Here is a 57,671-nt window from a genome sequence, read left to right on the forward strand (position 1 = left end):
GTTTTATAACAGCGTCTTACTAATTAACAATATATAATTATTAAAAATTTTTCTGATTTTTCCAAAAATTTTTATATTCGAAATATAAAATTAGTCGTTATGAGAAGTTAAGAACTCAGCTAACTTTTCAACAGCTTCTGCTTCATCAGGACCATCAGCTTTCAACACGACTTCAGAGCCTTTAGTGGCACCTAAAGTTAATACAGTCAAAATGGATTTAGCATCAGCTTGTTTTTCACCGGACGAAATCGTAATCTTAGACGAAAATTTAGCGGCCAATTGCGTAAAGAGCGTGGCAGGGCGCGCATGTAAACCGGATTCATTGGTAATAACTACTACTTTTTCAGTCATATCGGATACCTTCCTTCAGTAAATTCAGCCAGGGACAGTAATATGATTCTTCCCTTATATCTTATATAAATTTTGCCATTATAGCAATGTTTTTATTTTTATAAGCCTTTTTCAGCCAGCACCGATTTGGCGTAAGCCACAATTTCGGAAGCGGTACTCATAGTCAGTGCTTTTTCAGCAACGGCTTTACATTCTTCAACGGTTACGGAACGAACAATGTTCTTAACTACCGGAATCGCCGAAGCACTCATACTGAACTCATCGAGGCCAAGTCCCAAGAGAATCATAGTCGCCACCGGATCACCGGCCATTTCACCACACATACCGGTAATCTGTTTAGCCTCATGACTGGCATCAATCGTATGTTTAATGAGGCGCAATACAGCCGGATGTAGCGGCTGATATAAATGGCCGATATTTTCGTTCATACGGTCCACCGCCAGCGTGTACTGACACAAATCATTGGTACCGATACTGAAAAAGTCCACATGCGGCGTGAATAATTCGGCCGCTGCAGCCACCGCCGGAATTTCAACCATAATGCCAATCTGAATATCTTCATTGAAGGCAATACCTTCGGCGCGAAGTTCTTCTTTAGCCGTTTCCACAACCGCATTGGCCGCTTTAATTTCTTCTACCGAGGCAATCATCGGATACATAATCTGGGCATCGCCAAATGCACTGGCACGCAAAATCGCACGTATTTGTGTTTTAAAAATATCCGTCCGATCTAAACTGATACGAATGGCACGATAACCGAGGAACGGATTCATTTCTTTCGGTAGTTGCAAACACTTAAGTTCCTTGTCACCGCCGATATCCATAGTACGAATAATAACCGGCCGCCCCCCAAGGCGTTCAACCGCTTTTTTATAGGCTTCAAACTGCATATCCTCTGATGGCAGTTCATCGTTTTTCATATATAAGAATTCAGTGCGGAATAAACCGATACCTTCAGCCCCCAAATGGCAGGCATGGGAGGCATCTTCCGCCTTGCCTACATTGCCGAAGAGCAAAATTTCTTTGCCGTCTTTGGTTACCGCCGGTAAGGTAGCCGACTCTTTTAATACTTGGAGATGCTCACGATATGCCTTAGCTTCGGCGGTGTATGTTTCAAAATCGGCATCACTCACATGGAGCAACACTTCACCTTCCGTGCCTTTAACAACCGCTTTTTCACCATTCTCAAAAACGGAAATGTCCCCTAAGCCCATAACAGCCGGGATTTCCAACGTACGTGCCATAATAGCGGCATGACTGGTCGGACCACCACTGGCCGTCACCAAACCTTTAACGATATTTTTATCCAGCGCCGCCGTATCAGATGGTGTTAAATCTTCAGCCACCAGAATCACTTCACCGGTCAAATGAGCTAAGCCACGAGGGCTCATACCAAGTAAATTACGCATTAACCGATCGCCAATATCCTTAATATCGGCACCGCGTTCACGCATGTATGGATCTTCCATGGCCAGGAACATATCCGCAAAGGTATTGATTGTCTGTTCGGCAGCAGCTGCGGCCGATTGCAAGCCATCTTTAATCTGCCCCTTAATACTGTCACTGAGCGCCGGATCTTGCACGATTAAACCATGCGCTTCAAAAATGGCGGCTTCATCCTTCCCCATTGTAACTCGGGCATGCTCTTCAATGGCTTTCAACTGTTCAATCGTCTGCTGAATAGCCGATTCCAAAGCGCTGATTTCAGCCTCCACTTCCGCTGCAGTAATCACACGTTTTTCAATTACAATGGCTTCTTGCTTATACACATACACTGTACCGGTGCCAACACCGCGTGCTCCGGAAATCCCTTTGAGTGTTACCTGCTCCATATCGTTCCTCCGCAATAGTTCTTACACTTTAAAGTTCAATGTTGGTTTCAAACACTTCGGTCGCCGGCCCCGTCATGAATACGGTACCGTCATCAGCATACCGAATATGCAATGTCCCTAAATATACTGCCACGTCGACTTCGCGACCGGTAAAACCATTCTTATGTGCCATAACCACACTACCGCAACAACCGGTGCCGCAAGCAAGGGTTGCGCCCGCACCGCGTTCCCAGGTGCGCACTTTAATATGAGTATCATCCACTACTTCAACAAAGTTAACATTCGTGCCTTGCGGAAATAACGGATGTTTCTCAATCTTAGGGCCTAACGTCAAAAGAGGCACCTTCGTTACATCCTCTACAAATACTTCTGTATGAGGTACGCCCATAAGCACAGAGCTCACTTTATATTCCACGCCATCCACCGTAATCGGGAAATTCATAACTTCCGGCAAATCGACATCCATAGGAATATCTTTGGCGGCAAAACTTGGTTTGCCCATATCAACAGTTACCTGTTCAACCTTGCCGTTTTTGATATGTAATGTCGGCTTCATGATGCCCGCCAACGTTTCAATGGTAAACGTTTCTTTCGTCATAATGCCGTGTTCATACGCATACTTAGCATAACAACGAATTCCGTTACCGCACATTTCTGCTTCACTGCCGTCGGCATTAATAATGCGCATGCGTATATCGGCTATATCCGAAGACACTACCACCATCAAACCGTCTGCACCAATGCCTGTTTGACGATGGCAAAGACGCTTAGCCAGCTCGCTATAATCTTTATTGCCACCGGCAAGCTCCGTAATAATTACGAAATCATTGCCAAGGCCATGCATTTTTGTAACTCTCATATTTTATCTCCTATTTGCTGCAATTTTTACGCTTTACTATATTTTTACTATAATATTATATTTTACATACTACTTTATAGTATCCGGTTAAAAATATTCTTAAATTTCTTCTAAAATTGCATGTTACCGAAAATCTCTTATTTGAGTTATATTATATCACACTTTGACGCATGATAATCATATAAAACGCTCATAATCAATCAATAAAAATCACATTGATTCACAATAAATCATATTAGAAAGTCTTATGTCAGAAATCAGAAATTGTAAAAAGTCTATTTCCAATGCCCATTTGGTATTATCATGCATACATTATAACTAATCTGAATAGTGCAGTATTCCAATTCTTTGATTTCTATGCTATACTGACATTATCCTAATCTGACAAACTTTTCTATAGAGTGTACACAATCACAAGGAAATCACCTAGATTAGTCCCCAACTATTATGTAATATGATACCCATATTACAAGGTGCCTTGCCATTGTTTATACTCTTATCATTTTGTAAAAAAAGGAGGTCCCCCAACAGTCTAACGTTTTGTTTTAACCGAATGTATGCAAACTGTATAAGTTTTTAACTATATTGTTTTTGTACGACACAATTCTTTAAAAGATAGGTTTTCAATACTAAGTAATTTTTTTATCACACGTTATTATTTTAATTTGTAGATATAAGCCTTTTAGGAATTTATTTCATAATATACACATAAGGCCTTATATAGACGCTAATCTTAATAAAATGCTTAGTATAACTTGTTACTTTAAGTAAGTTACCCTCTGCGTTTAAGCGTGAAAGGATGATTGCACCAATGTTGACAACATTTTTAGCATTACTGCCAATCTTATGGTTAATCGTCGCATTAGCCATTCTTAAAATGCCGGCTTGGAAAGCCTGCGGTATCGCCGCTATCGGCTCTTTTATTCTTGCTATCACTTACTTTGAAAAAGGTGCAGGCGTTATGTTCTCCGGTGCCTTAGAAGGTGTTGCTCTTGCGGTATGGCCTATTTTACTCGTTATTACCGCTGCTATTTTCACTTATAACTTAGTGGTTCATACGAAAGCTATGGAAACCATTAAATTGATGTTATCCTCTGTTACTTCCGATACCCGTATCCTTGCCTTATTATTGGCTTGGGGCTTCGGCGCATTCATGGAAGGTATGGCCGGCTTCGGCACTGCCGTAGCTATTCCGGCGGCTATGATGGTAGCTGTAGGATTTGACCCGCTCAAATCCATCTTAGCTTGTCTCGTAGCTAACTCCGTACCGACAACTTTCGGTTCCATCGCGATTCCGACAACAACGTTGGCATCCTTAACCAACCTTGATCCGGTTCATCTCGGTACCTTCATTTCCTCGCAATTATTTATTCTTAACGTAATTGCTCCATTCTTCGTTGTTGGTATCATCGGTGGCGGTTTCAAAGCGTTAAAAGGCGTTTTCACCATTACCTTGTTATCCGGTTTAGCTTTAGCTGTGCCTGAATTATTAATCAATGCAGCAGCCGGTCCTGAATTATCCGTAATGGTTTCTTCCGTTATCATCATGGGCGTTATTATCTTAGGTGCTAAATACTTACCTACTAATGACCCTGAATACAAAGTTGAATCTACAGCAACAACATCTGTAAGCGCTAAAGAGGGCTTCGTTGCCGCTTTACCATTCATCTTAATCGTAATTCTCTTAATCTTAACTTCCAAATTGGTACCGGCTATTAACGGTCCGCTTTCCACGATTAAAACGGCTGTGCCGATTTACCAAGGTCCCGGCGCTAAACCTTACACCTTCATGTGGGTTGCAACCCCTGGTATCATGATTTTCATCGCAGCTTTCATCGGCGGTTCTGTTCAGAAATCCAGCTTTGGTGAAATGTTCGGCGTATTAAGCAAAACATTCGCTAACTTGAAATTCACGTATTTGACTATCATCTCCGTAGTAGTTACTGCTAAATTGATGACTTACTCCGGTATGACTACCGATATTGCAAAAGCTTTAGTAGCTGCTACCGGTTCCTTGTATCCTGCCTTTGCTCCACTAGTTGGTGCACTTGGTGCCTTCTTGACCGGTTCCGGTACAAACGCGAACGTACTCTTCGGGCCATTGCAGTTGGCAGCTGCTCATGACTTGGCTCCTGAATACAAAGACTTACCACTCTGGTTGGCCGCTATTAACTCCGGTGCAGCCGGTATCGGTAAAATGTTCTCCCCTCAGAGTATCGCCATCGCTATCGGCGCCGTTGCTCCTGCATTAGATGCTTATATCGAAAGCAACAAAGTTGATGATGCTAAAGCAACTCAGTTGCGTGATAGCATTAAAGCCAACGTAATCATGGTGTCCGTATTAAAATACTTCATCATCTTCATCGTGGCCAATGGCGTTATTTCCTACTTTGGTCATAACTTCATCGAACACATCCAATCATTCTTGTTGTAATTTACAACTAAATGGATATAACCGCCTAAGTTTAAAACTTGCGGTTTATGTTAAAAAATTAGCCCTCGGCTCGTATCTCTTGAGATACGGCTCGAGGGCTTTTTGTTTCATCGCCTTTTTAAAATTATTGCTATTCTACTTACTTCCTATGCTTTTCTTAGCCGGAATACGTAGCGATTTTAAATACACTTTTTGTTCCGGTGTAATCCGGCGACTTTCCACCGCTTTTTGAATAGCTTTATTATGAGTCCAATCATCTAAATGCTGCGTTTGTAAATACGGCACCGCCTCATCGTAATTGAACGCCAGAGCTGTGGCAAAATACCAAGCGGTCATCATATTTACGTAATACTCGTCACTACGAATCGCTGCAATCGCATCAGCCTGATCCGGTTTAAACAAATCACCCAAGAAATAGGACATGAAGACACAAATCCCAAAGCGAATCGTATACGGATGTGAATCTTTCAGCCATTTAAAGGCTAACGGTTCCAATTCTTTTGTATGTTGAGCAAAGATTTTAGGTGAAATCGTATCGCAAGTTCCCCAATCTTCTACATATGGTAAGAAACGTTCCACCGCTTCAATTAATTGATCAAAATCATGCATTTCGGAAAACAAAATGGCATGCAATAAGTTTTCTTCAAAATATTTATGAGGTAGGTCAGCAAAAAAAGATTTAACCTGTGTCGGCTCTGATTTATCTGCCTGTTTGGCCTCTTTCAAAAGCATCTTGGCCAACTGACGCAATTTAGGAATTCGGATGCCAATTACCTTCTCCTGTGGCACCGCCGGATTAACCTTGCCCGTATATTCTTTATATGCTAAATCCTGTAATGCTAAAAGTTCCTTCGTTATATCTATTGCCATTGCTACACCTCCTGTAGGTTTAATCGTGCCTATTTATCTTGCCACTAAAGAATCGGATATTCTTTTATAATTTCTCCGTTATAATTGCTCATTCTTCAAAAGAGTCTCCAAATCTTCCACATCAATCACCGTGACACCCGCTTCACGCAAGCGTTTAGCAAAAATACCTTCTCCCGCGATTAGCTTTTTACTAAACGTTCCATCGTAAATCTCTTTAGGCCCACAAGATGGGCTGCGTGATTGTAAAACGGCGATTGTTACTTTATTTTCTTTAGCTATATCAAGGGCTCTTTCAGCACCATGCCGAAACTCCTGATCTACAGATACACCGTTCTTATCTATTACCACGCCATCTACAATCTCGGCCGGAATACGCGGTGTCGAAAGACCACCCAATACTTCAGGACAAACAGGGATTACTTCAAAGTCCGCATCAAGGTTCTTTTGCTTAGCAATATACTCGGCCAGAGCTTGATTGAAATTATTACCACCATTGTATTTACAGTTATTTCCTAATAAACAGGCACTTACTAAAATTTTTTTAGGCATAAAAACTCCTTATTCATCGGAATCTTCCAAAAAAATTATCGTTCCAGATACTTAACCGGCACTTCCTTGGTAAGCCACACATTATTTACGGATAGATAGAAAATATAACCGTCACGGCTCATCTCGCCACTTTTTACTTTGTATATAACCGGTTTGCCGTGCCTTTTACCTACTCGTGTAGCTGTCTCTTCATCCCCTGATAAATGCACATGCAAGCGCTTCATAGGCAATAAACCTTTTTCATCAATAGCTGCTACCGATTTTTCACCGGTTCCATGATATAAAATATCCGGAGGGATTGCCTCCTGTAACTCAACATCTACATCAATCGTATGGCCTTGGTTGGCACGAATCTTAGTATGACTTTCGTCGAAAGAGAATCGTTGCTTATTATTCGTCCGTACGATTTCTTCAAGTATTTCCATAGTTATGGCATGACGCGGCTGCATTTTCTCCAGTAGTTCCGCCACATCAGCCCAACCATGTTCATCAAGCTTAAGACCAATTTCCTGAGGTTTATGGCGCAGAACCATACTAACGAATTTACTCATGCGCATTAAGTTTTTAGGTATACTGTTATGGTCATACGGCATTAGATCCACTCCCTTAACTTATTAATTTAACAAGTTCCGCCTATCCTATATATAGAAATTTTAATTGCTAAAGTGCATCTCAATCATTGATTATAGTATTTCTATTTCTATTTTTGTTTTTAATCTGCTTTACATAAAAAACTTCATCACAAAAAAAGCCTATACAACTATAATCCTTGTCTACCTCAAAATTGCCAAATCGCTCTCTAGCTTTTCTTGTCTCTCGCCTATTCTCTCGCATAATCCATATTAGTTTTTTCCCTTTTTCTAATAGCTGCTTTAAAAGAGAACGTGTAACAAGCAAATTCTCTTGTTCTGTATTCCATTTCTCTCCCATTATAATATTAATCGCCTTAACCTTATTATCATCACTATAAAATTCGTAGCCATTAGTATTATTAATTTGTAATATTTTTCTAATTAGAAAAGATGGCAGATCATAACTCACATCACCAATTTGAGGAAAATTACAAATACATTCATCTACAGCAGAATTTATATTTAAATTTGGTAGTTGATTTGTAAGTGAACTATCATATCTCTTCTTCCAAGGCATCCAACATATTTCTTTAGGTGTAATAGCATTATTTAAACTAATCCCACCATACCAATCAACAGGATTTGCTATACTAGTAGCTATATTAATATCTGTTTCCACTAAACGAATAAAACTGTCAAAATCAGCCTCATCTATTAAAATAGAATTTATATAAAGATTAGTCTCTACTCCTGCTTCACCCTCAAAGTGAGAATATCCACTTAATACAAGTAATTCATCTTCTCCAATAGGAAATTGTTGTTGAAAATTATCTATCTGTATCCATTTTTCCCAAGTAATATCCGGTGAATTATAAACAGCTTTTTTTACCTCATCAAGAGAATTAGATTTCCCTGAAATTATTACCGCTTCCATTTCGGGAATATGCCATGAATAAAGATTTCTTACTCTTTCAGAATCTAATGGCTCTATTTCTAATGCAGGAATATAAAAATTATCTAATAAACTATAATCATAAACATAGAAAGCAGCATTATTTTCATGACATAAAATATGGTCTGATAAAAAGCCACTAATATAATTTCTCGCTTGCCAAACATATTTTTCACAAATAGTCATTACACTGCTTTGACTTCCATGAGTATTAGGGTTATAAGATTGACTAATAGCAAAATCAACTCCATATACTTTATGATTCTCCACATCAAAATACTCAAAGTCCCTTTCATTCCAACCACATGATGTAATAAATTGAAATGCTGCAGATAAAATAAACTGATCTGATGATATATTAATATATTTAGGTTGATTCTTAGCAATATTTTCAATTAGTGTATTATAATTAATATCTAATTTTCTATTTCTATCACAAAAATAATAGTCTAAATAATCTATTAAAACATATCGACTCAAATCATATGTAATGCCTTTATAGCCACTCATACGAGTCCCTTTTAACGCCTCTTCGCTTAATTCAATCTAAGTAGATGTAGCATTAAATGGTGGCAAATAATTATCTGCTTCTTTCGAAGTAATCACCCCACTATCCATTGCTTTACGAATAATTGAAGTCGAATAATATCTTATTGCAATATCACGATTTTTTTCAATCTGGTCTAGTCCTAAAATATTCTGCATTAACCAATCAGCAGAAGCTTTAAGTAATTCTGGATAGTCTTTTTCAAATAATAGACTCATTAAAATTGAAAATATATCGTTTCGAATTTGCGGATCATTAACAGAAGAAAATTTGAGAAATAATTTATAGAATTCTCCAGGTGTTTGAATTGCCCATTTCATAAGCGCTATCCTATAGTTTTGGCGCATAACATTATTCACTGTCGATAGAGCCCATGCATAAACCGTTGGCAGACCTTCTGCCGTGTCAGTATCTATTAAAAAATTCATGTCTTGCTCTAGTTTTAATTCCGAACTAGAATACCACTTATCGCCATAAGATCCCCTTAAATTACAAGGTACTGACCATAAAATATCCCGCTCTGCCGGGAATTCAAAACTAAGTAAAAACTCATTTAAAAGTGAAACTCCTAATGGATGTTGCGATTCCCTAGCTAATGGCAATACTATATAATTAGTAATAGCTCTTAAAATTTCAGCGTTCTCTGTCATCATCTGAAACAAGCGGAGTTTATAACTTTCTCCATCTGATTTCCTTGTAAAGCGTAATGCCAAAAACATTAGCTCAGTCTTAAAAGAATTACTTATTGTCGCGTCAATAGATAGATTATCTGTAATTAAAAAAGAAAATTTCTGAATTGAAATTATAGCTAATATATAATATGCATTGTGTTCCAATGCCTTACACGAGCTAAAGTCAATATCTTGTGGTCTCTCATACTCATCTATAAGCATCAAAGCCATTGCATAGTCAAAATAGCCTTGGATTCCCGGCTCGCAATAATAGATATCGAGAGGAAGAACTCCATTTTCATGCTCACAAGATTGATGTAATATTCCGTAGTTTTCAAGGTACTCAATTATACTTTTAGCTAGACTTAACTCGATAGACAATTCCTGCCTCAATGTGTTAATTAAATTTTCCCTTTTCAATCTTGAATTATTTTTGAATAAATTAGCTAATCTTAAAATTGACTTAAAAATGTATTGATCAGCTTTTGTAGCATCAATCACCTGTTTACAAAACTCTATTTCAATCAGTTTAATTTTTTCTCTTAATAAAGCAGAAATAGAAATATCTGCACTTGAATGATATTCTACTACCTTATCTTGATTAATCTCACAAAAAATCTTTAATGCCAAAGGCGTGTTCAATGCACTTTTTATCCATTCAGTATTCGAAATATCAACATTATATGCTTTAAGATATCTATCAATCAATTTACATGTCGCAGTATCACCACTTATACCAATATTAACTATCTTGCCTTCAATATTATTATCACTAAAAACATGTGGCCTTGATGTAAAGATAAACCTAATCAAAGGATATTTCTTAACAATCGCATTCGTACTTTGCACTCGTTCTATCCACTTTTCATAAGGCCATGATTCATCAAGTCCATCAATGAAAATTGCAATTTTAGGCAAAACGAATACCTCATCAGACTTATCTAGTGCATGAAATTTTTTTCGGCTTGCCAATGACATTAGGCCTTGCCATATTTCTTCTTCACTCCATTCGTTTGATAATCCTAAGCTAGAGCTTATAATGTCTTTCCATGTATCTGTTACAGCAATATCTCGGGCCTGAATTAATATCGCAACATGATATCCTTCTTTTAATAAATTATCTACTTCAGCAGCTATCCCATGCGTTTTTCCCACCCCGGGTTCTCCCAGGAAAAGTATACTTCTCCGGTCAATCCCTTTATTGAGTAAATCAAGTTCCGCTTGAATTGGTATATTACTCATTTGCTCTAAAATCTTTAAAACAGCAGAAAAATGAAAATAATGACTGTGTGATGCTTTACTTTCTTTAAGTCTTGATATAATAGCAAAAAAATTTATACCAAAAAAATTCTCATCAAAAGTAGCCTGAATAATAGACTCATTACTTAGCCATAATTGAATATTTTCTATTTCATTTGTTATTGATTGAAATTGTTTTCTTAACTCATTCAATAACATTACAGTTTGAGCATCTACTTCTCCACACACATTAATTAGTTTTTCTGATTCAGAATAAAACTCATTACATAAATTACGTAAATGTTCAAAAACTTTTTTCGATTTAATCCGCCATTCGGGCGTGCCTAAATAAGAAGTAATAGAATCATGGATATAACCAAAAGTATTTAATTCCGGAATATATTTAGTTTTCAACCAACTATTTTTACTCTTCTCAAAAGCAAATTCTATATTCTCTTCTGAAATCTCACCTCGTTCAAACCAAAACTTAAATATTCCAGCAGAGCATTGTTTTTGTAGTTCTTGAAGCAAACGGTTTTCATCCCATAAATCTATTATAAGATCAGGATAATCCTTTAATACTTCATTTTTTATTTTTTCCCAACGACTAGCTTCTGTATTATTACTATTAACCGTCAAAGAGCCTAGATTTCTAGGAATACACACGATATAGCGAGCAATAGTAGGTCTAACTCTTAATGCTGTATTAATAGAATTTTTAATCTGTTGCATTTGATTACTATTAATACTATTAGTAAACCATTTTGCCTGAAGACCGACCATTTTTTTATCAGAGAGAACTGCATAAGACTCTACCCCACCGTCTCCTCCGGCACCATTTACCACTCTAAACGAAGATAGTTCATTATCATAAGTTTCTTTGCACCAATTCTCAAAAAGTTGATTGCATAGGGTTTCAAATGCTTCAGTTGGAGCCTCATTATAAGTTTGAAAATTTGTCCAATTCATCTTTTCACCTCATTGCTTTAAATAATAAAAAATCAGCAAGGGTTAACCTGATAACAATAACATACAAAATTATAAGAATAGTGTAGCAAATTTATGTATGATAGCACAATTTATTTGAATATCAAAATTTTATTCTTCCATATTATTCTTCATCTCCATGAAAAATCTACTATTCACTTTCGCTATTCTTTTAAAATCTACCTTTTTAAAAATACAAACCTAATTATTAACTTATATTCATATCATTTTACACAACACAAAACCCTCGGTTCAAGAACCGAGGGTTTTAATATATCCAAACTTATCATTCAGATATCAATTATAAAGTTATTTATCTCTTATTCCCACTCAATGGTAGCCGGTGGTTTAGAAGTAATATCATACACGATACGGTTAATATGTTTTACTTCGTTGATGATACGTACGGAGATTTTGTCCAACACATCATACGGAATGCGTGCCCAGTCAGCTGTCATGAAGTCAGTGGTGGTTACACCGCGAAGTGCCAAGGTGTAATCGTAAGTACGGAAATCACCCATAACGCCAACAGTACGCGTACCGGTCAATACGGCAAAGTACTGATTGATGGAACGATCGAGTTTTGCGTTCGCAATTTCTTCACGGAAAATTGCATCTGCATCACGAAGGATGTCGAGTTTTTCAGGCGTAATTTCGCCCATTACACGAATGGCTAGACCAGGACCTGGGAATGGTTGACGCCATACTAAATAGTCGGCTAAGCCAAGTTCGGAACCGAGTTCACGTACTTCGTCTTTGAACAAGTTGCGAAGTGGTTCGATAAGGCCTTTGAAGTCAACAACTGCAGGCAAACCGCCTACATTGTGATGACTCTTGATAACTGCAGCATCGCCCGCGCCGGATTCGATAACGTCCGGATAGATGGTGCCTTGTGCCAAGAAGTCAACGGCGCCGATTTTACGGCCTTCGTCTTCAAATACGCGAATGAATTCTTCGCCGATAATTTTACGTTTTTGTTCCGGTTCTTCAACGCCTGCTAAGCGACCTAAGAAACGGTCGGATGCATCTACACGAATGAAGTTCATGCCGGAGTCTTTGAACGCCGCTTCTACTTCGTCGCCTTCGTTTTTACGCATCAAACCATGGTCAACGAAGATACAAGTCAACTGATTGCCTACAGCTTTAGAAATAAGTGCTGCCGCTACGGAGCTGTCTACGCCACCGGACAAAGCCAATAATACTTTGCCGTCGCCAACAGTTTTGCGAATGTCTTCAACCGCGGTTTTAGCGTAGTTAGCCATTGTCCATTCGCCATGGCAACCGCATACTTCGAATAAGAAGTTGTGAATCATTTCCTTGCCGTGTTCACTGTGAAGCACTTCCGGATGGTATTGCATAGCGTATAATTTACGTTCCACGTTCTGCATAGCCGCAACTGGGCAGTTAGCCGTATGACCAACGATTTCAAAACCTTCCGGCACGGATGCTACATAGTCAACATGGCTCATCCATACGGTTTCGTTTTCGCTGAGACCTTTGAACAATGGGGACTCGGTATTCACTGTTACCGGGGTTTTACCAAACTCGCGAGCATCAGCGGATTTAACTTCGCCGCCCAAAGTGTGTGCCATAAGCTGCATACCGTAGCAAAGGCCGAGTACCGGAATACCCAATTCGAACACTTCCGCTTCAATGCGAGGCGATTTTTCTTCGTAAACACTGTTAGGGCCGCCTGTGAAAATTACGCCCATCGGGTTCAATTCTTTAATTTTAGCAACCGCTTTATCATATGGATACACTTCGCAGTAAACGTGGTTTTCACGAACGCGACGTGCAATCAACTGATTGTACTGACCGCCAAAATCGACAACGATAATAAGCTCTTTTTGGTTCATTATGCCCTCCATTAATGTAACAACTGCCTATGTTTACGCTTTTGTCAAAACTTCAAAATCATATTCATAGCTACATTTAAATAGTTCTATTACGTATTTATTCAATCTATTATACCATAGAAAGCAAGGTCTCGCCTAACTTATAAAAAATAAATTCTCAGTTTAGTCCATCACAGACAAACAAAAATAGAGGCAATCATAACCGCAGTTACAGTTACCTCTATTTTAAACTAAGGTGGGGCGACACTCCCACATCTCCTACTCAAAGGTCTTACACCTTATCCGGCGACGGCTGCCCGTTCCGTCCTCTTATTTCTGCTTATACATAGATTATATCACAAACCTCTATCGAATCGACACGTCTTCCCCGGCCAAGATATGTTTCATGGTGCGAGCCGGGCACATTTTACCGCACATGGTACAAGTGCCTTCGCATTCCGGTTTACTGGATTCATAGTAACGGCGAGCTTTTTCAGGATCGATAGCCAATGAAATCATGGTATCAAAATCCACTTCCGCACGGGCTTTACTCATGGCATCGTCCCAAGCCTGAGCGCCCGGAATGCCTTTAGCCAAATCCGCTGCATGAGCGGCAATGCGCGTAGCAATGATGCCTTCTTTCACATCTTCAACGGTTGGCAAACGTAAATGTTCAGCCGGGGTTACATAGCAAAGGAAATCGGCGCCACACGAACCGGCAATGGCACCACCGATAGCACTCGTAATATGATCATAGCCCGGCGCAATATCTGTAACCAACGGTCCCAGCACATAGAACGGGGCATTATGGCAAAGGCGTTTTTCCAAGGTCATATTGGCCGCAATTTCATTGAGCACCATGTGACCCGGACCTTCAATCATAACCTGCACATTATGTTCCCAAGCCCGCTTAGTGAGTTCACCCAAAGTGATGAGTTCTTCAATCTGAGCTGCATCAGTGGCATCGTGGGTACAGCCCGGACGACATGCATCACCAAGGCTCAAGGTTACATCGTATTTTTCACAAACTTCGAGCAAACGGTCATAATATTCGTAGAACGGATTTTCCTGCTTGTTCATTTCCATCCAAGCAAAGAGTAAGGAGCCACCACGGGATACTATATTAGTCAAACGCGGATTGTCTTTGATACGTTGTGCCGTTTTTTGGTTCATACCGCAGTGAATGGTCATGAAGTCCACGCCATCTTTAGCGTGTTGTTCAATAACGGCAAAGAATTCATCTACCGTAATATCCTTCAAATCTTTATCGAGCATACCTACCGCATCATACATCGGCACAGTACCAATCATCGCCGTCGACATATCGACTAACTTACGACGGAACTCTTGGGTTTTGCCAAAATTCGACAAGTCCATGATAGCTTCTGCCTTCATGGCAATGGCGTTGCGCACTTTTTCCAATTCTTCGTCCAAATTATTGTGTTCCGGCGACACGCCAAGGTTTACATTAATTTTAGTGCGGCAGTTCTTACCTACCCCTTCCGGCGACAAACTGGTGTGCATTTTATTAGCCGGAATCGCTACCTGACCGGATGCTACGAGAGCCATCAAATCGTCCAACCGCATCTGTTCTTTTTCAGCCACCGCTTTAAGTTGCGGTGTCACCAAACCGCGACGCGCCGCATCCATCTGCGTCGTGTACTCCTCACTTTTTGCCAAGCGTACATCCTGCATGTTTACTGTAAATTTCGAACTATTCATTTTAGCCTCCTCTGCGCTATACCTAAGCGCGAATCCATGGAAATATATTAAAAAGATATCTCCTAAAATAGGTTATACGCAAAAAAGCCAAAATAAAAAGCTCATCCACGCGGATGAGCTTTAAAAGTCCTGTACAGCTTTCCTACGTCGGCATTATCCGAATCAGGTCAAGGGTCAAGTGTTCACGCACTTTTCTCAGCCATAAGGCTCCCCTAGCTTTTTTGTGTATTTCTTACATTATAGTACAGGTTTTTGTGAAAAACAACTATATATAAAAATTAGCAAATTCTAAAGCCAACTTCAATTTTATGTATTAATCACTACGATTTGCATGTAAATGCCCTTACATGCGGATATCGGCATACTCAGGACGACGGTCAAATTCTTTTTTGGCAAATGGGCATAGCGGCATAATTTTCAAGCCCCGTTCGCGTGCCTGTTTTACAATTTCAGCCACTAATTGGCCGGCAATGCCTTGACCACCGTAGTTTTCATCTACCAAGGTGTGGTCGATAATCCAGAATTTATCGGATGGCGAATAGGTGCTTTCACCGATATTTTTGTCACCATCATAGGCAGCGGCTCTGTTTTTATCCGCTTCATGTACAATTTTAATCATTTACGAACCTCCTGTTGTATTTAAGACTAAAGACTAATAGCCGGTATAAAAATCTTATTTTTCCGTATACGTAAGTGCACCGGACGGACACTGATCAATAACCGCTTTAATCTCTTCGGTCGTACCGTTTTCCGGCATAATCCACGGTTTACGACTCACATCAAAAACATCGGGCGCCCCATTTACACATTTAGCTGCATGCTGACATAAATCAGGCTTCCAATGAATCACTAAACTTTCAGTTTCATATGTTTTTTCAGCCATACAATCCTCCTATAATTCTGTCACACGGCCAAACTCCCACTTAGGATATTAAAATTTAACTACTCTCTACTATTTATTATACTGTAAAAACGGCCAATTACGCACTAATTAATACTAAGACTAGACAATTTTTAAATTGTGTCTTCAGCTAATTAATAATCCACTTTTGTTTTAACAAAGGTATTATTTCTAAGATCAACAAAGGCCTGTTTAACTTCGTCTTCCGTGTTCATTACAATCGGACCCGCCCAAGCAACCGGTTCATTCAAAGCCTTAGACGCGATGTACAATACTTGCGCCGGTTTATCGCCGTTTTTAATCGTAACGCTATCGCCTTCAGTTAATTTAACGGCGGTTTTTTCTTCAATATGTTGACCGTCTACTTCAATATCGCCAATCAAGGTGAAAAGCATAACCGATTCATCTTTGCCCATGGTCAACGTAATTTCAGCGCCTGCTTCGAGCTGGAGATCATAGTAGTTGAGCGGTAAATGTTCACCCACATAGCCCTGATGCTCTTTGTACGAACCGGCTAACAAGCGAAGTATGCCGCCTTCAATCGGAATTTCCGGAATATCTGCTCGCTTAATACCATGATAGCTTGGTTTGCTCATTTTATCTTTTTGCGGTAAGTTGAGCCAAAGTTGAACGCCCAATAAGCGTTCGGACGCCGGTACTAATTCTTCGTGCAAAATACCGGAACCTGAGTTCATCCATTGCACTTCGCCATCCGTAACGGCTTCTTCATTGCCGAGGCTGTCCTTATGCACCATTTTACCGCGTGATACATAACTGATTGTTTCAATGCCACGATGCGGATGCATTGGGAAACCTGCCGTATAGTCGGCCGGATTTACACTATCAAACGAGTCCAACATTAAAATCGGATCAAACTCTTTAATTGTCTGATTGCCTAATACACGCACTAATTTTACACCGGCTCCGTCAATTGTCTGAAAGCCTTTTACTGTTGTTTTAACGGTTCTTTTCATCCGTCTTACCTCCAATTTTTCTTAAAATTGCTACTAAATCTTCTTTTTCTTTTTCATCAAGCACGGAAAGTACATCCTTTATCATAGTTATGTTTTCCGGTGCCAATTGACTGATAATTTTGTGACCTGCTTCAGTTAAATGCAGGATTGATACGCGGCGGTCATTTTTATCCGTCAAGCGCTCAATATACTTCATTTTTACTAAATTATTAACAATAACCGAAATTGTACCGACACTGCTCAAAATGTGCTCACGCACGGCACCCACCGTAAGATCGCCCTTGCTGTACAAGGCTTCCAGCACCATGAACTGGCTAAACGTCACTTCATACTTAGCTGCCAGGTCCGCCGTCAGTTTATCGAGCATATTGACACTTCGGTGAAGGCCTACTAACGCTCTCATTTCTAAACTCTTCAAAGCATCAACCCCTTCATACGATGTTTTGCTAAAAATACTATTTCGTCAACCTTTGGAGCCGTGGGATTCAATCCCCCCTTCTCCGACGAGGTGGACATATAAATTACATTAGATTATATAGATATGTTTCAATTATATCTAATTAGATGTATCTAACTAGCTATATTATAATCTAAAACTTTCGATTTGTAAAGACCCCTATGACAAGTTGTAAAAATAGCGCCGTAAAATAAGAATAAAACCGCGAATTAAAAGGCTTTTCCACCACTATCGACTTTGATTTTATAGCTTACTTGTGTTATACTTAACGTACAAAGAGAGTTATTAACGTGTAGCTAGCGTTAGGCTCATCTAAATGCTTTGAAATGATAAACCTAACGTGTGAAGTACCGCTAATACTTCTTTTACGTTAGGTTTATTTCTTATCTTTTAAAAGAAATAATTAATACCACAAGTGTAGCAAAAGCTATCATTAAAGATAAGGCTTCATATACAGTCATAGTATCACCGCCTTTCATGGCGATGAACCTAACTCACGTTAATAACTCTCGAAATATAGTATAGCACTAATCAAAAACAAAAGGTACATAAAATATGCATGATTTATGTTGCATATTTTATGTACCTTTTTTGTATTCATGTCCAATTATTGCAGTTTTAGATTTATAGGACAAATTGAACCGGTCTTTGGTTTTACGTCCTATTTCACTTTTCAAATCAGTCTTTCCGCATCATGAGCAAATTACCATTGGCATCAAAGATGCCGGTGTATTTTTCACGAGCTCCCTCAATATGAATATGAGCTCGGTACATATGCGCATCCACATCGAATTCATAGATTACACTCTTATTGACTTGCCCCTGTTCAATCGCCTTGGCCTTTTCATCAGCAATCTTGTAAATTTGTGTTACTTTTGAAAAATCGATGCTTTTAATAGGCATGATATTATCGTCCATATTGCCGTCACCGGTGAGCTGCACCGGTTCCGGACCAGTCCACTTGCCATTAATATAGGTATAATGGTCAACCTTGTCGGTCGTATCCGGCTTTAGCACATCAAGGTCAATGACATTCCCTTCACCATCAATGTCCGATACAGTCACATCTTGGAACAGCTTCAAATCTTTACCCTTGAGCTCCGGCATTTCACGAAGATCAGCCATGGCTTTCGTAATAATTTCCGGGTCCGTGAAAATGCTCGTATGCGTCGTATTAGTCGTTGCCGTCTCATTACTGCAACCGGCGATGATTACTACTGACAGAATCATCATAAGAAAAGCTACTATTCGTTTCATAAGTCACCTCTAATACAGTATCCCTAAACAATTCATTGCTGTATCAATCGTCCCTAAGATTGAATGTCAAAAAGGTCTAATCATGATTATATTTTATATTAAAAATGACTCATTGACAATTCATAAAATAACGTTCCGTGAAATTAAATTTTACTTCACCGTCGTCAGATAGCGCCGCAAATCTTCAATGGCCCGCTCTTTGGCAATAATGCCGTGGGCATTCCAAAGGACCGGATTTACGTTTAGGATATGGCCGTCTTTAACGGCCGGAATGGTTTGCCACAAGGGATCCGCTTGCAGTTCTTCATAGTACTTTTGAGCAGCCCCCGCATTACCGCTACTGCTTGGTCCGTAGCCACTGGCTACAATCAAGTACTCAGCCTTAAGCTCCGGCAACATTTCGAGGGATACCACATTCGTATCCCCAGAATCCTGCGCCACCGACATCGGGTCCGGTCGCAAATTCAAGAGTTCATACATGAAGCGATTAATATCGTTCGTCGAATACGGATACAGGCGCACTTCTTTGCGCATAACGCGTAGCAATGCTACCGGTGCATTCCCAATATGAGCCTTAATCTCCATGCGAGCTTCTTTGACGCGGTCATAATAGAGGTGTAAACGGTCTTCAGCCTGTTTTTCACGATGAAGAATACGACCTAGTGCGAGCAACGTGACCTCCGTATCTTGCAATCTTAACGCCGCTACGGGTGCAATTTTGCTGAGCGCCACATAAGTATTACGGTCAAAAGAATCACGCAACAGAATCAAATCCGGCTTTAACGCCTGCACCTGTTCCATGTTGATGGCCTTGATATTTTCATTAATGCTGATGGGTTCCACACCCTCGGCCGTCAATTCGTCATGGAGGTAAAAAGTCGGCGGATTATACGCCCCCACCATAGGCGCCCCCAAGGCCGCCATAGGATCCTCCAAACGAATCACCACAACCCGTTTGGCCTCTTTAGGAATTACGGTGGTACCGTATTTATGCTTTAAGATAAGCTGCCCATCCTGTTCCGTGAAAAGAGCGTCCGCCTTCTTTTGAACTTGTACTTTTCGCTTTGCCAGTTCCGCATCAATCGCCGCCGATGCATCACTTCTAAGCACATTCGGGTCGAATAAAGGCTTCGCCTTCGCCGTTACCGCCGCCAAACTTGGTTTGATAGACCAATTCACATCCTCAAAACTGCATCCGGCCACGAGCAATATAGGTAAAAATGCCATTACCATAGCAGCCTTTCGCCAAGTTATAGGCTGTACCTTGCGCCCATTCGCTTCCGATACGATTTGTTCCAAGGAATATTTACTACATCCGGTTATGGATTGCATTAACGGTTTCAATCGTCTGCGCCCGGTTACGGCTCGCATCAACGTTTTCAACTGTCTCATAAAGAGCCTCCCACGTTTTGTGGAATGCAAAACGGCAAGCGTGTAAGCGGGTCTTTCATAATCATGGCGGTTATGCCGAACACATCAGCCAACATTTCGGCCGTAAACACCGCTTCCGGCGAGCCTTCAAAACGCACCGAGCCATCTTTCATGGCAATAATATGATCCGCAAAGCGAGCTGCCTGATTCAGTTCATGAAGCACCATGATAATGGTTTTGCCATATGTCTTATTGAGTTCAGCCACTAATTGCAACACTTCCAATTGATGCGCAATATCTAAAAAGCTGGTCGGTTCATCTAAGAAGAGGATTTCCGTATCCTGTGCAATAGCCATGGCAATCCATGCTCGTTGCCGCTGCCCACCGGATAAACGATGAATCGGTCTGTCCGCCAAGTCTTCCAAATGCGTTACTTTAAGAGCCCAGTTAATAATATCTCGGTCTTCCCGCTTCATCCGCGTGAAAACACCGTTCTTATACGGCGCTCGGCCATAAGCGATGAGCTCACGAATGGTCAGCCCTTCCGGTGCCGTCGGATGCTGTGGCAAAATAGCAATCTTTTTTGCCAACACCTTCGTGTTTTCTTTATGAATATCTTGGCCGTCCAAATACACCGTACCACTCATAGGTGTAATAATACGACATATTGTTTTCAGAAGTGTCGACTTGCCACAACCGTTCGAACCGATTAAAGCCGTTACTTTGCCACGCGGAATGGTAAGGTTTAAATTGTCGATGATGACCGTTTTGTCATAACCCGTGCGCAACCCTTCTATCTGAATATCCGTTTTTTTAGAATAATCCATTGAAGATTCGTTCATGCCAGATTGACTCATTGCAGATTGCTCCATTGCAGACCGGTTCATTGCAGAATGATCCATGACTTACCCCCGTTTCCGTGCCAAAATAAATAGAAAATACGGCGCTCCGATGAGAGCTACCACGATGCCCACCAGCATTTCATCCGGTGCAATAATAACGCGGCCAACCCAGTCGGCCGTTACCAAAAGCCATCCTCCGATTAACGCCGTCAGTGGCAATACATAGGTACAATCGGCTCCGATTAAACGCCGGGCAATATGTGGTGCCACGAGCCCGATAAAGCCGATGCTGCCGCCAATGGCCACACAGGTGGCGGCTAAAATAACAGCCAAAATTAAGAAGCCCGGACGACTGCGTTTGAGCGACACCCCAAGACCGATGGCTGTTTCATCGCGGAGCGTAAGAATATTAAGGGTTGTCCGATTGGCATAGAGTATAATCGCCAATACGACGACCACAGCTCCTAAAATTAACACATGCGCCCAGGTGTTGCCCGCAATATTCCCGATAATCCAAGTATTGACCTGATTAAACTTTTCAGGCGACAAAAGAACTATTAGTAACGTTTGCAAGGCATGAATACCGGCCGTCAAGGTAATGCCGCTGAGCACCAACGCATAAGTACCGCCCGCTTCGTTTTTACGCATAGCCAAAGCGTAGATGCTCCCGGCCGCCACGAGAGCCCCCATGACTGCCACGATCGGCAATGACCATATGGGAAGACCTTGGTCAATCGGTGTAAGAAAAATTAATATCATGACACCGAGACCGGCCCCTGCATTGACACCAAGAAGTCCCGGGCCGGCCAATTCATTACGGGTGAGTTGCTGAAATACAGCCCCCGACAAGGCTAAGCCCATACCGATTAAAACAGCGAGTACCGCTCGTACCAAGCGAAAATCGAAGACTACCGTATTTTCTTCCGCCGTACCGCCCCCTAACAGAATAGCCAATAAATGGCTGTGCGAATAATAGGTAAAGCCGGTACTCACATGGAGAAAGAAGAACAGCAATAAGAGCACCAGAAATACGGTGCTATATACTGCGAACTGTTTTTGACGAAGTGTCATTACCGTGCCCCCTTTCGATTCGCTAAGTAGAGGAAGAACGGTACGCCGATGAGCGCTGTAATGGCACCTAACGGTATTTCAAAGGGAGCTGCCACACTGCGAGCTACCAAATCGGCCCCAACCAATAAAATGGCCCCCAATAAAGCCGTAATGGGAATTACCTTGCGATAATCAATGCCCACCAATTGGCGAGCCATATGCGGTGTCACGAGGCCGACGAAGCCAATAGGCCCCGCAATAGCCACGGCGGATCCGCAAAGGATTAATACCGCTACACCGGCCAAAAAGCGAATGCGTCCCATGTGGCCACCAAGACCGATAGCCATCTCCTCGCCGAAGCTAAGAAGGGTTACGGATTTTGACAAACTAACTGCCATGACTACACCTATCAAAGTCCACGGCCATAACAAGAGAACTTGTGGCATACGCACGCCACTGATGCCACCGGCGGTCCAATAACTCAAGTCCTGCGCCACATCAAAATAGACTACCAAGGCCTGTGTAATGGCCAATAATACGGCGCTCACAGCCGTACCGGCTAAGGCGAGAAAAACCGGCGACATCCGGCTGCCGTTGCGATTGGCCAGTGCCATAATGATGACCGTCGCCAAAGCGGCGCCGCCAAAGGCAAATAATACGGCTACATTTAAGCTACTGTCCGGCAACAAAATCATAGCGACCGCCAAACCTAAGGCAGCACCGGAGTTGACCCCCATTATAGACGGACTGGCCATGGGATTATTCGTTATCCCCTGCATCAAAGCCCCGGCTACGCCAAAACTGATACCGCAGGCCACGGCCAACAGGAGTCGCGGTACGCGCAAGGTTTGCACCAATAACTCGTCTACCTGTGAAGGGTCATAGTTTACCAGCGCCTTCCATATTGTCGGCAAAGGAATATGGCGTGCTCCCACGGTGAGTGAATAACTCGCCAACAGCACTAGCCCGACTAGCAATAAGAGGCCCAATAGCCAGGGTCTTCGATTCCAATTCATGTATTACCTCGATTAGAAATCAGCAGAAACGGATAAGGTAAAGGTACGGCCTTTGCCTAAGTAGATAGCATTCGTCGTGCTGCCTTGAAGGGCATGCCATTTAACGGTATCGAGTACGTTGTACACGTTGGCGCGTACAGTTAACGGGGTTTTGTCCCAAGTAAATTTATAACGAGCACCCAAGTCCCAACGAACCCATGGGCTCGTGCTGAGGGTATTGGCCATATTTACATAGGCCTTGCCGTTATAGGTCAAGCGTGTATTAACGGACAAGCCTTCCACGCTCTTAATGTCCTGTTCTACGCCGATAACGCCACTCCAACGCGGTACCCCCGTAGCCTGATTGCCTTCGTAACCGGCATAGGAAGAGGCCAAGGTAATGTATTTAGCATCCATGAAGGTAATACCGCCCAAAATACGCGTACCTTCACGAGGTTCACCGAATACGCTAAGTTCCACACCGCGGTTACGCTGTTCACCGGCTAAAGAATAATAGTTGTCATCCGTGGTGATAAAGCTTGGGTTTTTCATGGTAAAGGCACTGATGGTAGTGGCGATTTTGCCAAAATCAAATTTAGCCCCCACTTCATACTGCGTCGTTTTATACGGTGCGAACGTTTCACCTGCATTTTCCGTGCCATCCGGCGCCGTTTCACCTAAGGATAAGCCCTGCGCATAGTTCGCATAAAAGGACATGCGATCAGTCACTTTATGAACGATGCCAAAAGTTGGCGTAAAGGCCGTTTCATCATAACGGTTCGTGCTCTTCAACGTGCTGCCACTGTAGCTGTAAGAGGTGTCTTTTACCTGCTGAATACGACCGCCGAGAATAAAGTTCCAACGGTTATCGGCCGTGGAGATAATATCGTTAATACCTACACTTTGCTGCACGCGATTATCACGAATCAAGTACGGACCATAGCTGCCGTCGGTATACGTTTGCCAAGAAGGACTATAAACATTAGTTGTGTACGTTGGCGTTACGGACGGTTTATCTTCGTATACTTTGTAACGAACTTGGGATGCGGCGATACTTACTTCATGAGACAAAGAGCCGGTTTGCAAATGACCGCGAACGCCAAATTCACTGGAAATAGCCTTATTAATCTGGCGATTGTGTACGTAACTAACGCGAGCATTACCGTTTACATTGTTCAATAAGAAACGGTTAGATAAGCCGTCCTGAGAGGTATTACGCATACCAAAGGCGGCCCAAGCGGTCCAATCATCGTTAAGGTCATATTCCCCTTTCCAAAGGGCAAATTTCTCAGTCACGCGACGATAGGTATCCGGTGCCCCGAACGTAGCGTCATCGCTCACACTCGGCAAGGCTGTAAGCTTATTGGCCGTAGCCTGAGACATGGTTACCTGATACTGAGGATTTTCAATATCGTTATAAATATAGCCCATGTCGAGGGAAGTACGCCAACGTTCCCCTTTGGCGTCAAAACCCATAAATACGGTGTTGGCACTGTTAGATTCATTCTTGTATGCATCTTCCTGGCTGCCACGGTTTAAGATGTTGAGACGAACCCCGTATTTACCGTCGTTAAAACGGCGGCTCATATCGAGTTGTTGTGTGAACTGATGGCCCTCACCGTAGGTCAACGTCACGGTATTTTTCGGCTCATCACCGGCATGTTTCGTTACATAGTTAATAACGCCGCCTACCGTATCATTTGGTGCCATGCCGCTGAGCATCGCACTCGGGCCCTTTAGAATTTCTACATTTTCAAGGTACTCAATACCCGTATAGTAACGCGGTGCAACGCCGTAAATACCGTTCAACTGCACATCCTGCTGGGTCGTTTTAAAACCGCGGATACTCCATGCATTGGACGCTCCGGACAAGGTTAAATCCGTAACCGACGGATCGTTCGCCACTACGTCGATAATATTGCTAGCCTGCTGGTTCTGCATCGTTTCTTCGGAAATGGAAATTACATTAAACGGCACTTCCATGAAGTCTTTTTTGCCCAAAACGCCAATACTGCTCTTACGAGATACCTGACCGCCGGCATAAGTGTCTTCAGACGCTGTTTCTGGCTCCGCCTGCTCTACTACAGGCTCTTTCTTTTCTTCCACTAACGTAACTTTACCCAAGTCCTGCAAATTACTGTAATCACGGGCCGCCTCTACCTGATTACCGGCCGCAACAGTCCATAAACCGCCTAATACTAAGGCGCCCAACACACGACCGGCCAGTACGGCTTGGCCTTTTTTCACACGCACACCATTTGTCTTCATTACCGAGGTCTCCTCTCTCAAAACTCAAGCTATACAACACCGTATAACTATACTGCACACAAAACCACAATCGTCTTTTAACAATCAATATAACTTAGCATCACTAATTGCTATTAAAATTTCATATTCGGAACTTGAAATTCAACTTTATAGTATAAGAACGGAAAACAGGAGAGCGACCTACCTGCCCTCCTGTTACGGCTTCCTTTACTAGCAACTGTCTTAAAACCATCCTGCCAAACTAATTCAGTTGCTCATTAGATTTTAACTAGCTGCCAAACTCAATTTTCCCTTCGGAAACAACCGGCTCACCGTTCACCGTTTTAGGGCGGTATGCACTGCTGCGCGCCTGTTGCAACGCCCAGCGATCTAACGAACCGTTACCACTGCTGCTGATAATATCTACATCCACAGCTCGACCCGCTTCATTGATCAATACATATACCACGACATTACCTTTACCCGGTAATGAACGGGGTCCTAAATATTCCGCATCAATGACGATATCTCCGGCCGGTTCAGTACCTTCGCCGCCGGCAACGCCGCCTTGACCGCTACCGCCGCCACTACCGGTTCCTTCGCCGGCTTCACTGCCACTGCCGCCGCCCGAACCGGATGATTCACCGGCATACGAACCGGTTGCAGCCGGTGCTACCGGTGCCGCCGGTACTTGCGGTGTATCTTTTTTGATTACCTGTTCTACGGGCACACCGTTTTTAATATCCGCAATCTGCTCTTCGGTTAACGGTGCCGGCGGTTGTACCGTCGACTTTTGCGGCGCTGCTACAGCCGGCCCCGCCGAAGGACCCGCATCTCCGACTACACTGATGGTAATCGGCGTCTTATCGGGCACGAGTTCCGGTTTTTGCAAAAACGACCACACCATACCGCTCATCAACGCCACATTGATAATCACGGACGTCGTAATCGCCATGCGCCAGCGATTTTTATAAATATGAGCAAACGGCGACGTTTTTTGCGTTACCTCTTGTACGTTTTCACTCATACTATCACCTACTTACTTTCGGTAGCTACGGCAATCTTATTGAGCTGCATATTTTTGAGCGTATCCAAAACTTGAACAAATTCACCATACTGCGCACGTTGGTCGGCTCTGAGAATAATCGTTAAATCACCGCCTTTAGCTTTTTCAGCTTCAAGACGTTTGGCCATACCGTTCAAGTCGTACGCATCCTGCTCTACATAAATTTTGCCATCCGCCGTGATGGTAATCGGAATCTTACGCCGCAAATCAACCGAACTGGCTGTGGCTGTCGGTAAGTTCACAGGCATGGATTTTTGCACGACCATGGACAACATACTCATCATGAAAAACACTAATAGGAAGAATATAATGTCAATCATGGGGATAATCATAAGCTTTGGTTTATTAGTTGTACGAAGGCTTCGGATATTCACATTAAGCCTCTTTCGCTACAACATCAACGGCCGCATTCATATACACATCACCGATTTCTTCCATATCGGTAATAAGACCGTCTTGTTTATGCACCAAATAGGAATGGATAACGAGGGCTACGATAGCCACAACAAGGCCTGTTGCTGTAGCAATCAACGCTTCGCCCACGCCGCCGGTAATAGCGAATGGCTGACCGTCGGATACAGATAACACGCTGAAAGAGCTGATCATACCGGTAACCGTACCGAGCAAACCGAGGAGCGGAGCCAAGGTAACGATAGTTTCCAAATAACTCAAGCGAGCACGTAAGCGACCCGCAATGGCACCGGCTGCGCCCTGTAACGCGGCATTTTTGGATTTAACTGTGTCGCGGTAAATAGCCGACGTAAGCATTTCGGCTGCCACACCGCCATCTTCGGCACACAAAGCTTCCAAACCTTTTTGATTATTGGCTGCCGTTAACACAGGTACTTCTTCGCGCAAACGATTCATATTGGATTGCGCTGCACGATAGGTGCGCACCCGTTCTACCAAGATAGCGATAGCTATAATCGAGCAAAGTAACAACGGATACATTACTAATCCGCCTTGGTGAAATAATTCTAATAGTTCCATGAGATACTCCTTTGTTTAAATAAAATAATCTATTAATCACCGCCTTAAAGTCGGTCATTTAACGTTTTAAAATCACTTAACATACAGTGCCGGCCAATAATTTATAATTTTAAATTTACCGAGCCCATCAACTTCACGACCTAACCTTTTCAAAAAAATTTTAGAAGCTATGTTCCACACCTACTACATAATGGCGTTCCGGCATAGCATACGCACCAACCGGATAGTTATACGGTTCTACTTCATAGGATTCATTGGTTAAGTTCAGGCCCTGCGCGTAAATCTTCGTGGAATCACTCAATTTATAACTTACGTTCAAGTCCCAGTTAAAATAGGAGGAATCCGTGTAATAAGCGGTTGAACGACCGGTTACATAACGGAAGTTGTTGGATACGTACCAACGATTCTTTTCATAACTTACTTCCAAGCCATAAGAGTTCGGATGACGGTTCTTATCGTCATTTGTCATACCGCTACCGGTATTAACACGTTGACGCAAGAAGTTGTAAGATGCACGAAGTTTCCAAGCATCATCCAATTTATAAGTAGCGCTCAAGTTGAGACCTTGGCGTTTTTCTTTATTTACGTTGTAGTACACTGTTTTGGCAATGCTTGTATCCCATACCCAATCAAGAGCATCTTTCAATTTGCTTTCATAGATGCTGGCCGATACGAGTAAACGATCGGATACTTGACTGTCAATCCCTAATGTTACGGTATACGATTTTTCCTGTTTCAAATCAGGGTTACCAATCCAGTACGGGGAGTTAGCGTATAACATCTTAAGAGTCGGGTTATTAACGGCCTGGCCCCAAGAAATGTAAGCATGGGTATTTTCATCGAGTTTTTTATTCAAACCGATATGAGATGCCCAGTCACCGCCGAATGTATCGTGATGTTCATAGCGAGTGCCAAGGTTAGCGGTCCAGCCATTGCCGAGTTCCCATTTATCTTCCACATAAGCCGCCTTCGTTTTAGCCCCTTTGTTAAAAGAAACACCATCATTGGTTTCGTCGATATCTTCTTTGTTAAAAGTAGCACCACTGATTAAGGTATGGTCACCAAGTTTCCATGTTTTTTGGCCTTCTAAACCAAACATAGTCAAGTCATGTTCATACGGTGTGCCGGCAAACGGTGCATCCGCTTTTTCAGTATTGCGGTAAGCACGTACGAACGTGCCGGAATCGGAACCGAAGTTATAGGTCACGCCATAGCTCATGTCGGTTGTATTACTCTTCATGCCGGAACCGTAAGCAACACCGTTTTGTGGATCGCTGAGGTAAATGCCGAAGCCGTCTTTACGATGGCTATAGGAGAAATCTACCGTCATGCGGTCATCATCAAAATAATGGTCAAAACGAGCCGTTACATTATTACGGTTAATGGAGCTGTCCGGGAATTCATGAGAATTACCGTTGCTGTCTTTATAGTGATAATTTTTTTGACGCGTTTTGCTGTAGGATACGAAGTACGCATTACTTTCATCACCGCCTTGCGCCGTAATACCGGTTTTCCAGTAACCCCAGCTGCCGACTTCACCTTTAACGGTCGTCTTTTGACCCATAGTACCTTCTTTGGTAATGATGTTAATAACACCGGCTACGGCACGTTCACCGTAGAGCGCGGAGTTAGGGCCTTTTACCACTTCGATACGTTCAATATTTTCAACCGGGAACTGGTCGATATCGATGGCATTATTGGCACCGGATACAATTAAATGATCCCAGTTCATTTTACGGCCGTTTACCATAACGAGCACACGGGTGTCACCGTTAAGTTCAGGGTACGATGCAAAACCTTTCTGAACTACCGGCACATTATTGGCTTTCAACGCATCAGACACACTATTGTAGTTGCCTTGTTCAATTTCTTTAGCCGTAATAACGGTCGTATCCGCCGGAATGTCCACTTTTTCTTCCGATAAACGACTGGCTGTTACGAGCACAACTTTCCCTAAATCTTGCAAATTGCTTTCATCGTAGTCGGCGGCCCACACACTGCCGCTCGTAGCGGTAATTACCAAAGCTGTCAAAACAGCTTTACTTACACCATTGCGATGATTCAATTTCATTATTTTACCTCCTCGAATCCCTGAGCAATTCTCTCCAGGGCATCTACCACACGACCGTTACCATTGTTAACATCCGCAAACGGCACGGCTATAATGCGCCGCTCCCGAATAGCACGCATATTACGCAAATTCGGATCTTTTAACAATTCGGCAATCGCCTCCTCAGCACTTGGCGTACGATTACCTTGACTTACGGTCACAAACACAATTACATCCGGGTCGAACGCCAACACACGTTCCGGCCCCACAACTGAAATCTGTCGGTCGGTCAGGTTATGACCGCCCGCTTTTTTGACAATGTCATCCACAAGATAAACCGGTCCGTATAAGCTATAAGTACTATGCCCATGGGCTTGTAAAATAATGACATTTGGCTTATAGTTCCGTTGATTTACTTGTTCAGTCACTTTTTGCACTCGCTTTTGTAATTGTTCTTTATAGGCACTTGCCCGCTCCGGGACCTGAAAAAGCTGTCCCATATCATCAATAAAGGGATATACTGTACTCTCCATAGTCGGCTGATTCTTACGAATCGTAGCAGGCACAATATATACACCGATATTTCGTTCATACCACTGCCGCACATCACCCAGTGCGGCCGGCGTAAAATGATGTGACCAGCCCATAAGTAAGTCAGGCTGCAACGCCATAACCTGTTCACGGCTGGGCACATAACTATTCGTTACCAAAGGCAAACGACTATAGGTCTCGCGGTATCGCTCCGGTTCTTCACCGTAAGGCTCTACCGTACCGACAATTCGGTTCTCGAGGCCCAAATCAATGAGTAATTCCGTCGCACCGGGATACGTAATAATCACACGACTCGGCGGTTCTTCATATTCAAAACTCATTGGATTTCCGTCACTGTCAAAATTTCGAATAACGATACCGCCTTGATTGGCACTTACCTCACCAACAGGTTGCCAGCGACCGTTAGTATACGCAAACCACACGACTAATACTAAGGCACTAAGCGCTACCAAGCCGATTAAGCGCCGACTCCATCGCTCCCACCGGGACATCATGGCGAATCACCCGAATTCCCAATCATGCTCTGCCTACGATACGTCACAATCGGCGTGCCGTCGTCATGGGCCGACACAATCCCTTTCACATCATACACATCACGAATCAGCTCTTCGCTGATAAGTTCTGCCGGGGAACCGTGATTCACGAGACGTCCTTTTTTCATGATAAAAATCTCATCACAAAAGAGCGAAGCCAAGTTCAAATCATGAAGTGCGGCAATGACGCCAACACCAAGACCTTTAATCACTTCCAACAGTTCCAATTGATAGGTTATATCCAGATGGTTCGTCGGCTCATCTAAAATTAAGTACGACGGTTGTTGGCAAAGCACACGAGCCAACATGACACGTTGCTGCTCACCGCCGGATAACGAAGCAAAGCTTCGTTTAGCTCGGTCCCACATTCCAACCTTTCGGAGGGCCTCCATGGCAAGCTGTGCGTCTTCTTCCGTGTCATCGTCAAAACCTTTTTTATATGGCGTACGACCCATCATTACAATTTGCCACACCGTAAAATCAAAGTTGACCGCATGAAACTGTCCCATCACACCGATTTGCTGAGCCGCTTCGCGAAGCGGAATCGCCGCCAATGGCGTACCGTCAAAGGTTATTTCACCCTGCTGAATGGGAAGGACTCGGTATAAATGTTTCAATAAGGTCGACTTGCCGCACCCATTCGGCCCCATAAGTCCTACAAATTTATCGCCCGGAATGGTGAGTGATAAATCATTTAGAATTTGATTGTTACCGGCACGGTAGCTAAGATTTTTTACTACAATTTCTTTCATACCAGCCTCCTAACCGCCAAAATTCCGACTCGAACCAAAGAGAAGTTTCATAAAGAGCGGCGCCCCCATTAAGGCTGTCAAAATGCCGATTGGCAAATCGCCGGCCGGCAACAGCACACGAGACAGTAAATCGGCCAACACAAGGAAAATGGCACCACCCAACACAACTACGGGCAGCAACCGCTTATGACCGACACCTACAAAGGCACGCGACATGTGAGGAATAACGAGCCCCACAAACCCGATAATACCGCACTGCGAGACGAGCACACCCGTTAAAAGCGCCATACAAGCCATATAGATGTACCGTTTACGCGTCGCATTAATCCCCAGTGTAACCGCCATTTCTTCGCCCAGTAGTAAGGCGTCCAAGGCACGCACCTGGGATAAAAAGTAAACAGTCATACAACCGACCACGAGAGCCGGCCAACCAAGCATGGACCATTTCGCATCGGCTAGCGAACCCATTGTCCAAAACGCGGCACTTTGCATGCCTTCCGCATCACCGGCCATGTAGATAATAAAATTGGACAAAGCCGTACATAAGGCACTCACAACCGCACCGGCCAAGACGAGCTTGACCGTCGAGATGCGTCGCCCCATACCGGCCAAAGCAAGTACTGCCAGAGTTGCCACGATGGCACCGCCAAAAGCCCACAGCGGCACCCCTACATTAGCGGCTCCTAATAAATGACCTAACAGAATCGCTACAACTGCCCCCACCGAGGCACCGGACGCAATCCCCAAAATAAATGGTTCCGCCAGCGGATTTTGCACCGACGCCTGCATAATCGCACCGGATAAAGCCAGTCCGGCACCGACTAATGCGGCCAATATGACACGAGGTATGCGAATATCCCAAATAATATCCGTCATGGCGGGTGGCACCGACTCAGGCACCACGCTCCCCGTTAATTTTGCACTTATTACCGTCATTACTTGCTCTGCCGAGATAGTTACACTGCCCAAGGCTACTGCGGCTATAATTGCGCATAATAAAAAGGCAGTCAGAACCGGTACGGCCCAACTGCCCAATGTTTCAGTTCGATGCTTCGTAGCGGTCTGTAACTCTTGCAGGCGTTCTTGACGTGTCATTAATTCGACATCGTTCATCAACTACCCTCATTTCGTTATGACATAAAAACAGGTCAACAGTATACGTCCCTGATTCCAATAACACTTACCTGAAAATATGAGGTACTATTACATATCGGCTTACTCAAGCCAACTGAAATCGTCGCGCAGTGCTAACCTTGTCGAAAGAGGCCAAATTTTTGGCTACAAATATTACATTGTCCTATGCTACTTAGCATTCGTTTATTATGTATTAAAATTTATAGAATTGAGAAAAAATTCTTCTATTGCATACATTATTTTATATAAAATGATAGTAACTGTCAATACTAACTCATGAAAACTTCCTTTAAAACACTATATATAATCTTATTTTTCAAAATTACCCTTCAACTTAAGAGGAATTAAAATTCAACTTCATCTCATTATCATTAAGTTTGTAAACCTTCACTTCAAAAATTAAGATAACAACTCTTGAATTACTACTCAGTAATTTAAATAAGCTCCATTCCGACAATAATTATCATAAAGAAAAACCGATGTATTCTGTGAAAATACACCGGTTATAAAACCAACACGTTCTCCTATATGCCTAAAAACGCCCCTCAAAAATAAAAGCGATTAGCATCATATCTCAGGTTCCCACGCAAAGCTTATTTACCTTACGAAAGCCCTAAAAATCACTACTAATCGCCTAATCCATATTAACTTGTACTTCAACTAAATATTCACCATACTAGTCTCTATCAACTTTGATACGTTCAATAGCACCAACGGGACAAATCTCATAACAATCGCCGCAACCGATGCAGCCGCTGCCGATAAAAAACTGCTGCGGTTCTTCCACGATAATCTGCACCGGGCAATCCATGGCACAGGCTCCGCATTTAACGCATCGCTCACCATTCACCACGAAACGCCAACTTACCGCATCCTTAAGTTCGGTCGGCAGTTCTTCCTTACTGTTCATTATTTCACCAATTCTTTAGACGCCGCTACAACAGCACGCACCACTTGAGCCACACCATCTTCATCATTAGTCGGCGCCAAATATTTGGCCGTTGCTTTCGTCGTAGCCTCACCATTGGCCATGGCAAACGATACGCCTGCATACGCGAGCATCGTCAAATCATTGTTACTGTCCCCGATAGTCATTACCTCATCGGCCGTAATCCCCAACTTATTAGCCAACGCTTCCACCGCACGGCCTTTGCTGATGCCGGGTTGTACAAACTCCAAATTACCTTCACTGGACTGAATAATCGTAAAATGATCGTCCCCTTCAAAATGCTTCAGAATAGCCTGCTTTTTCTCTTCCGTACCGTAGAACAACTGGATTTTTTCCAAATCCATGCCCGTTTCCACAATATAATCGCGCAAATTCGGCACCATTGTACGACTGGCCTTCATGAGCGGAACCAAATGCGGCGATAAATTAGCGGCAAATTCCTCCATCTCATTGGCCGTGCCGAAAATATTCTTACCGCCATACGCTTCAATATACACATCAAACGGCAACAACTCATCCAATAACCGCAGCCCTTCTTCATTACTGAAAGACTGATGGAAAATCACTTTGGACTCGCCATTCTTCTGCTCTACAACTACAGCCCCGTTACTGCAAATATATTCCTCAATCTCCGGTAAACGATGCAACACCTCGCCCATCTCACCGAACGCACGACCGCTGGCTACCGCCACCGTAATACCCTCAGCCATCGCTTCCTTCATAGCCTGCACCGTCACATCACTGACATGCTTATCCGTATCAACAAGCGTTCCGTCCACATCCGAAACAATCAACTTAATCGGCTTTTTCAAAAAACTCTTATCAAAAGTTGTAATATCCGTCGCCATGCAAAACCTCCTCTAATTTCTTTCTTATAAATACACTTATTAAGTGTTTAATCCCTTTATTAACTACTTTTTATCTTAGTACCTTTAAATTTTATTATAGCATATCTTAATGTGCCTTCCGACTAAATAATTCTTAAACAAAGTCCTTTAATAAAAAAGGGGCCTATACCTTTCTTGCTCCTAGCCTACAGCTTCGCTGATAGGAAAAGTCGCATCGAAAGGTATAGGCCTCCTTTTCTACTCAGAGTACATTAGCCTTTTTTAGAATTATTTAGTCCGGCAAACTTAAGATATGATAAGGGGGGGCGTGTGTGTGATAACTACTCCGTAGCGAGCGAAGCAATGCGGAAAGCCCCTAAATAACACCTGAGCCACGCCACCACCGCTCATTACGCTAAAAACCATCACACTCCCCGTAGCGAGCGAAGCAATGCGGAGAACACCTAAATAACACCTGAGTCACGCCACCACCGCTCATTGCACTAATACAAAACCACATCCCCCGCAGCGAGCGAAGCAATGCGGAAAGCCCCTAAATAACACCTGAGCCACGCCACCACTGCTCATTGCACTAATACAAAACCACATCCCCCGTAGTGAGCGAAGCAATGCGGAGAAGCCCTAAATAACCTCCACACTCCCTTCCCCCGTATAAAGCGATTCGGCCACTGCAACTAAATAACCTCTGAGAAACGGCGCTATCGTACTCCGGTCACCAAAAAGAAGCATATATCTTCCGAAGCGACCTTTCCTATCAGCGAAGCTGTAGGCAGAGAGCGAGGAAGATATATGCTTCTTTTCCCCAGAGCCCATAACGGCTCAGACGCTATTTAGTAAAACGGCCAAATCGATTTATACACCGCCTCCATGCCCGACTCCGGCACTATATGTTTCCACCCGTCATAGAAATCTCCGGCACTGGTAATTACGCCATTTTTATCATAAACAGCATAAGAGAAATATTTTATAATCTTTGCCCGACGAGCCATGACAACAAGAAAAATATCTGACGCCCCATCCGGATACTCCATCTTAACCCATACCCTGGCATGTTCAGCATTTATTTCAGCACTATCCGTATCAACAAACAGCATCGTGCCTTTAACATTCTTGCCAATATAATCCCAATTAACAGCCAATGAAGTACTGTTTAAACCGAATAGCCCTAATAAACAAAAAACTATAAAAAATATACGCATTAATCTCATGGTATTAATCTCCGCCAGCTAGCATACAACTATAACAATCGTATATCAAAATTCACACCTTAACATTTACCACAATAACGAATAAACCCATTCCATCGGCGAATCCGGCACAATAGCAAGCCATTCACTATTGACAGCCCCCGCTTCTAAAACCTCACCGGACGCACCGTACTTAATCCGCGAAATAACTTTCACCGTGCGCGACTCCCGATCCATCCCCATCAAATAATAAATAGTCGTACCGTCAGCACTACCTTTTCGAACCCATAACTTAGCCTGTAAACTCGTCTTTTCAAGACTTTCATTATCGATTAAAAAAGTATCTTTATTAGCACTTTGACCAACATAATACCAATCGGCGGCAGACGAAATATTCCCTATCGATAAAATCCCCAGCAATAAAAATACAGCTAAGCAAACACGCAAATATCTCATTTTACGCCCCCTATTCCCCACACTCTATATCATCACTTATAATTATTTCAATTATACTACAAAAATTTCTCACAGATATATATTTATTTTATATACTTCAAGAAACTCCACCTAAAAAACACATCCGTAACGAGCGAAGCAAAGCGGGCTACGCCTAAATAATTCCCGAGCGTACGGCGCTATCGTTCCATGAGAAAAAAATAAACCATCCTCCAAAGCGCCCCCTGCCTGCAGCATAGCTGCAGGCAGGGAGCGCTTCCACCTCTTTCTCTCCCCGCTCCTAAATAATTTCTGAGCAAAGCCTCTAGCGTTCTCTGAGTAGAAAGACAGAAGACCCCTTCTGCCGCGACCTTTCCTATCAGCGAAGCTATATCTCCTCCCGCCTTCCCTTGACTAAATAATTTCCGAGCCCACGGTGCTATCGTACTCTGAGCAGAAAAGGAGACTATGTCTTCCGATGCGACCTTTCCTATCAGCGAAGCTGTAGGCTGGGAGCAAGGAAGAGCATAGTCTCCTTTTCATCTAACGAGCACAAAGGCTCGAAAATTATTTAGTTAATACCTCTACGCAACGATGGCATAATGTAGGGTGTTCTGCATTCTGCCCTACTGTTTCACGATGGATCCAGCAGCGTTCACATTTTTCAAATTCACTTGGTTTTACAACCACGCTCAAGTGACCTTCTTCGGTAGCCACCGCTTCAGCCGGAGCCGAATCGCGACCTTCTACCAAATGAGCTTCACTTACGATGAGTAAAGCAGCCAACTGATCTTTAACTTCATTCAAGCGTTTGAATACATCACCGTCAGCATATACTGTGATGGATGCATCCAAGGAGTGACCGATTTCTTTGTTCTGACGAGCCGTTTCCAAAGCTTTGGTAAGTTCGGAACGAAGAGCCAAGAGCTTACTCCATTTTTCAGCCAAAGCTTCGTCATAATGAACTTCTTTGCCGGTAGGCCAATCTTCAAGCATTACACTTTCACGCATACCGTCTTCTTTTGGCATGTACTGCCATACTTCTTCAGCGGTGAAGGATAGAACCGGTGCTACCATACGTACCAAGGTTGCTACGATTTCATACATAGCAGTCTGAGCACTGCGACGAGCCTGTGCAGTCGCTTTTTCAGCATACATGGTATCCTTCATTACATCCAAGTAGAAGGAGCTCAAATCAACGGTGCAGAAGTTGTGGATTGTATGATATAAGATATGGAATTCGTAGTTTTCATAGGCTTCCGTAACTTTGCGGCGAACTTCTTCCAAACGAAGGAGTGCCCATTTATCGATTTCAGACAAGTTTTCATAAGCCACTTTATCCGTATTCGGATTGAAGTCGTCCAAGTTGCCCAATAAGAAGCGGAATGTGTTACGAATCTTACGATATACTTCAGACAACTGTTTAACGATATCTTTGGACAAACGAACGTCGCCCTGGTAATCCGCGGAGGATACCCAAAGACGCATTACGTCGGCGCCGTATACATCGATGATATCGGAAGGTGCTACCGTATTACCTACAGATTTAGACATTTTACGGCCTTCACCGTCAACTACGAAACCGTGAGTCAATACGGAATTGTAAGGGGCCTTACCGGTTGTGGCCACTGCCGTAAGCAAGGAAGAGTTGAACCAACCGCGATGCTGGTCAGAACCTTCAAGGTACATAGCGCATGGCACTTCAAGACCTTCGTTTTCCAAAACACCGGCCCAAGAGGAACCGCTATCGAACCAAACGTCCATGATGTCAGTTTCTTTGTGGAATTCGCCATGGCCGCAATGAGGGCAAGTGAAGCCTTCAGGTAATAGTTCTTTCGCTGTATGATTCCACCAAGCGTCGGAGCCTTCTTTGGCAACCCAAGCCTGAACGGATTTGATAGTGTCGTCGTTAACTACATAATCACCGCAAGAATCGCAGTAGAATACAGGGATTGGCACGCCCCATACACGTTGACGGGAGATTACCCAGTCCCCGCGGTCCGCAATCATATTGTAGATGCGGTCATGACCCCATTTAGGAATCCACTGTACTTGATTGTCGATAACATCAAGAGCTGCTTTGCGGTAACCGTCAACGGAAGAGAACCACTGTTCGGTGGCACGGTAGATTACCGGGTTTTTACAACGCCAGCAGTGTGCATATTGGTGACGCAACGTACCTTTATGTAATAAAGCACCGTTATGAGCTACAATTTTCAAGATAGGCACTTCGGCTTCGTGAATTTCTTTGCCGGCCAACGGTTCTTCCGTATCGCCGTAACGATCGTTATCTACAGCGGCCACATAGTTACCGGTCGCATTAACGAAGGAAAGAATTTCAGTGTTGATTTTGCCTTCTTTATTATATTTTTGGAAAATCCCAAAGTCTTCTTCGCCGTGTGCAGGCGCGGTATGAACGCAGCCGGTACCGGCTTCAAGTGTTACATGGTCGCCCAATAATACTCTAACTTCGCGGTCAATGAACGGATGCTTGAACGTAGCCAATTCCAAGTCGGAACCTGGGAAGGTTTTAACTACTTTGTAGTCTTCAACCTGAGCATCTTTCATAGCCGATTCAACAAGTTCTACGGCCATCAAGTAGTATTCATCGCCAACCTGTACCCATGCATACTCAAGGTCAGGGTTTACGGAGATGGCCTGGGATGCAGGTAATGTCCAAGGTGTGGTTGTCCAGATTACGGCATATGCTTTAGCCGGATCCACACCTTCCGGTAACGTACGTTTTACTTCGTCTACATACGCATATTTTACATAGATAGAGAAGGATTTCTTTTCATGGTATTCGATTTCCGCTTCAGCCAACGCTGTTTCACAGTGCGTACACCAGTAAACAGTTTTAAGACCTTTGTAGATGTAACCGCGTTTCGCCATTTCACCGAAGATACCAAGCTGTTTAACTTCAAACGCAGGTTTTAATGTCAAATACGGATCTTCAAAACGGCCGAGCACACCGAAACGGATGAAGTCTTTTTTCTGTTCTTCCACGCACTGTAAGGCATATTCTTTACATTTAGCGCGAAGATCCAAAGGACTCATTTCATGACGGTTAAGGCCGGTGTTTTTGATGATGGCATGTTCGATTGGCAAACCATGCGTATCCCAACCGGGAATATATGGAGTGTAAAAACCTTGCATGGTTTTGTATTTCATGATGATATCTTTTAACGTTTTGTTAAGGGCATGGCCGATATGAAGTTTGCCGTTTGCATACGGAGGTCCGTCATGCAACACAAAGCTCTTGTTGCCTTTTCTTAATTCCAAACGTTTTTCGTAGATTTTATTGTCTTCCCAAAATTTTAAATACTCAGGTTCGCGTTTTGGCAAGTTGCCGCGCATAGGAAATTCCGTTGCAGGCAAATGCAAAGTTTTACCGTAATCCATAAATACTCTCCTCTCAACTAATAAAAAAAGCGCTCATCCCCGAAGGGACGAACGCGATAGTCCGTGGTACCACCCTACTGACTCATAAAGAGCCACTCACGCATATAACGGTGCTCACCGATAAAGTTAAAACTTTATATGCTCCCAAGTGATTCGTTATTTCTTCATTCACTGACCTCGCACCATCTGTCAGCTCGCTGAGAATTACCCGAAATAACCGTCTTTGTCATCGCATTCTATCATATGTATAAAACATTTTCTTATAACTAAAATATCCATAGCGAGATGCTATGGTATTTTGCCTTAGCTAGAGTATAGAGAAGTACCTCCATTTTGTCAAGTCATTTCATATACACTTTTTGTAAAAAAAGTGTATAATTAAAACATCTACTAACAAATTCAAAAGGAGGATTTATATGCTTGCTTGGCAACGTACTGTATACATTTGTTTCTTCGGTGCGTTCTTATCGGCCTTGGGGCTTAGCCAATTGGCGCCGCTCTTGCCGATTTATATGAACGAACTGGGAGTCACCACAACAAACGAAACAGCCTATTGGTCAGGCTTGGCGATGGGTATCACATATTTAGTCGTCGCATTAGTTTCTCCCTATTGGGGTCGTTTAGCCGACCGTAAAGGTCGTAAAATATCCTTATTACGAGCCAGTTTTGGGATGATGATCTGCAATCTGCTCATGTGCTTTGTACAATCGCCATTGCAACTTGTGTTCGTCCGATTTATACACGGCCTTGTTTCCGGCTTTTTCTCCGCTTCCATCATTCTGGTGGCATCGGAAACACCGGAAGAAAAAACGGGTTGGGCTCTGTCGGTGCTGGCCTCATCCAATTTGGCCGGTTCACTCATCGGTCCCTTAATCGGCGGTTACTTAGCCGATATGTTTGGCGTCCGTTTCTCCTTTTTCATCATTGCCTGCTTCTTAGGCGCCGCCTTTTTACTTGTGTTTTTCTTTGTTCACGAGTCCTTTACACCGGATCCAAACAAGGTGGCACACAATTTTAAAGAGTTGCGTCAACAATTACCGAACTTCCACGAGCTGTTAATTGTAGCGGCCTCTACTTTTATTTATGCACTCTCTCTGATGAGCTTGCAGCCGATTATCACGGTGTACTTAAGTGAAATTGTACCGCCTGATACACCGCAACTGGCCTTATTGGCAGGGCTCGTCTTTGCCTCAACCGGTTTTGCGCAAATGCTGAGCAGTTCCTATATAGGCAAATGGATAGACCGCATCGGTCCGCGGCCTATCCTCATCGGTTCGTTAATTTATGTAGCCCTCGTTACCATACCACAGGCCTATGTCACTTCGGCCTTGGAACTTGGCGTTTTGCGCTTTTTAACCGGCCTCGGGCTCGCCGGCCTATTACCGTCACTCAACACGTATATTTCCACTCATGCACCTAAAACCGTTTCCGGCCAAGTCTTTTCCTATACCCAGACGACTCAGTTCTTGGGGTATTTCCTCGGTTCCGTCGGCGGTGCACTCTTCATGGGGCAATTCGGCTTTACCGCCCTCTTCTGGGCCAGTGGTCTGCTATTCTTAGCCAATGCCGTGTGGGTGTACTTTAAGTTAAGATTGTAAATATACTTTATCCTGTGAATTAACTATATGCTTTATCCTGTGAATTAACTAAATGCTTTAAACTCTGAATTAAATTACAATCCTATCTATACTAAAAATACTTTCTCCACTCAATTAACCAAAGCGTCAGTTTATACCGTACGAGTCACACTGCGACGCCATTGCATGGCTTCTTCATATTCTTTGGAATAATTCAAAATAAACTTGTCCAATTCTTGGATGAGTTTATTTTTTTCTTCCGGTAATCTAGCACGGAATGTCACGCCATTTGTGGATGTCACCGCATCAACCGTAATTTTATTGTTCAGGTTACGTAAAAACTCGCGGAACTCCTGAATGCGTTCTAGTTCCGTTTCTTCCGTAAATTTGCCGGCTTTCATTTCTTCATACAATTCAGTATCCGGTAAAACAGAAACCGTCGTTAAATACATATAATGCGGGTGAATTTGATTCCATATTTCGGCACTCCGTTTAGCGCTGATCACAGCTTTACCTAGGCCGGCCAAACCGCCTAAGTAAATAACGCGATAGTCCATACCGGCTTCCTCTATTTTTTTACACTCACGCACAATATCTTCGGCCGTATAGCCCTTATTCACCGCTTCAAGAACTTCATCATCACCACTTTCAATACCGATAACAATATCATTAAAGCCCAATTCTTTTAATTGGCGTAAATCTTCTACCGATTTTTGATAAAAATCATTAATACGCCCATAAGTTGCAATATTAGCTTCTGGCAAATATTTTTTGAATAATTTGCCAATCTCTGTCAAACGATCCATGGAAAGAGCTAACGGATTACCACCGGATGCCCAAGCACGTTTCGCATGCGGATAAAGACGAGATGCTTCCTGTAAATCGCCTTCTATTTTTTCAATATCCACTACGCGGAAGGGATAGCCTTTATAAAAATTGCAAAACGTACAAGCGTCATGAGTACAACCAACGGTTACTTCAATAAACACACTATCGGCATCGGTTGCCGGTCTTACAATAGGGCCGCTAAATTGCATACTATTTTACCTGCTTTCTTTACCAAATCATCATATATCGAATTATAGATATGTTATGAAAAATAAAAAGCAGCGAACACTGCCTTTTATCTAAAGCGTACTATTAATTTCGGCCTTAAAACTTTCTATCACTTTTTCATTACGGCGATAATATGTCCATTTGCCAAAGCGAGCGGACTCTAATAACCCAGCCCGTTGCATAAGGTCTAAGTAATGGGACACGGCCGATTGCGAAATGCCTAATTTTTCTTGAATACTCCCTACACAGACTCCTCCTTTAAACGCGTCTTCCTCAGGCATATGAAATCCCTGGGGCGGGAAGTGCTTCGACGGTTCTTTTAACCATTGTAAAATTTTTAGGCGGCTTTCATTAGATAGCGCTTTAAAAATATCTTGTAATTCTTTATTACTCATAATTTTATTATATCTTAATTTTGAGATATGTCAATATATATTACCTAAGTATTTCGATTTACTGTCGTCAGGATAAAATGATTTAATCTGAAACTATCCACTCAATACTATTTGCTCTTCTCTCGAGCCAAAATAAATATTGTCGATAGAATAAGAACAAAGCCGATAATATCAGTAGTTAAAAATTCACTGCCCAATAAAGCCCATCCTAGTAGGGCTGCCGAAATCGGCTCTACCGAAGATAATACAGAGCCTTTTACGGCAACAATGCGGCGTACCCCTTCCAAATAGGCATTGAAGGAAATAATCGTGCCTAACACAACCACATTAAAAAAAGCAATATAGGTCCACATATCCCATTCACCGGGTACAACAAGCGGCTTAGCCCAGGGAGTTATGATAATGCCCGAAAACAACATGGCAAAACCGACAATCGGACCCGTGCCGTAACGGCGCAACAATGAAACCGGCTGAACGCTGTAGATAGCTACCGCCACGGCTAAAAGCAATCCCCAAAAGAGGACTTTTTCATCAATACCGGCCAACGATAACTTACCCTGTAATGCAATCATAGCCGTCCCTATGGTGGCCAACACGATGCTTATGGCTTCGCCCCAAGTAGGCAATTTCAGATACCGAATAGCCATATAGAGTACAATAATAATCGGCGCTAAGTACTGTAACACGGTGGCAATGCCCGCACCGGCATAATAAATCGAGCGGAAGTAGGCGTATTGGCATAAGGCCATGCCGAGCAAACCGAACACCAGAACACCAATCACATCTTTTGGCGTTTTAAACACTTCAAAAATCTTACCGTGCCCTTGCCAATATGCGGCTATAACGGTGACAACACCGGAGATTAATAAGCGTACGACCAATAACCATTCCGGCGTGATGCCGCGCTGTTGTTGTAAAAATTGTGATGAGGCGCCCGATAACCCCCATAAAATACCGCCCATGAGCGTCAGACCGATACCGATTAAAAACTTTCTATCCATATTTTCATCCTTCGAAGTAAAGTACTAAAAACGACCGGCCATAAGCCGGTCGTCCTTCATTTACTGCTATTGTAACAAATCGCCAATTGCTTATCAAGCCAATAAGTTGGTGACTACAATCACAAATAGCTTATCAAGCCAATAACTTCATAGCTACTTTGACAACAATTTTTAATACTTTGGCAGGCTCATCATTAACGGCGCAACATGGTCGATGAATGTCTTCCGGGTAGAAAATAACATATGTCCCCGGTGTGGCTAATACAAAGCCTTCATCGGTCACTTCCGAAGCATAAAAATATAAATCTCTGTCCGGATGTGCTTCAGTTACCTTTTCAATACCATAATCCGGTAAGAAGCCCATTTTTTCTTGCCCATCGATGACGAACTGAACATCTAAATAGTCCTTATGTGATTCAGGTCGCGTATCTGCTATTTTTTTAGTCGTCACTTCTTGCAGCATGGCAAAAATATTGTCACCGTCAATGTCATGACGCCCCAATGGCAGCTGCTTAAAATCCGTAGACTTCAACCAATCGAGTACGCGTACCAACACGGGCGAATACCCGAGACCGTTATAATTTACATTTACATTACCAAATATCACAATATGTCCCTTCTTATCTGTTTAAACGCCTTCTTATTACTAATCAGCTGTAAATTAATGTCTATAAATGGAAGCTCGGCTACTGCTAAGCTTCCATTTATGTATTGAACATTTATTTATTAATCAAACATTTATTTATAAATCACATAGTATTTTATTCTTCATCAGCGGTACCATCAAATTTAGCAATGATTGCTTCCGCTGTTTTATGAGGCACTTCTTCATAGGAGTTGAATTCCATGTTGAAAACGCCTTGCCCTTGCGTCATGGAGCGCAATACAGTTACATAATCGAGCATTTCAGCAAACGGCACCTGTGCTTTTACCACAGTAATGCCTTCACGTTCACCCTGTTCCATGCCGAGCACACGACCGCGACGACTATTCAAATCGCCCATAATATCACCCATGAAAGCATCCGGTGCAAACACGTTTACATTGTAAACAGGTTCTAAGAGTACCGGTTTAGCCTGTGGCACGCCTTTCTTCAAGGCTTGCGCCGCGGCTACCTTGAATGCTAATTCCGAGGAGTCAACAGCATGGTAAGAACCGTCTAATAAGGTTACCTTCACACCAATCATAGGATAGCCGGCCAATAAGCCTTTTTCCAATGTTTCTCGGGCACCTTTTTCTACAGCCGGAATATACTGCTTAGGTACCGCACCACCGAAGATTTTATCTACAAATTCAAAATCACTTTCCGTGGATGGCTCAATAGCAATTTTAACATGACCATACTGACCATGACCGCCGCTTTGTTTCTTATGCTTGCCTTCTACTTCTACATGGCCGCGAACCGTTTCACGATATGGAATATACGGTTTTTCCAATTTAGCTTTTACGCCATATTTACGTTCCATCTTAGTGAGGATATGATCCAAATGGACTTCGCCCATACAACGAACTTGCATCTGACGCCCTTCTACGTCTTTAACAACTACACAAGTCGGGTCTTCTTCCGAAATGCGCTGTAATGCGCCGGCTAATTTTTCTTCTTCCCCTTTCTTTTCAGGAACCATTGCTACCGTATGGAGCGGTTGTGGGAAGCGAATCTGACGATATTTAACTTTGAACGCAGGCGTTGCAAAAGTATCACCGGTCTTAGTTACAGCCAATTTAGGAATAACAACGATATCACCGGCGCGAGCTTCCGTAACAGGAACCTGTTGCTTACCGATGAGGGTATACATTTTACCCCATTTTTCTTCCACGCCTTGGTTCATATTAAGGAGTTTATCCCCTTCTTTTAATTCACCGGAGAACACACGCACAAAGCTCTGTTTGCCGGCAAACGGATCTAAAACGGTCTTAAATACAAAACCGGTAAACGGTTTATCCACATGAACAACGCGTTCTTCGCCTGTCTCAACATCTTCAGCAGTCATAACTCGTTTAGACGCATCCGGCATGTAGCGAATCATACGATCGAGTACTTGGTCCATGCCGATATTATTAGTGGCACTGCCGCACATAACGGCACATACGCGACCGGTCAACATACCTTCGCGAAGGCCTTGACGAATTTCTTCCAAAGTAAGCTCTTGACCGTCTAAATATTTTTCCAATAAGGTATCGTCACCTTCAGCAGCGGATTCTACCGTTAATTCACGGATTTCTTCTACTTTGGCAGACAATTCTGCCGGTACCGGCACTTCGGTAACCTTGCCGTTTTCATACACATAAGCCGTACGTTTTGCTACGTCAACAACACCTTTAAAATCAGGACCTTCGCCGATTGGAATCTGCAGTGGCATGATGGCTTTGCCGAATAAGTCGTGCATTTTTTCAAGAGTGCCGAAGAAGTCGGCCCCTTCCATATCCATTTTGTTAATAAAAGCCATGCGCGGCATCTGCAATTCTACCCCGTAATCCCAAGCGCGAATGGTGTCCACTTCTACACCCGATGTAGCGGAGAGTACCATAAGCATGCCGTCGGAAGCACGCAATGCGGCGCGCACTTCACCATGGAATTCGGAATAACCCGGCGTATCAATGAAATTAATTTTATAATTTTTCCATTCACATGGTGCCATACCAAGCTGAATAGTAACATTACGTTTAATTTCTTCAGGTTCAAAATCCATAATATGTTTGTTGTCTTGCCCTTTACCGACGGATTGAACAGCGCCGCAAGCTAAAAGCAAAGATTCTACCAATGCTGTTTTGCCCGCACCATCGTGAGATACAACAGCCACATTACGAATTAAATCACTAGCATATTCTTTCATATGAACCGCCTCCTTTAAAGCGCAGAAACGCAATTTACTGTATGTATTCGATGCGACCATATGAAATTCCTTTATATTTATTATACATTTTTCGAAATTATAGTAATTTTTTTAAAATTGTCCCCTAAAATTGTGCAAACAGCTTGCCAAAAACGACTATATAACGTAACATTAGAGAATATATATAAGAGGTTCGGCAGCGTAACACGGTAGTTGAGTATTTTTGAAGAGCCGAACATAAAGGGGGATTTTTTATGAGTGAAAAATCAAATCAAGGTCACGACCATAGTATGAAACGTGGTCTCAAAAACCGTCACATGCAGATGATTGCCTTAGGCGCATCGGTAGGTACCGGCCTGTTTTACGGCTCGGCGCCGACGATCAAATTGGTAGGACCGGGTATTATTGCATCCTATGCATTGGCAGGCCTTTTTATTTTCTTCGTTATGCGCATGCTCGGTGAAATGGCCGTACGCGAACCGGTATCGGGTTCATTCAGTCATTTTGCCAACAAATATTGGAACGGTTTTATGGGTTACTTGGCCGGCTGGAATTATTGGACCTTATTTATGCTCGCCGGCATGGCGGAACTGGCGGCCATCGCCGTGTACCTCGCCTATTGGTTCCCGGACATTCCGCATTGGCTGACTACGCTCATATGCCTTGTGATTATCACGGCCATTAACTTAATCAACGTTAAGGCCTACGGCGAAGTTGAGTTCTGGGCGTCCTTCATCAAAATCGGCGCTATCGTCAGCATGATTTTATTCGGTTTCTACCTGATTTTCACCACCATGGGTTCCTTCCCTCATAACTTCCATAACTTATGGGATAACGGTGGTTTCTTCCCGAATGGTTCTTGGGGCTTCCTTTGCTCCTTGGCCGTTGTTATGTTCTCCTTCGGCGGTGTCGATCTTATCGGTATTACGGCGGGCGAAGCGGAGAATCCTGAAAAAAGCTTACCAACCGCAATTAATGAATTATTATTACGTATCTTAATTTTCTACATTGGCACCATGGTTGTACTTATGTCTTTGGCACCTTGGGATAAAGTTGGTCTTGAAGCCAGCCCATTCGTTCAAATCTTTGAAGAAATCGGTATTCCCGCGGCTTCCAACATTTTGAACCTCGTAGTACTTGTAGCGGCTTTATCTGTATTCAACAGTATTTTATACAGTAACTCCCGTATGTTGTACGGTTTGGCACAAGCAGGTAATGCACCTAAGATTTTCAGTTATTTGACGGTTCACGGTGTGCCATTGGCCAGTATCTTATTCTCATCCGGGTTAGCGTTAATTATCGTTTTGACAACCTACCTCTATCCGCAAGCTGGTGAAGTGTTCATGCATCTCTTGGCACTCGTAGTAGCCGGTCTTGTAATCAGCTGGTTCGTCATCATCGCTACGCACATGAAATTCCGTAGCACTTTCATTCGAGAAGGCCGTCTTGATGAATTGAAATTCAAATCGCCGCTCTATCCGGTCATCAACTACTTATGTATTTTATTCCTGTTGGTAGTTGTAGTCGTTATGTATCAAATGGACAGCTTCCGACCATCGGTAATCGCAATTCCGTTCTGGATTCTGTTCTTGTATGTAACATATAAGTTGAAAAAAGTTAAAAAATAACAAAGTAAAACGAGGCTCGTTATGAGCCTCGTTTTTTCATACCTGAATTTTATTCTACTGAACTATAACTTCGCGGCGATGTATTAAAATGTTTTTTAAATGCCTTGTAAAAATTACTGGTATTACTGTAGCCCAGCATACCGGCAATCATTTCAATGGATAAATCAGTTCCTTTAAGCAATGACGCCGCTCTATCCATACGATGAGCCGTCACGATTTCACTAAAGGATTGCCCCGTTTCTTGACGAATCAAATTGGAAATATAATTCGGATGGTAGGCCAAATCCGCTGCCATCTGCTTTAAAGACACCGAATCTACATGAGTACTGATGTATTGCATAATTTGCTCAATTAAGCTACTTGGTTCCGCACTCTGTTGCTGAGATTTTTGCTCCCGCGCCACGCTCATTAACAAGGCGGCCACCAACGATTGCAAAATTGCCTGTGTATCCTCTTGCGGCGTCGCATATTCAAGCACCATCAACTCCAAGAGACGGCGCACATAGTGTGGCTTTTCAAAATGAAGATGGATAAAATTTTCCGAAAATTCATTATTCTGCGGCTCCAAGAAGAAATTAAACACCTTTTTATCCGCTGCCAAAATGGGGAAGAACGTCTTAAAGAACGCCTCTTTTTGAATTAAAACGCCAAGAATAATGATCTCCTCTTTGCTACCCCCTTGAAGCGCATAGCCCGTATAGGGTTGCCCGATATAGCACTCATTTTCCTTAACTTTTATATAGTTATCCTGTGTATAACTGAGCGCCCCATAATCACCTTGATAGGCAAAATTCAAGAAAAAGAAATCATGACGATGAAAGGCCTCTTCAATATGCTGACCTTTAAAAACGCAAATCATGATGGTTTCGTCAGCCTTACCCGGCCATTGATAAGCTCGTTCCGGATGAGTATCCCCGGATGATCTAAGCTTCGGCCAGTGTTCTGTAATGAAGGCAGCCCCCAACTGAGTAAGTGCTTCATTGAGTTCTTGCTGTTCCGGGGAAATCGTCTCTTCAGCCATAGTAGTTGATTCTCCCTTTATTGATTCAGGGGGCTCTTGTTTGACTGCCACTGCCGCATCATCTTTTGCCATAGCCGTCAGTACTGCTCCCGATTCACTTTTCGATGCTTCCTTCACCACCGTCGCCATAGCCGACTCCCCTTTTATAGCTATATCCGTTTGCTGTAGGTTTAATTTCTTTTTAGCCTTTTTTTGCTTCTTATCCTGAATTTTTTTATTTTGCTTCTTCTTCGATTTTTTCTTCTTTTTCAATTCTGTTTTCTTGGAAAGCTTCTTTTTCGCTTTCTTCAATTTATCCTTATCTTTACGCTTTTTTGCCATATCAGCTGCCTAATACCTTTCTAGTTCTTCATAAGCTTCTTTTTAGTATATCATCAATCTTAAGATTTGCCACTATATATCTTACGTTTTACCGTCGTCAGTAATTTTAAAGCCGATTATACTGTGGTTACAGCCGATCCTTTACCACTCTCCGCCGAAGATTATTTAACTATTTTTGAAAAATCCTATCGTTAATTTCCAATGCTGACTAACAACAAAAGGAGGACATATGACTGAATTAGAAAAATTAAACGCCGGTTTGCCTTATAATTTTATGGATCCCGAAGTAGACGCACTGAAACTAAATGCCGTAAAAGGTTGTGAAGAACTCAATGCACTCAGTGCCGCCGACTATGGAGCACGGGATACCGTAATTCGCAAATTATTCCGCAAAGTCGGCCAAAATCCTGTCATATTGCCTCGTTTTATTTGTGATAACGGTAAAAATATTTCTGTAGGCAATAACTTTCTAATTAACTTTAACGGCGTTATCCTCGATATTGCGCCGGTAACTATCGGTGATAATGTCATGATTGGCCCAAACACGCTTATTACCACGGTCAATCATCCCTTAAACGCCAAAGAACGTCGCAATCACATGGCTATAGCTACGCCGGTAACCATTGGCAATGACGTGTGGATTGGCGGTAATGTTACGATTTTACCGGGCGTAAATATCGGTGATAAAGCCGTAATCGCCGCCGGTGCGGTAGTAACCAAAGATGTACCGGCCAATACCGTAGCCGGCGGTGTACCGGCCCGGGTTATTAAAGAGTTGCCGGAAGAAGACGAATAGTGATGAATAAACACATATACAATTTAATTTTAAAGCATAAAAATGCCGCATCGAACCCGATGCGGCATTTAGCATTTAATATTCAATTACGCTTTCATGCGTTCTATGATGTTTACAAATTCTTCATAATTGGCAAGCCCATTCACAAGTGCCGCCTTTTCACCATACTCAATAAGACAGGTTGGCAAACTGTGAATATTCAAAGCGTGTCGCAAGCGAAGATCTTCTTCAAAGGCCTTGGCGGCACTGCCGTTTTCAAAATAACGAAGAAACTCTTCCGTATCTAAACCGGCCTCCATAGCCACCGCTACGAGTTCATCTGTCCGTGTAGTCTGACGAGTCTCGACAATCGTTGCTCGGCGGAGCTTCAACAAAAACGCATCAGCCTTAGCAGGGTCGGCTAGTTGAGCCGCCTTATAGGCAATACAAAGCGGATAGGATGACCTGTGCTCCGCATCAAAGAGATGAAATCCCTCCATGTTAATGGGTAGCCCACCGATGATTTCCTCGTTTTTATAAATCTGTGCCAGACGCTTATTATATACGCGAATCCCTTCTTCAGCCGGCAACCCCAATTCTTGTGGCAACATAAAATCGGCCACATCACGCACCAGCCCACTCATTACATACTTAAAAGCAATCTCTTTGCCGAAGTGATCAGCCAGCTTTTCATAAACCGGCTCCTGCTCATAGGAAAGGCCCATCATGGGGTCCGTAAAGGTTATAAGGATAATCTTTTTCATAGTATTCATCAGTATCGGTTACGGTCGATAAACTGTCCGCCCACCGACCACGCCTTAATATCATCAAACTTAATATAAATATTTTCTGCCGGAATATCGAGAACTTCCTGAAAAGCAGTCGTCATCGCAGCGCCGAAGTCACTAAACCCAACATGCGCTTCATTGCCAAAAAGGCTCGCTTCTATATAGGCAATTTTCTGCTGTCCGTCACCACGCGGGTAGAGAGACTGCTCGTCTTCGAGGCCAAACAATAAATAATTTTCATTCAAGCCCGGCACACGCTCAATCGCTTTGCCCATGCGCGATTTAATGACTGTTTCCTGTTCATGACTGACAGGTGTATTAACTTTCGCCATAACAAACGGCATTACTGCTCCCTCCATTCTTGTAGTTGCTCCAGAATACGGTCGGCAACTTCCTGATGTTTCATCTGATAGGTATGACCCGTTTTTTCAATAAAAATCAAGGAATTCTTTGCAGCCGTTGGCATATGATTATTCAAATTGCGTAAAAATTCCGACGGATCACCATCCGTAAAATTATCATAGGTGCCCACCAGTAGCGCCCCCGTATGAGTTAACTTCGCAGCTTGTGAAAAATCACCCTTCGGCGAGGTATGTACATTATTTAACAATCCTGAAAACTGCCAATCCCACGCCGTATGAGCGATACACTCTACCCAGCCCATAAACGGGAACGGCAATCGTTTATCGCCATCACCACGCTCTACTTGGTCTTTAATCAATCGTTTTTCATAATCTGTAACCCCCGACATCATATACGTCAGGTTAGCCGGCGACAGCAAAAAGAAACGTTCTACCCGCTCATCATGATGACGTGACAGATAATAAATCACCTTATTGGCCCCCAGAGAATGGCCGGCCAGTATGATATGCTTATAACCGGCGTTCTCGGTAAATGTCAGATAAGCATCAATATCTTCATCCGTATAGGCAAAGCGCTCATTCCATGAACCAATAAGTTCCTCTTTGCCCGTCTTCACATTGATGGTAGGAATTTCACCGAAGGCATCATTTGTCTGGGCATAGATAAAATCAATGTTTGCACTATTAAGAGTATCACCAATATTATAATAAAACGGATTGGAATAAAAATTTCCGTGAATCCCCGTGATGGCAATCATCACAGTATCTGACGTCCGCTTCTCTTCTTGACGGAAAAGAACGCCGTTTAGAACTACCCCACGCTTCGTTGGCACATCTAAACGAAACTTCATATATTATCACTCTTTCTAAAAATACACTGATGGAAGGATGAGGCGTAGCAGGCATTACAGGAAATACACTTTGCCTCTAAGGCTTCACCGCTTTTCATTTTATTGGGTAAATCCGGTTCTCGCAAAAGGGGGCGAGACAAAGAAATCATTTCAATTTCAGTTTTATTCAGTATCTCTTCCATCGTATCCAGGCTTCGCAAACCGCCCACCAAAATAATCGGGGTATCCACAGATTTAGCCAATTTATCGGCAAATTTAAGGAAATAGGCTTCGTTTTTGTGTGGTCGAATACCGGCCACGGATGTACCGTTACCGCTCACTTCAATAGAGTCAATACCGGCGTCGGCCAATAAGCGACACATAACCAAACTTTCTGCCTCATCCAAACCGCCATAGGTAAAATCGCTGCTGTTAATTTTAGCGGTAATATGCAATTGCGGCGCTTTTTCACGAATACCGTTAAGAATTTCCACTACTAAACGAGTACGATTAGCAATACTGCCACCATATTCATCAGTTCTGTGATTAACAGCCGGCGATACGAAACGACTCAAAAAGAAGAAATGGGCCACATGAATTTGCACACCGTCAAAGCCCGCTTTGGCCGCACGAACACCGGCTTCAATAAATTGATCGCGAACCTTATGAATTTCTTCTAGCGTCATATTATCCGGTTCAACCTGTTCAAAGCGTCCATTCGTTTCACGGTAATAGGCACCGAGGGCTAACTGGGTAATCACCGGCACATCTTGCGCATGAATTACGTCGGTAAGCGTCTTATATTGCGGAATCAGGGCATCATCGGATAATCGCATCATCCCGTCAAAATAGTAATCATTGGCGGCCACGCTGGTAAACCCGGTAATAATAATACCAACACCACCTTTGGCCAACTCATCATAAATCTCATACGCTTTCTCCGTCACACTGCCGTCGCGATTAGCTAACCCTTCCCAAGTAGCGGAACGAACCAAACGATTTTTCGCTTTTAAATTTTTTAACTCAATTGTATTAAAAAGACTTTTCATTAATTTCACACTCCTTAGTATATTGAATTATATTAAATCACATTGATTTTTCTCTATGTCTACATTATAATTATTTACAACAGAAAAACAAGAAGGATGTTTTTTCTTTGTCAATATAAAAAGTATACCAAGGAGGCTCTATGACACAAAAACCACTACCTAAAGATAAAAATATTTACGACACCGATTGTCCTATTCTGTATGCCATGGAAGTAATCGGCCAGAAATGGAAGCTGCCCATTCTCTGGTATATAACTGATGCCGAGAATCAAACACTGCGCTATAAAGAGCTGGAACGAAAAGTCGTCGGCATTACCGCCACAATGCTCACCAAGTGCTTGCGGGAATTGGAACAGGATAAGCTGATAACAAGAAAGCAGTACAATACCATTCCACCGACCGTTGAGTATTCAATAGCGAAACGGGGCAAATTATTGATGCCCGCCCTCCAATCCATATATGATTGGGGCGAATCCCAGATGAACGAAAAAGAATAAACAAAAACAGAAGACGGTTATGTCGGTAAAATTTACCGATATAACCGTCTTCTGTATAATTCCCCCGATCCATGTTAAAACACGGATACTATTTAATTATAAGTCCCCGTTGCCCGTGGCTCTCACCCCACCAAGCAACTTTTATGTACCGGCGGCTCTCACCCCGCCCGTATCTCTCTTGTAGTTACGCTCTCTGCTCACTCAAAGTCCCCTCGTAACTCTCTCTCTTTAACAGTTCAATGACTGTTTAACTTCCCTTGACTGAAATCATTATACGTTCTTTTGTCTTCTGTGGCTAATATATACAGAAAACGGTTAGCTATAGTTTAAACCTATAGCTAACCATTAAGTTTTGTGTCCTAATCAAACACTTTGCGTATTCTTTTTAAGCGCTTCAATATAATTGCGACAATATTTACCGGCCGCTACCTTATTATGCAAAATATAGCCGATTTCAATTTTTTCATCCACATCAAGGGGAATGGCCAAGATATTCGGACCGTTCAGTTTTTCACTGATAATACCGGAGCAAATCGTATAACCGTCAAGCCCGATTAAGAGGTTAAACAATGTCGCTCTATCGCACACCACAATATCTTTAGCACTGTCACAGGTGCTCAAAATTTCTTCTGAAAAATAAAAGGAATTATGCTCCCCCTGTTCGTAGGAAAGTCGCGGAAACGGTGCCAAATCCTCCAAAGTAACCTTCTCTTTAGATGCTAAGGGGCTAAAAGAGCTTATAAATACATGAGGCCTTGCCGTAAACAATGGATGGAAGGTTAAATCATGTCGCTTAAACTCTTTGCGTAAAACCGTTTCATTGAACTCATTAAGATACAAAATACCGATTTCACTGCGAAGGCGAGCTACGTCTTCAATAATTTCATAGGTCTGTGTTTCACGAATACGGAAATCATATTCATCGCCGCCATACGCTTTTAAAACATCTACGAAAGCTTCCACAGCAAAAGAATAATGCTGCGTAGATACACAAAATTGATGCTTAACCGGCGTTTGTCCGAAATATTTTTCTTCAATCAGATTTGTCTGTTCAATTACCTGACGGGCATAGCCGAGGAACTCTTCTCCTTCCGTTGAAACGATGACGCCCTTATTGGTGCGGGAGAAAATGGTAATCCCCAATTCCTGCTCCAATTCCTTAATGGCCGCCGTCAGACTTGGCTGAGCAATAAATAATTCTTTCGCCGCCTTATTAATGGACCCTTGCTTGGCCACGGTTACAATGTATTTTAACTGTAATAAAGTCATATATCCTTTTACCTCTATATTTCACTTCAAATCAAACACTTTTTTACTAAAAAATAACTATTTTTACAAATTTATAGTAGAATATGCCTGAATCTTTAGTGCTAACTATTTAGTCTTCAAACCTCTATTCTTACTATAAAGCAAAACAAAAAGGACTGCAAGCACTCGGAAGTGTTTGCAGTCCGTATAGGTCAGTTGATTACGCTACATTTCGGTTGATTAAGCCACGCTACGTCCGGGCTGATTAAGCCACGCTACGTTTGGAGCGAAGAGCACGAGGCACAATATTGAAGGCCAATTGGTAAACAATGTAGCCAATAATAATAGCAATCGTACCGCCGATCATAGGGCCTTCACCGGACGCATAGATTGCGTATACGGAGTAAGCAATCGCTACGATGCTCAAACCGAAAATGCTGCGACGAGTGAATTTAGAAGCACCTTCAACTTTTAATAATTTATTAACAGCAATACAGCAGAGAATGTAAGGGAATACATTCGTAACTACTGCCAAGTTAACGAGGTTTTCAAACTGACGGCTCAAGGATTCGTTCATGGTCATGAAGGCCAAGAGAGACTGAATCGTCAAGAGAATCAATAAACCACGTACAGGTGCGTCAGCTTTGTTTACACGGCTGAATACTTTAGGGAACAAGCCTGCATCGGCAGAGCTTTTGAACACACGAGATAAAGTGAACTGCCAGCAAAGGATAGCACCGCAGCAAGAGATTACCATAGCAGCCATAACAATCTGGCCAACAGTTTCATTGAACATCTGCGCAAACACCATACCGAATGGTGCCGTGGAGTTCAATAAATCAACATTTGGTACAATCCCTGCCATAATATTAGTAGACAATACATAAATCACCGCTACTGCTAATGTGCCAAAGAATGTTGCAATTGGTACGTTTTTCTTTGGATTTTCTACAGCATCCATATTAGCTGCTGCGGACTCAAAGCCCAAGAAACCCCAAAGAGTTAATGCGATGGATTCGCTAACTGCATCAAAGAAAGGCAGTTGGTTCGGATTCCATACAGCTGTGTACATATTTGGGTCAAACCAGAACCAGCCGAATACGCTGATGAACAATACAGGGATGATAGCCCCCCAAACAGTGATATTACTTATACGACCGGTTTTGGCATTACCACCGAAGTTAAGAACGGCAGCTAACCAAAGAAGCACGATAGTGGCTAAACTCATCTGTACCGGCGTCAAGGTTAAATTAAACAAAACAGCTGCGTAGCCTACTGCGGAAATCGCAATCGCTACGTTTGCAATTACAAGTGAAATGGCATAAGCATAGTTTGCCATAAAATGTCCGGTTCTGCCGAAAGAATACTCTGCATAGCCGCCAAGTCCACCGGTTTTAGTTGTGAACATGCCGCACTGTGCGAAAATGTGGGCCAATACTAAGGACCCTACGGCTGTAATCAGCCAAGACAAAACGGAAATGGTTCCTACTTCTGCAAGTTTAGTAGGCAACATAATAATCCCAGCACCCATCATATTTGCTGCAACGAGGGTTGTAAGCTGGAATACAGACATTTTTTTAGCGGTGGTTTTCATGTATCAATCCCCTTTCTAATGTAGCTCAACATCTACAACTTAATAATCAGTGACCGCTATCGATACCAGTCCTTGCGGTTGTGCGTGGATGTGGTATCGTATGAAACGTATTTCTCTTTATTTTATTTGACGACTTATTCTAACATCTATTGACAATTAATGAAAGTCTTTTTTCAATAAAAAAGGTCCACGAAAGCTAGTCGCCATCAAGGGCGGCCCATGTTTTTCATGGTGCAATTCTCAAAGTGGGCATTATACCTAACTTTTAAAAAAATTTACGCAAAATTTACCCCATTGGCGGACAAAAAATATTACACAAATTGAATAAAAATATATAAACTCCATAATATAAACGAGGAGAATTCATTTGAACTATAAAAAGTTTCAATTTTAGTCTATTTTTTCCTATGCCGATTAGGTATTTTAAGGGCCTATTCCGAATTAATTATGATTTTTTTCGAACCAAAACAGGGTGTGTCCACTGTATACAGACATGCAAAATGCACCTGACTTCGGATTTCAAATATTTGGCCTTGTCGAATGACAGTGAACACTTTAACGCGCACTTTTACCGCCTAAAAATTACACAAACCGTTAACGACATTAACAACGAAGCGTTAAAGGACGGCGGGTAGTCCAGGCACAAAATTAACAGTCTGTTAATTCCCTACCTGCACCTCATATTCCTTTGCGATCTCATCTTCGTATGCCTGCATAGCCATCAAAGTCTTAGTCAAAAGCTCATCCAATTCCCAACCGAGCCGTTCAGCGCCGTTTTTGATGACATCACGAGAGCAACCGGCGGCAAATTTCTTATCTTTAAACTTCTTCTTAAGACTTTTAAGTTCCATATCCTTCGTTGATTTCGAAGGCCGCATCAAAGCAGCCGCACCAATCAAACCGGTCAATTCATCAGCCGCATAGAGCACGTTTTCCATTAATTCTTTCGGCTCCCAATCAATGCAGATACCATACCCGTGACAACAAATAGAATAAATTTCATCGTCAGCTACGCCTGCTTCTTTTAAAAGTTCCTGTGCTTTAACGCAATGCTCTTCCGGATACATTTCAAAGTCCACGTCATGCAAAAGGCCTACTTGAGCCCAATAATCCGCTTCTTCACCAAAACCAAGCTCATTGGCGTACCAGCGCATTACCGCTTCCACGGTTAACGCATGTTGAATATGAAACGGTTCCTTATTATATGTTTTCAATAATGCCAAGGCATTTTCTCTTGTTAATGATGGTGTATGCATACCCATCCCTCCCTCAATTCTCATAGT

The 57,671-nt window shown here is 42.7% G+C and carries 50 protein-coding genes, 2 pseudogenes, 1 riboswitch and 1 other annotated feature (1 of these 54 running past the window's edge); of the genes and pseudogenes, 6 read left to right on the top strand and 46 right to left on the bottom strand.

Annotated elements, in window-relative coordinates; all coding sequences use genetic code 11:
- Positions 1-90: 90 nt before the first annotated feature.
- From EO124_RS00935 to dapF, 3 genes are all read right to left on the bottom strand, one after another.
- Positions 91-351: an HPr family phosphocarrier protein gene (locus EO124_RS00935; protein WP_021840113.1), complete on the bottom strand. Its 261-nt coding sequence runs from the start codon at positions 349-351 to the stop codon at positions 91-93.
- Between the two features lie 98 nt (positions 352-449).
- A complete protein-coding gene (gene ptsP, locus EO124_RS00940; RefSeq protein WP_127057937.1) occupies positions 450-2,183 on the bottom strand; it encodes a phosphoenolpyruvate--protein phosphotransferase in 1,734 nt (577 codons plus the stop codon).
- A 28-nt stretch (positions 2,184-2,211) separates the two neighbouring features.
- A complete protein-coding gene (dapF, locus tag EO124_RS00945; protein WP_127057938.1) occupies positions 2,212-3,042 on the bottom strand; it encodes a diaminopimelate epimerase in 831 nt (276 codons plus the stop codon).
- A gap of 811 nt (positions 3,043-3,853) precedes the next feature.
- On the opposite strand from dapF, the gene EO124_RS00950 reads away from it, so the two are divergent.
- Positions 3,854-5,476, top strand: coding sequence for an L-lactate permease (locus EO124_RS00950; RefSeq protein ID WP_127057939.1), 1,623 nt, complete (start codon positions 3,854-3,856; stop codon positions 5,474-5,476).
- A gap of 135 nt (positions 5,477-5,611) precedes the next feature.
- Here the strand turns inward: EO124_RS00950 and EO124_RS00955 are convergent, their stop codons facing one another.
- The 30 genes from EO124_RS00955 to ileS form a co-directional block, all read right to left on the bottom strand.
- Entirely contained in the window at positions 5,612-6,346 is a 735-nt protein-coding gene (locus EO124_RS00955) for a DNA alkylation repair protein (protein ID WP_206512513.1), read from the bottom strand.
- A 78-nt stretch (positions 6,347-6,424) separates the two neighbouring features.
- Positions 6,425-6,895 (bottom strand): 2-thiouracil desulfurase family protein, encoded by a 471-nt coding sequence (locus EO124_RS00960; RefSeq protein WP_127057940.1) that lies wholly within the window; start codon positions 6,893-6,895, stop codon positions 6,425-6,427.
- A gap of 35 nt (positions 6,896-6,930) precedes the next feature.
- Complete coding sequence (locus EO124_RS00965) at positions 6,931-7,488, bottom strand: RNA 2'-phosphotransferase (protein WP_127057941.1); 558 nt, start codon at positions 7,486-7,488, stop codon at positions 6,931-6,933.
- Between the two features lie 79 nt (positions 7,489-7,567).
- A complete protein-coding gene (locus tag EO124_RS00970) occupies positions 7,568-8,929 on the bottom strand; it encodes a hypothetical protein (protein WP_127057942.1) in 1,362 nt (453 codons plus the stop codon).
- 36 nt (positions 8,930-8,965) lie between these two features.
- Positions 8,966-11,845 (bottom strand): NACHT domain-containing protein, encoded by a 2,880-nt coding sequence (locus EO124_RS00975; RefSeq protein WP_127057943.1) that lies wholly within the window; start codon positions 11,843-11,845, stop codon positions 8,966-8,968.
- Between the two features lie 338 nt (positions 11,846-12,183).
- Positions 12,184-13,719 (bottom strand): glutamine-hydrolyzing GMP synthase, encoded by a 1,536-nt coding sequence (gene guaA, locus EO124_RS00980; protein WP_127057944.1) that lies wholly within the window; start codon positions 13,717-13,719, stop codon positions 12,184-12,186.
- 345 nt (positions 13,720-14,064) lie between these two features.
- Positions 14,065-15,420 carry a phosphomethylpyrimidine synthase ThiC gene (gene thiC / locus EO124_RS00985; protein WP_206512514.1) on the bottom strand — a complete coding sequence of 452 codons (1,356 nt, stop codon included), beginning with the start codon at positions 15,418-15,420 and terminating at the stop codon, positions 14,065-14,067.
- A 122-nt stretch (positions 15,421-15,542) separates the two neighbouring features.
- Positions 15,543-15,644: riboswitch (TPP riboswitch) on the bottom strand.
- Between the two features lie 119 nt (positions 15,645-15,763).
- Positions 15,764-16,039, bottom strand: coding sequence for a GNAT family N-acetyltransferase (locus tag EO124_RS00990; RefSeq protein ID WP_021842360.1), 276 nt, complete (start codon positions 16,037-16,039; stop codon positions 15,764-15,766).
- A gap of 54 nt (positions 16,040-16,093) precedes the next feature.
- Positions 16,094-16,303, bottom strand: a complete 210-nt coding sequence (locus EO124_RS00995) for a (4Fe-4S)-binding protein (RefSeq protein ID WP_127057945.1) — start codon at positions 16,301-16,303, stop codon at positions 16,094-16,096.
- Between the two features lie 152 nt (positions 16,304-16,455).
- Positions 16,456-17,295, bottom strand: coding sequence for a pirin family protein (locus tag EO124_RS01000; RefSeq protein ID WP_127057946.1), 840 nt, complete (start codon positions 17,293-17,295; stop codon positions 16,456-16,458).
- On the bottom strand, positions 17,279-17,713 hold the full coding sequence (locus EO124_RS01005) for a MarR family winged helix-turn-helix transcriptional regulator (protein WP_127057947.1): 435 nt from the start codon (positions 17,711-17,713) through the stop codon (positions 17,279-17,281). Before EO124_RS01005 ends, EO124_RS01000 begins: the two co-directional genes overlap by 17 nt.
- A gap of 422 nt (positions 17,714-18,135) precedes the next feature.
- Positions 18,136-18,231 carry a putative holin-like toxin gene (locus EO124_RS10420; RefSeq protein WP_363307368.1) on the bottom strand — a complete coding sequence of 32 codons (96 nt, stop codon included), beginning with the start codon at positions 18,229-18,231 and terminating at the stop codon, positions 18,136-18,138.
- A 199-nt stretch (positions 18,232-18,430) separates the two neighbouring features.
- Positions 18,431-19,009 carry a hypothetical protein gene (locus EO124_RS01010; protein WP_127057948.1) on the bottom strand — a complete coding sequence of 193 codons (579 nt, stop codon included), beginning with the start codon at positions 19,007-19,009 and terminating at the stop codon, positions 18,431-18,433.
- 150 nt (positions 19,010-19,159) lie between these two features.
- Positions 19,160-20,401: an ABC transporter substrate-binding protein gene (locus tag EO124_RS01015; RefSeq protein ID WP_206512515.1), complete on the bottom strand. Its 1,242-nt coding sequence runs from the start codon at positions 20,399-20,401 to the stop codon at positions 19,160-19,162.
- The gene (locus EO124_RS01020; RefSeq protein WP_241230637.1) at positions 20,398-21,237 is read right to left on the bottom strand and encodes an ABC transporter ATP-binding protein; all 840 of its coding nucleotides are present in this window, start codon (positions 21,235-21,237) and stop codon (positions 20,398-20,400) included. The genes EO124_RS01015 and EO124_RS01020 overlap by 4 nt, the downstream gene beginning before the upstream one ends.
- Before the next feature lie 48 nt (positions 21,238-21,285).
- Complete coding sequence (locus EO124_RS01025; RefSeq protein ID WP_127057949.1) at positions 21,286-22,293, bottom strand: FecCD family ABC transporter permease; 1,008 nt, start codon at positions 22,291-22,293, stop codon at positions 21,286-21,288.
- Positions 22,293-23,288: a FecCD family ABC transporter permease gene (locus tag EO124_RS01030; protein ID WP_127057950.1), complete on the bottom strand. Its 996-nt coding sequence runs from the start codon at positions 23,286-23,288 to the stop codon at positions 22,293-22,295. The genes EO124_RS01025 and EO124_RS01030 overlap by 1 nt, the downstream gene beginning before the upstream one ends.
- 12 nt (positions 23,289-23,300) lie before the next feature.
- Complete coding sequence (locus tag EO124_RS01035; protein ID WP_127057951.1) at positions 23,301-25,535, bottom strand: TonB-dependent receptor; 2,235 nt, start codon at positions 25,533-25,535, stop codon at positions 23,301-23,303.
- A 268-nt stretch (positions 25,536-25,803) separates the two neighbouring features.
- The gene (locus EO124_RS01040) at positions 25,804-26,541 is read right to left on the bottom strand and encodes an energy transducer TonB (protein ID WP_127057952.1); all 738 of its coding nucleotides are present in this window, start codon (positions 26,539-26,541) and stop codon (positions 25,804-25,806) included.
- Between the two features lie 8 nt (positions 26,542-26,549).
- The gene (locus tag EO124_RS01045; RefSeq protein WP_127057953.1) at positions 26,550-26,954 is read right to left on the bottom strand and encodes an ExbD/TolR family protein; all 405 of its coding nucleotides are present in this window, start codon (positions 26,952-26,954) and stop codon (positions 26,550-26,552) included.
- A 1-nt stretch (position 26,955) separates the two neighbouring features.
- Entirely contained in the window at positions 26,956-27,570 is a 615-nt protein-coding gene (locus tag EO124_RS01050) for a MotA/TolQ/ExbB proton channel family protein (protein ID WP_127057954.1), read from the bottom strand.
- A 160-nt stretch (positions 27,571-27,730) separates the two neighbouring features.
- Entirely contained in the window at positions 27,731-29,641 is a 1,911-nt protein-coding gene (locus EO124_RS01055) for a TonB-dependent receptor plug domain-containing protein (RefSeq protein WP_127057955.1), read from the bottom strand.
- Positions 29,641-30,666, bottom strand: coding sequence for an ABC transporter substrate-binding protein (locus EO124_RS01060; RefSeq protein ID WP_206512516.1), 1,026 nt, complete (start codon positions 30,664-30,666; stop codon positions 29,641-29,643). The genes EO124_RS01055 and EO124_RS01060 overlap by 1 nt, the downstream gene beginning before the upstream one ends.
- On the bottom strand, positions 30,663-31,457 hold the full coding sequence (locus EO124_RS01065) for an ABC transporter ATP-binding protein (RefSeq protein ID WP_127057956.1): 795 nt from the start codon (positions 31,455-31,457) through the stop codon (positions 30,663-30,665). Before EO124_RS01065 ends, EO124_RS01060 begins: the two co-directional genes overlap by 4 nt.
- Positions 31,458-31,466: 9 nt before the next feature.
- Positions 31,467-32,570: a FecCD family ABC transporter permease gene (locus EO124_RS01070; RefSeq protein ID WP_206512517.1), complete on the bottom strand. Its 1,104-nt coding sequence runs from the start codon at positions 32,568-32,570 to the stop codon at positions 31,467-31,469.
- 697 nt (positions 32,571-33,267) lie between these two features.
- Entirely contained in the window at positions 33,268-33,501 is a 234-nt protein-coding gene (locus EO124_RS01075; RefSeq protein WP_127057957.1) for a ferredoxin family protein, read from the bottom strand.
- Positions 33,501-34,388 carry an HAD family hydrolase gene (locus EO124_RS01080; RefSeq protein ID WP_127057958.1) on the bottom strand — a complete coding sequence of 296 codons (888 nt, stop codon included), beginning with the start codon at positions 34,386-34,388 and terminating at the stop codon, positions 33,501-33,503. Before EO124_RS01080 ends, EO124_RS01075 begins: the two co-directional genes overlap by 1 nt.
- Positions 34,389-35,218: 830 nt before the next feature.
- Positions 35,219-35,527, bottom strand: a complete 309-nt coding sequence (locus EO124_RS01085; protein ID WP_127057959.1) for a hypothetical protein — start codon at positions 35,525-35,527, stop codon at positions 35,219-35,221.
- Between the two features lie 135 nt (positions 35,528-35,662).
- On the bottom strand, positions 35,663-36,031 hold the full coding sequence (locus tag EO124_RS01090; protein ID WP_127057960.1) for a hypothetical protein: 369 nt from the start codon (positions 36,029-36,031) through the stop codon (positions 35,663-35,665).
- Between the two features lie 546 nt (positions 36,032-36,577).
- The gene (gene ileS, locus EO124_RS01095) at positions 36,578-39,412 is read right to left on the bottom strand and encodes an isoleucine--tRNA ligase (RefSeq protein WP_127057961.1); all 2,835 of its coding nucleotides are present in this window, start codon (positions 39,410-39,412) and stop codon (positions 36,578-36,580) included.
- 40 nt (positions 39,413-39,452) lie between these two features.
- Positions 39,453-39,651, bottom strand: a binding site (T-box leader).
- 177 nt (positions 39,652-39,828) lie between these two features.
- Between ileS and EO124_RS01100 the strand changes: the two genes are divergently transcribed.
- A complete protein-coding gene (locus EO124_RS01100) occupies positions 39,829-41,010 on the top strand; it encodes an MFS transporter (protein WP_127057962.1) in 1,182 nt (393 codons plus the stop codon).
- 131 nt (positions 41,011-41,141) lie between these two features.
- Here EO124_RS01100 and EO124_RS01105 read toward each other — a convergent pair whose 3' ends face one another.
- The 5 genes from EO124_RS01105 to fusA all read right to left on the bottom strand — a co-directional run bounded on the left by EO124_RS01105 (position 41,142) and on the right by fusA (position 46,275).
- Complete coding sequence (locus tag EO124_RS01105; RefSeq protein WP_127057963.1) at positions 41,142-42,026, bottom strand: radical SAM protein; 885 nt, start codon at positions 42,024-42,026, stop codon at positions 41,142-41,144.
- Between the two features lie 90 nt (positions 42,027-42,116).
- Positions 42,117-42,440, bottom strand: a complete 324-nt coding sequence (locus tag EO124_RS01110; RefSeq protein WP_127057964.1) for an ArsR/SmtB family transcription factor — start codon at positions 42,438-42,440, stop codon at positions 42,117-42,119.
- Positions 42,441-42,547: 107 nt separating this feature from the next.
- A complete protein-coding gene (locus EO124_RS01115) occupies positions 42,548-43,441 on the bottom strand; it encodes a DMT family transporter (RefSeq protein ID WP_127057965.1) in 894 nt (297 codons plus the stop codon).
- 133 nt (positions 43,442-43,574) lie between these two features.
- Positions 43,575-44,048, bottom strand: a complete 474-nt coding sequence (locus tag EO124_RS01120; protein ID WP_164726524.1) for a NanQ anomerase/TabA/YiaL family protein — start codon at positions 44,046-44,048, stop codon at positions 43,575-43,577.
- Positions 44,049-44,202: 154 nt separating this feature from the next.
- Positions 44,203-46,275: an elongation factor G gene (gene fusA, locus EO124_RS01125; protein ID WP_127057967.1), complete on the bottom strand. Its 2,073-nt coding sequence runs from the start codon at positions 46,273-46,275 to the stop codon at positions 44,203-44,205.
- A gap of 254 nt (positions 46,276-46,529) precedes the next feature.
- On the opposite strand from fusA, the gene EO124_RS01130 reads away from it, so the two are divergent.
- Positions 46,530-47,903: an amino acid permease gene (locus EO124_RS01130; protein WP_127057968.1), complete on the top strand. Its 1,374-nt coding sequence runs from the start codon at positions 46,530-46,532 to the stop codon at positions 47,901-47,903.
- 49 nt (positions 47,904-47,952) lie between these two features.
- Here EO124_RS01130 and EO124_RS01135 read toward each other — a convergent pair whose 3' ends face one another.
- Positions 47,953-49,245, bottom strand: coding sequence for a helix-turn-helix domain-containing protein (locus tag EO124_RS01135; RefSeq protein ID WP_127057969.1), 1,293 nt, complete (start codon positions 49,243-49,245; stop codon positions 47,953-47,955).
- A 229-nt stretch (positions 49,246-49,474) separates the two neighbouring features.
- Between EO124_RS01135 and EO124_RS10465 the strand changes: the two are divergent.
- Positions 49,475-49,633: pseudogene (locus EO124_RS10465) on the top strand (maltose acetyltransferase domain-containing protein); the annotation flags it as partial.
- 234 nt (positions 49,634-49,867) lie between these two features.
- Positions 49,868-50,017: pseudogene (locus EO124_RS10470) on the top strand (DapH/DapD/GlmU-related protein); the annotation flags it as partial.
- Positions 50,018-50,127: 110 nt separating this feature from the next.
- On the opposite strand, the gene EO124_RS01145 reads toward EO124_RS10470, so the two are convergent.
- Genes EO124_RS01145 through EO124_RS01160 form a run of 4 tightly spaced genes read right to left on the bottom strand, consistent with a single transcriptional unit; the run spans position 50,128 to position 53,049 of the window.
- Positions 50,128-50,784, bottom strand: a complete 657-nt coding sequence (locus EO124_RS01145; protein WP_164726525.1) for a DsbA family protein — start codon at positions 50,782-50,784, stop codon at positions 50,128-50,130.
- 8 nt (positions 50,785-50,792) lie between these two features.
- Positions 50,793-51,167, bottom strand: coding sequence for a tautomerase family protein (locus EO124_RS01150; RefSeq protein WP_127057972.1), 375 nt, complete (start codon positions 51,165-51,167; stop codon positions 50,793-50,795).
- Positions 51,152-52,021: an alpha/beta fold hydrolase gene (locus EO124_RS01155; protein ID WP_127057973.1), complete on the bottom strand. Its 870-nt coding sequence runs from the start codon at positions 52,019-52,021 to the stop codon at positions 51,152-51,154. The genes EO124_RS01150 and EO124_RS01155 overlap by 16 nt, the downstream gene beginning before the upstream one ends.
- Complete coding sequence (locus EO124_RS01160; protein WP_127057974.1) at positions 52,018-53,049, bottom strand: NADH:flavin oxidoreductase; 1,032 nt, start codon at positions 53,047-53,049, stop codon at positions 52,018-52,020. The genes EO124_RS01155 and EO124_RS01160 overlap by 4 nt, the downstream gene beginning before the upstream one ends.
- A 140-nt stretch (positions 53,050-53,189) precedes the next feature.
- Here EO124_RS01160 and EO124_RS01165 point away from each other — a divergent pair, with 140 nt between their 5' ends.
- Positions 53,190-53,546: a winged helix-turn-helix transcriptional regulator gene (locus EO124_RS01165; RefSeq protein WP_127057975.1), complete on the top strand. Its 357-nt coding sequence runs from the start codon at positions 53,190-53,192 to the stop codon at positions 53,544-53,546.
- A gap of 363 nt (positions 53,547-53,909) precedes the next feature.
- On the opposite strand, the gene EO124_RS01170 is transcribed toward EO124_RS01165, so the two are convergent.
- The 3 genes from EO124_RS01170 to EO124_RS01180 form a co-directional block, all read right to left on the bottom strand.
- The gene (locus tag EO124_RS01170) at positions 53,910-54,815 is read right to left on the bottom strand and encodes a LysR family transcriptional regulator (RefSeq protein ID WP_127057976.1); all 906 of its coding nucleotides are present in this window, start codon (positions 54,813-54,815) and stop codon (positions 53,910-53,912) included.
- Positions 54,816-55,059: 244 nt separating this feature from the next.
- On the bottom strand, positions 55,060-56,388 hold the full coding sequence (gene potE, locus EO124_RS01175) for a putrescine-ornithine antiporter (protein WP_021840164.1): 1,329 nt from the start codon (positions 56,386-56,388) through the stop codon (positions 55,060-55,062).
- A 659-nt stretch (positions 56,389-57,047) separates the two neighbouring features.
- Positions 57,048-57,671, bottom strand: the 3' portion of a protein-coding gene (locus EO124_RS01180; RefSeq protein WP_241230638.1) for a hydrolase. The gene runs 126 nt beyond the window's last position; only the last 624 of its 750 coding nucleotides appear in the window; its start codon lies off the right edge, out of view; it ends in the stop codon at positions 57,048-57,050.

Origin of the sequence: Veillonella ratti, assembly GCF_003992115.1 — a bacterium.
GTDB classification, from domain to species: domain Bacteria; phylum Bacillota; class Negativicutes; order Veillonellales; family Veillonellaceae; genus Veillonella_A; species Veillonella_A ratti.

Bases quoted from the DNA above. Each gene is read 5' to 3' on its own strand.
- EO124_RS00935 (WP_021840113.1), bottom strand. From the start codon at position 351: ATGACTGAAAAAGTAGTAGTTATTACCAATGAATCCGGTTTACATGCG.
- ptsP (WP_127057937.1), bottom strand. From the start codon at position 2,183: ATGGAGCAGGTAACACTCAAAGGGATTTCCGGAGCACGCGGTGTTGGC.
- dapF (WP_127057938.1), bottom strand. From the start codon at position 3,042: ATGAGAGTTACAAAAATGCATGGCCTTGGCAATGATTTCGTAATTATT.
- EO124_RS00950 (WP_127057939.1), top strand. From the start codon at position 3,854: ATGTTGACAACATTTTTAGCATTACTGCCAATCTTATGGTTAATCGTC.
- EO124_RS00955 (WP_206512513.1), bottom strand. From the start codon at position 6,346: ATGGCAATAGATATAACGAAGGAACTTTTAGCATTACAGGATTTAGCA.
- EO124_RS00960 (WP_127057940.1), bottom strand. From the start codon at position 6,895: ATGCCTAAAAAAATTTTAGTAAGTGCCTGTTTATTAGGAAATAACTGT.
- EO124_RS00965 (WP_127057941.1), bottom strand. From the start codon at position 7,488: ATGCCGTATGACCATAACAGTATACCTAAAAACTTAATGCGCATGAGT.
- EO124_RS00970 (WP_127057942.1), bottom strand. From the start codon at position 8,929: ATGAGTGGCTATAAAGGCATTACATATGATTTGAGTCGATATGTTTTA.
- EO124_RS00975 (WP_127057943.1), bottom strand. From the start codon at position 11,845: ATGAATTGGACAAATTTTCAAACTTATAATGAGGCTCCAACTGAAGCA.
- guaA (WP_127057944.1), bottom strand. From the start codon at position 13,719: ATGAACCAAAAAGAGCTTATTATCGTTGTCGATTTTGGCGGTCAGTAC.
- thiC (WP_206512514.1), bottom strand. From the start codon at position 15,420: ATGAATAGTTCGAAATTTACAGTAAACATGCAGGATGTACGCTTGGCA.
- EO124_RS00990 (WP_021842360.1), bottom strand. From the start codon at position 16,039: ATGATTAAAATTGTACATGAAGCGGATAAAAACAGAGCCGCTGCCTAT.
- EO124_RS00995 (WP_127057945.1), bottom strand. From the start codon at position 16,303: ATGGCTGAAAAAACATATGAAACTGAAAGTTTAGTGATTCATTGGAAG.
- EO124_RS01000 (WP_127057946.1), bottom strand. From the start codon at position 17,295: ATGAAAAGAACCGTTAAAACAACAGTAAAAGGCTTTCAGACAATTGAC.
- EO124_RS10420 (WP_363307368.1), bottom strand. From the start codon at position 18,231: ATGAAAGGCGGTGATACTATGACTGTATATGAAGCCTTATCTTTAATG.
- EO124_RS01010 (WP_127057948.1), bottom strand. From the start codon at position 19,009: ATGAAACGAATAGTAGCTTTTCTTATGATGATTCTGTCAGTAGTAATC.
- EO124_RS01015 (WP_206512515.1), bottom strand. From the start codon at position 20,401: ATGAGACAGTTGAAAACGTTGATGCGAGCCGTAACCGGGCGCAGACGA.
- EO124_RS01020 (WP_241230637.1), bottom strand. From the start codon at position 21,237: ATGAGTCAATCTGGCATGAACGAATCTTCAATGGATTATTCTAAAAAA.
- EO124_RS01025 (WP_127057949.1), bottom strand. From the start codon at position 22,293: ATGACACTTCGTCAAAAACAGTTCGCAGTATATAGCACCGTATTTCTG.
- EO124_RS01030 (WP_127057950.1), bottom strand. From the start codon at position 23,288: ATGAATTGGAATCGAAGACCCTGGCTATTGGGCCTCTTATTGCTAGTC.
- EO124_RS01035 (WP_127057951.1), bottom strand. From the start codon at position 25,535: ATGAAGACAAATGGTGTGCGTGTGAAAAAAGGCCAAGCCGTACTGGCC.
- EO124_RS01040 (WP_127057952.1), bottom strand. From the start codon at position 26,541: ATGAGTGAAAACGTACAAGAGGTAACGCAAAAAACGTCGCCGTTTGCT.
- EO124_RS01050 (WP_127057954.1), bottom strand. From the start codon at position 27,570: ATGGAACTATTAGAATTATTTCACCAAGGCGGATTAGTAATGTATCCG.
- EO124_RS01055 (WP_127057955.1), bottom strand. From the start codon at position 29,641: ATGAAATTGAATCATCGCAATGGTGTAAGTAAAGCTGTTTTGACAGCT.
- EO124_RS01060 (WP_206512516.1), bottom strand. From the start codon at position 30,666: ATGATGTCCCGGTGGGAGCGATGGAGTCGGCGCTTAATCGGCTTGGTA.
- EO124_RS01065 (WP_127057956.1), bottom strand. From the start codon at position 31,457: ATGAAAGAAATTGTAGTAAAAAATCTTAGCTACCGTGCCGGTAACAAT.
- EO124_RS01070 (WP_206512517.1), bottom strand. From the start codon at position 32,570: ATGAACGATGTCGAATTAATGACACGTCAAGAACGCCTGCAAGAGTTA.
- EO124_RS01075 (WP_127057957.1), bottom strand. From the start codon at position 33,501: ATGAACAGTAAGGAAGAACTGCCGACCGAACTTAAGGATGCGGTAAGT.
- EO124_RS01080 (WP_127057958.1), bottom strand. From the start codon at position 34,388: ATGGCGACGGATATTACAACTTTTGATAAGAGTTTTTTGAAAAAGCCG.
- EO124_RS01090 (WP_127057960.1), bottom strand. From the start codon at position 36,031: ATGAGATATTTGCGTGTTTGCTTAGCTGTATTTTTATTGCTGGGGATT.
- ileS (WP_127057961.1), bottom strand. From the start codon at position 39,412: ATGGATTACGGTAAAACTTTGCATTTGCCTGCAACGGAATTTCCTATG.
- EO124_RS01100 (WP_127057962.1), top strand. From the start codon at position 39,829: ATGCTTGCTTGGCAACGTACTGTATACATTTGTTTCTTCGGTGCGTTC.
- EO124_RS01105 (WP_127057963.1), bottom strand. From the start codon at position 42,026: ATGCAATTTAGCGGCCCTATTGTAAGACCGGCAACCGATGCCGATAGT.
- EO124_RS01110 (WP_127057964.1), bottom strand. From the start codon at position 42,440: ATGAGTAATAAAGAATTACAAGATATTTTTAAAGCGCTATCTAATGAA.
- EO124_RS01115 (WP_127057965.1), bottom strand. From the start codon at position 43,441: ATGGATAGAAAGTTTTTAATCGGTATCGGTCTGACGCTCATGGGCGGT.
- fusA (WP_127057967.1), bottom strand. From the start codon at position 46,275: ATGAAAGAATATGCTAGTGATTTAATTCGTAATGTGGCTGTTGTATCT.
- EO124_RS01130 (WP_127057968.1), top strand. From the start codon at position 46,530: ATGAGTGAAAAATCAAATCAAGGTCACGACCATAGTATGAAACGTGGT.
- EO124_RS01135 (WP_127057969.1), bottom strand. From the start codon at position 49,245: ATGGCAAAAAAGCGTAAAGATAAGGATAAATTGAAGAAAGCGAAAAAG.
- EO124_RS01145 (WP_164726525.1), bottom strand. From the start codon at position 50,784: ATGAAAAAGATTATCCTTATAACCTTTACGGACCCCATGATGGGCCTT.
- EO124_RS01150 (WP_127057972.1), bottom strand. From the start codon at position 51,167: ATGGAGGGAGCAGTAATGCCGTTTGTTATGGCGAAAGTTAATACACCT.
- EO124_RS01155 (WP_127057973.1), bottom strand. From the start codon at position 52,021: ATGAAGTTTCGTTTAGATGTGCCAACGAAGCGTGGGGTAGTTCTAAAC.
- EO124_RS01160 (WP_127057974.1), bottom strand. From the start codon at position 53,049: ATGAAAAGTCTTTTTAATACAATTGAGTTAAAAAATTTAAAAGCGAAA.
- EO124_RS01165 (WP_127057975.1), top strand. From the start codon at position 53,190: ATGACACAAAAACCACTACCTAAAGATAAAAATATTTACGACACCGAT.
- EO124_RS01170 (WP_127057976.1), bottom strand. From the start codon at position 54,815: ATGACTTTATTACAGTTAAAATACATTGTAACCGTGGCCAAGCAAGGG.
- potE (WP_021840164.1), bottom strand. From the start codon at position 56,388: ATGAAAACCACCGCTAAAAAAATGTCTGTATTCCAGCTTACAACCCTC.